The sequence below is a fragment of the Streptomyces sp. NP-1717 genome, assembly GCF_022695985.1.
Classification (GTDB): Bacteria; Actinomycetota; Actinomycetes; order Streptomycetales; family Streptomycetaceae; genus Streptomyces.
In genome coordinates this window covers 1-55,483 of record NZ_JAAPBF010000028.1, presented here as the reverse complement: position 1 = coordinate 55,483, position 55,483 = coordinate 1, and the positions used below count along the sequence as shown (strand labels likewise).

General features: G+C 72.1%; 50 protein-coding genes and 2 pseudogenes. 34 read left to right on the top strand and 18 right to left on the bottom strand.

Features of this window, described 5'->3' with window-relative positions; translation table 11 throughout:
- The 4 genes from GXP76_RS09200 to GXP76_RS09185 form a co-directional block, all read right to left on the bottom strand.
- Nucleotides 1-822, bottom strand: an 822-nt coding sequence (locus GXP76_RS09200; RefSeq protein ID WP_242570944.1) for a serine/threonine-protein kinase, incomplete at its 3' end; no start/stop codon positions are given.
- Between the two features lie 77 nt (nt 823-899).
- Nucleotides 900-1,715 carry a DsbA family protein gene (locus GXP76_RS09195; RefSeq protein ID WP_242570943.1) on the bottom strand — a complete coding sequence of 272 codons (816 nt, stop codon included), beginning with the start codon at nt 1,713-1,715 and terminating at the stop codon, nt 900-902.
- A gap of 105 nt (nt 1,716-1,820) precedes the next feature.
- On the bottom strand, nt 1,821-2,513 hold the full coding sequence (locus tag GXP76_RS09190; protein WP_242570942.1) for a hypothetical protein: 693 nt from the start codon (nt 2,511-2,513) through the stop codon (nt 1,821-1,823).
- A gap of 99 nt (nt 2,514-2,612) precedes the next feature.
- Nucleotides 2,613-3,947 (bottom strand): DUF2252 domain-containing protein, encoded by a 1,335-nt coding sequence (locus GXP76_RS09185; protein WP_242570941.1) that lies wholly within the window; start codon nt 3,945-3,947, stop codon nt 2,613-2,615.
- A 272-nt stretch (nt 3,948-4,219) separates the two neighbouring features.
- On the opposite strand from GXP76_RS09185, the gene dnaE reads away from it, so the two are divergent.
- A complete protein-coding gene (dnaE, locus tag GXP76_RS09180; protein WP_242570940.1) occupies nt 4,220-7,765 on the top strand; it encodes a DNA polymerase III subunit alpha in 3,546 nt (1,181 codons plus the stop codon).
- A 97-nt stretch (nt 7,766-7,862) separates the two neighbouring features.
- On the opposite strand, the gene GXP76_RS09175 is transcribed toward dnaE, so the two are convergent.
- Nucleotides 7,863-8,039 carry a hypothetical protein gene (locus GXP76_RS09175; RefSeq protein WP_242570939.1) on the bottom strand — a complete coding sequence of 59 codons (177 nt, stop codon included), beginning with the start codon at nt 8,037-8,039 and terminating at the stop codon, nt 7,863-7,865.
- 236 nt (nt 8,040-8,275) lie between these two features.
- On the opposite strand from GXP76_RS09175, the gene GXP76_RS09170 reads away from it, so the two are divergent.
- Both GXP76_RS09170 and GXP76_RS09165 read left to right on the top strand, forming a co-directional pair.
- Complete coding sequence (locus GXP76_RS09170; RefSeq protein WP_242570938.1) at nt 8,276-9,556, top strand: NYN domain-containing protein; 1,281 nt, start codon at nt 8,276-8,278, stop codon at nt 9,554-9,556.
- A gap of 150 nt (nt 9,557-9,706) precedes the next feature.
- On the top strand, nt 9,707-10,678 hold the full coding sequence (locus GXP76_RS09165; protein ID WP_242570947.1) for an ABC transporter ATP-binding protein: 972 nt from the start codon (nt 9,707-9,709) through the stop codon (nt 10,676-10,678).
- Here the strand turns inward: GXP76_RS09165 and GXP76_RS09160 are convergent.
- Nucleotides 10,633-11,178: a hypothetical protein gene (locus tag GXP76_RS09160; RefSeq protein WP_242570937.1), complete on the bottom strand. Its 546-nt coding sequence runs from the start codon at nt 11,176-11,178 to the stop codon at nt 10,633-10,635. The genes GXP76_RS09165 and GXP76_RS09160 overlap by 46 nt on opposite strands.
- A gap of 236 nt (nt 11,179-11,414) precedes the next feature.
- Between GXP76_RS09160 and GXP76_RS09155 the strand changes: the two genes are divergently transcribed.
- The gene (locus tag GXP76_RS09155) at nt 11,415-12,257 is read left to right on the top strand and encodes an ABC transporter permease (RefSeq protein WP_242570936.1); all 843 of its coding nucleotides are present in this window, start codon (nt 11,415-11,417) and stop codon (nt 12,255-12,257) included.
- Nucleotides 12,258-12,291: 34 nt separating this feature from the next.
- Nucleotides 12,292-12,960 (top strand): DUF2567 domain-containing protein, encoded by a 669-nt coding sequence (locus tag GXP76_RS09150; RefSeq protein ID WP_242570935.1) that lies wholly within the window; start codon nt 12,292-12,294, stop codon nt 12,958-12,960.
- A gap of 34 nt (nt 12,961-12,994) precedes the next feature.
- Here GXP76_RS09150 and ybaK read toward each other — a convergent pair whose 3' ends face one another.
- From ybaK to GXP76_RS09130, 4 genes are all read right to left on the bottom strand, one after another.
- A complete protein-coding gene (gene ybaK, locus GXP76_RS09145; protein WP_242570934.1) occupies nt 12,995-13,495 on the bottom strand; it encodes a Cys-tRNA(Pro) deacylase in 501 nt (166 codons plus the stop codon).
- A 54-nt stretch (nt 13,496-13,549) separates the two neighbouring features.
- The gene (locus tag GXP76_RS09140) at nt 13,550-14,290 is read right to left on the bottom strand and encodes an LON peptidase substrate-binding domain-containing protein (RefSeq protein WP_242570933.1); all 741 of its coding nucleotides are present in this window, start codon (nt 14,288-14,290) and stop codon (nt 13,550-13,552) included.
- Nucleotides 14,291-14,295: 5 nt separating this feature from the next.
- Nucleotides 14,296-15,312, bottom strand: a complete 1,017-nt coding sequence (locus GXP76_RS09135) for a hypothetical protein (protein WP_374360310.1) — start codon at nt 15,310-15,312, stop codon at nt 14,296-14,298.
- Between the two features lie 126 nt (nt 15,313-15,438).
- The gene (locus GXP76_RS09130) at nt 15,439-17,049 is read right to left on the bottom strand and encodes an oxidoreductase (RefSeq protein WP_242570931.1); all 1,611 of its coding nucleotides are present in this window, start codon (nt 17,047-17,049) and stop codon (nt 15,439-15,441) included.
- A gap of 278 nt (nt 17,050-17,327) precedes the next feature.
- Between GXP76_RS09130 and hisD the strand changes: the two genes are divergently transcribed.
- The 14 genes from hisD (at nt 17,328) to GXP76_RS09060 (ending at nt 31,085) form a co-directional block, all read left to right on the top strand.
- On the top strand, nt 17,328-18,689 hold the full coding sequence (gene hisD / locus GXP76_RS09125) for a histidinol dehydrogenase (RefSeq protein ID WP_242570930.1): 1,362 nt from the start codon (nt 17,328-17,330) through the stop codon (nt 18,687-18,689).
- Nucleotides 18,686-19,795: a histidinol-phosphate transaminase gene (locus GXP76_RS09120; protein WP_242570929.1), complete on the top strand. Its 1,110-nt coding sequence runs from the start codon at nt 18,686-18,688 to the stop codon at nt 19,793-19,795. The genes hisD and GXP76_RS09120 overlap by 4 nt, the downstream gene beginning before the upstream one ends.
- Entirely contained in the window at nt 19,792-20,385 is a 594-nt protein-coding gene (gene hisB / locus GXP76_RS09115; protein ID WP_078077820.1) for an imidazoleglycerol-phosphate dehydratase HisB, read from the top strand. The genes GXP76_RS09120 and hisB overlap by 4 nt, the downstream gene beginning before the upstream one ends.
- A 4-nt stretch (nt 20,386-20,389) precedes the next feature.
- Entirely contained in the window at nt 20,390-20,557 is a 168-nt protein-coding gene (locus tag GXP76_RS09110; protein ID WP_187279964.1) for a hypothetical protein, read from the top strand.
- Nucleotides 20,554-21,189 (top strand): imidazole glycerol phosphate synthase subunit HisH, encoded by a 636-nt coding sequence (gene hisH / locus GXP76_RS09105; RefSeq protein ID WP_242570928.1) that lies wholly within the window; start codon nt 20,554-20,556, stop codon nt 21,187-21,189. Before GXP76_RS09110 ends, hisH begins: the two co-directional genes overlap by 4 nt.
- Entirely contained in the window at nt 21,189-21,941 is a 753-nt protein-coding gene (gene priA, locus GXP76_RS09100; RefSeq protein ID WP_242570927.1) for a bifunctional 1-(5-phosphoribosyl)-5-((5-phosphoribosylamino)methylideneamino)imidazole-4-carboxamide isomerase/phosphoribosylanthranilate isomerase PriA, read from the top strand. The genes hisH and priA overlap by 1 nt, the downstream gene beginning before the upstream one ends.
- Nucleotides 21,938-22,372, top strand: coding sequence for a RidA family protein (locus GXP76_RS09095; RefSeq protein WP_242570926.1), 435 nt, complete (start codon nt 21,938-21,940; stop codon nt 22,370-22,372). Before priA ends, GXP76_RS09095 begins: the two co-directional genes overlap by 4 nt.
- Nucleotides 22,369-23,124, top strand: coding sequence for an imidazole glycerol phosphate synthase subunit HisF (gene hisF, locus GXP76_RS09090; protein ID WP_242570925.1), 756 nt, complete (start codon nt 22,369-22,371; stop codon nt 23,122-23,124). Before GXP76_RS09095 ends, hisF begins: the two co-directional genes overlap by 4 nt.
- A 342-nt stretch (nt 23,125-23,466) precedes the next feature.
- Nucleotides 23,467-24,336 (top strand): alpha/beta hydrolase, encoded by an 870-nt coding sequence (locus GXP76_RS09085; protein ID WP_242570946.1) that lies wholly within the window; start codon nt 23,467-23,469, stop codon nt 24,334-24,336.
- A 160-nt stretch (nt 24,337-24,496) separates the two neighbouring features.
- Nucleotides 24,497-27,361, top strand: coding sequence for a LuxR family transcriptional regulator (locus tag GXP76_RS09080; RefSeq protein ID WP_242570924.1), 2,865 nt, complete (start codon nt 24,497-24,499; stop codon nt 27,359-27,361).
- Between the two features lie 106 nt (nt 27,362-27,467).
- Nucleotides 27,468-28,808, top strand: a complete 1,341-nt coding sequence (locus GXP76_RS09075) for a CdaR family transcriptional regulator (RefSeq protein ID WP_242570923.1) — start codon at nt 27,468-27,470, stop codon at nt 28,806-28,808.
- 128 nt (nt 28,809-28,936) lie between these two features.
- Entirely contained in the window at nt 28,937-29,527 is a 591-nt protein-coding gene (locus GXP76_RS09070) for a transcriptional regulator (RefSeq protein WP_242570922.1), read from the top strand.
- A 48-nt stretch (nt 29,528-29,575) separates the two neighbouring features.
- A complete protein-coding gene (locus tag GXP76_RS09065; protein ID WP_242570921.1) occupies nt 29,576-29,770 on the top strand; it encodes a hypothetical protein in 195 nt (64 codons plus the stop codon).
- Nucleotides 29,771-29,789: 19 nt separating this feature from the next.
- The gene (locus GXP76_RS09060; protein ID WP_242570920.1) at nt 29,790-31,085 is read left to right on the top strand and encodes an MFS transporter; all 1,296 of its coding nucleotides are present in this window, start codon (nt 29,790-29,792) and stop codon (nt 31,083-31,085) included.
- Nucleotides 31,086-31,102: 17 nt separating this feature from the next.
- Here the strand turns inward: GXP76_RS09060 and GXP76_RS09055 are convergent, their stop codons facing one another.
- Nucleotides 31,103-31,735 carry a TIGR03085 family metal-binding protein gene (locus GXP76_RS09055; RefSeq protein ID WP_242570919.1) on the bottom strand — a complete coding sequence of 211 codons (633 nt, stop codon included), beginning with the start codon at nt 31,733-31,735 and terminating at the stop codon, nt 31,103-31,105.
- An 83-nt stretch (nt 31,736-31,818) separates the two neighbouring features.
- Here GXP76_RS09055 and hisI point away from each other — a divergent pair, with 83 nt between their 5' ends.
- The 11 genes and pseudogenes from hisI (at nt 31,819) to lgt (ending at nt 40,957) form a co-directional block, all read left to right on the top strand.
- Complete coding sequence (hisI, locus tag GXP76_RS09050; RefSeq protein ID WP_242570918.1) at nt 31,819-32,220, top strand: phosphoribosyl-AMP cyclohydrolase; 402 nt, start codon at nt 31,819-31,821, stop codon at nt 32,218-32,220.
- 11 nt (nt 32,221-32,231) lie between these two features.
- Nucleotides 32,232-33,758 (top strand): anthranilate synthase component I, encoded by a 1,527-nt coding sequence (locus GXP76_RS09045; RefSeq protein ID WP_242570917.1) that lies wholly within the window; start codon nt 32,232-32,234, stop codon nt 33,756-33,758.
- Entirely contained in the window at nt 33,758-34,441 is a 684-nt protein-coding gene (locus tag GXP76_RS09040) for a TIGR02234 family membrane protein (RefSeq protein WP_242570916.1), read from the top strand. Before GXP76_RS09045 ends, GXP76_RS09040 begins: the two co-directional genes overlap by 1 nt.
- A gap of 124 nt (nt 34,442-34,565) precedes the next feature.
- A pseudogene (locus GXP76_RS09035) lies at nt 34,566-34,805 on the top strand (HGxxPAAW family protein); the annotation flags it as partial.
- A gap of 290 nt (nt 34,806-35,095) precedes the next feature.
- Entirely contained in the window at nt 35,096-35,533 is a 438-nt protein-coding gene (locus GXP76_RS09030) for a DUF2752 domain-containing protein (protein WP_242570945.1), read from the top strand.
- 125 nt (nt 35,534-35,658) lie between these two features.
- Complete coding sequence (gene trpC, locus GXP76_RS09025) at nt 35,659-36,468, top strand: indole-3-glycerol phosphate synthase TrpC (RefSeq protein WP_242570915.1); 810 nt, start codon at nt 35,659-35,661, stop codon at nt 36,466-36,468.
- Between the two features lie 6 nt (nt 36,469-36,474).
- On the top strand, nt 36,475-36,699 hold the full coding sequence (trpM, locus tag GXP76_RS09020) for a tryptophan biosynthesis modulator TrpM (protein ID WP_242570914.1): 225 nt from the start codon (nt 36,475-36,477) through the stop codon (nt 36,697-36,699).
- Between the two features lie 185 nt (nt 36,700-36,884).
- On the top strand, nt 36,885-38,123 hold the full coding sequence (gene trpB, locus GXP76_RS09015; protein ID WP_242570913.1) for a tryptophan synthase subunit beta: 1,239 nt from the start codon (nt 36,885-36,887) through the stop codon (nt 38,121-38,123).
- Entirely contained in the window at nt 38,120-38,932 is an 813-nt protein-coding gene (trpA, locus tag GXP76_RS09010) for a tryptophan synthase subunit alpha (RefSeq protein WP_242570912.1), read from the top strand. Before trpB ends, trpA begins: the two co-directional genes overlap by 4 nt.
- Before the next feature lie 103 nt (nt 38,933-39,035).
- Nucleotides 39,036-39,881, top strand: coding sequence for a thioredoxin domain-containing protein (locus GXP76_RS09005; protein ID WP_242570911.1), 846 nt, complete (start codon nt 39,036-39,038; stop codon nt 39,879-39,881).
- Nucleotides 39,882-39,982: 101 nt separating this feature from the next.
- Nucleotides 39,983-40,957 (top strand): prolipoprotein diacylglyceryl transferase, encoded by a 975-nt coding sequence (gene lgt / locus GXP76_RS09000; protein WP_242570910.1) that lies wholly within the window; start codon nt 39,983-39,985, stop codon nt 40,955-40,957.
- A 79-nt stretch (nt 40,958-41,036) separates the two neighbouring features.
- On the opposite strand, the gene GXP76_RS08995 is transcribed toward lgt, so the two are convergent.
- The 6 genes and pseudogenes from GXP76_RS08995 to GXP76_RS08970 all read right to left on the bottom strand — a co-directional run bounded on the left by GXP76_RS08995 (nt 41,037) and on the right by GXP76_RS08970 (nt 47,768).
- Nucleotides 41,037-41,855: a CoA ester lyase gene (locus GXP76_RS08995; RefSeq protein WP_242570909.1), complete on the bottom strand. Its 819-nt coding sequence runs from the start codon at nt 41,853-41,855 to the stop codon at nt 41,037-41,039.
- Complete coding sequence (locus tag GXP76_RS08990) at nt 41,852-43,078, bottom strand: CaiB/BaiF CoA-transferase family protein (RefSeq protein ID WP_242570908.1); 1,227 nt, start codon at nt 43,076-43,078, stop codon at nt 41,852-41,854. Before GXP76_RS08990 ends, GXP76_RS08995 begins: the two co-directional genes overlap by 4 nt.
- Entirely contained in the window at nt 43,075-43,965 is an 891-nt protein-coding gene (gene rbsK, locus GXP76_RS08985) for a ribokinase (RefSeq protein WP_242570907.1), read from the bottom strand. The genes GXP76_RS08990 and rbsK overlap by 4 nt, the downstream gene beginning before the upstream one ends.
- Nucleotides 43,962-45,017, bottom strand: a pseudogene (locus GXP76_RS08980) (ADP-ribosylglycohydrolase family protein); the annotation flags it as partial. The pseudogene GXP76_RS08980 and the gene rbsK, both read right to left, overlap by 4 nt.
- Nucleotides 45,018-45,266: 249 nt before the next feature.
- The gene (locus GXP76_RS08975; protein ID WP_242570906.1) at nt 45,267-46,349 is read right to left on the bottom strand and encodes an NDP-sugar synthase; all 1,083 of its coding nucleotides are present in this window, start codon (nt 46,347-46,349) and stop codon (nt 45,267-45,269) included.
- A gap of 63 nt (nt 46,350-46,412) precedes the next feature.
- Complete coding sequence (locus tag GXP76_RS08970; protein WP_242570905.1) at nt 46,413-47,768, bottom strand: peptidoglycan recognition protein; 1,356 nt, start codon at nt 47,766-47,768, stop codon at nt 46,413-46,415.
- Between the two features lie 137 nt (nt 47,769-47,905).
- On the opposite strand from GXP76_RS08970, the gene GXP76_RS08965 reads away from it, so the two are divergent.
- The 4 genes from GXP76_RS08965 (at nt 47,906) to GXP76_RS08950 (ending at nt 54,233) form a co-directional block, all read left to right on the top strand.
- Complete coding sequence (locus GXP76_RS08965) at nt 47,906-48,682, top strand: TIGR03089 family protein (RefSeq protein WP_242570904.1); 777 nt, start codon at nt 47,906-47,908, stop codon at nt 48,680-48,682.
- A 151-nt stretch (nt 48,683-48,833) separates the two neighbouring features.
- Nucleotides 48,834-50,318 (top strand): LCP family protein, encoded by a 1,485-nt coding sequence (locus tag GXP76_RS08960; protein WP_374360291.1) that lies wholly within the window; start codon nt 48,834-48,836, stop codon nt 50,316-50,318.
- A 227-nt stretch (nt 50,319-50,545) separates the two neighbouring features.
- Nucleotides 50,546-52,417, top strand: coding sequence for an LCP family protein (locus GXP76_RS08955; protein ID WP_242570902.1), 1,872 nt, complete (start codon nt 50,546-50,548; stop codon nt 52,415-52,417).
- Nucleotides 52,418-52,487: 70 nt separating this feature from the next.
- Complete coding sequence (locus GXP76_RS08950) at nt 52,488-54,233, top strand: LCP family protein (RefSeq protein WP_242570901.1); 1,746 nt, start codon at nt 52,488-52,490, stop codon at nt 54,231-54,233.
- A gap of 92 nt (nt 54,234-54,325) precedes the next feature.
- Here GXP76_RS08950 and GXP76_RS08945 read toward each other — a convergent pair whose 3' ends face one another.
- A complete protein-coding gene (locus GXP76_RS08945; RefSeq protein WP_242570900.1) occupies nt 54,326-55,357 on the bottom strand; it encodes a glycosyltransferase family 2 protein in 1,032 nt (343 codons plus the stop codon).
- Nucleotides 55,358-55,483: the final 126 nt, after the last annotated feature.

Sequence of the window (55,483 nt, the reverse complement as noted above, 5' to 3'; positions counted from 1 at the left end):
CACCTGGGCCAGCATCCGGTCCAGGTCGGCGGCGTCGGGCCGCGCCGCCGGCTCGCGTACCAGCAGCGCGTTCAGTACGGAGGTGAGCGGCCCGGACCGTACGGGCGGCGGGAGGGGTTCGTCCAGTACGGCGGCGAGCGTCGCCAGTGTCGTGGCGCGGCGCAGCGGGCTGACGCCCTCCACACAGATGTACAGCATCACGCCCAGCGACCACAGGTCGGACGCCGGGTCGTCGTCGTGGCCCCGGATGCGCTCCGGGGCGAAGTACTCGGGCGAGCCGACCAGTTCGCCGGTCGCCGTGAGCGAGGTCGAGCCCTGCAGGGCGGCGATCCCGAAGTCCGTGAGGACCGCGCCGCCGTCGGCGCGCAGCATGACGTTGGACGGTTTCACGTCGCGGTGCTGGATGCCGACGGCGTGGGCGGCCCGCAGCGCGGACAGCACCTGGCGGCCGATCCCGGCCGCCTCCACGGGGGTCAGGGCGCCCCGCGCGAGCCTGTCCTGGAGCGTGTCGCCGGGCAGCAGTTCCATGACGATCCACGGATGCGGCCCCACGTCGACGATGTGATGGATCGTCACCACATGCGGATGGCTGATCCTCGCCAGCGCCCGTGCCTCGCGCAGGACCCGCTCGCGCAGCACATGTCCGGTGCGGGGTGTGGCGGCGGCCGTCGCGGCGTCCGGGGACCTGACTTCCTTCAGCGCCACCTCGCGGTGGAGCACGGCGTCGCGTGCCCGCCACACCGTGCCCATACCGCCGCTGCCGAGCCGCTCCAGCAGCTCGAAACGCCCGTCGATGATCCTGTTCTCCGTGCCCCCGGTCATATGGATCAGCGTACGGGCCGACACGGGCCGGCCCGTACGCTGTTACCTCCCGGTTGCCCCGCGGTGACCCCGTGGCGTCACCCCGCGAGCGCCTTGGCGATCGCCGCCTCGAACTCCGGCACCGTCTGCGGGGCGTTGTCGCTGCCCTCCGCCGTGACCGTCTTCCCGTCCATCCGGAGCGTCGGGGTGCCCTGCACACTGCTGTTGTCGAACGTGGCGGACATCTTCATCGCCCAGGCGTCGAACGTGCCGTTCTCGACGTTCTTCTTGAACTCGGCGTTCCCCTTGAGTGCGTCCACCGAGTCGGCGATCTTGAGCAGGGCGCCGTCGTCGGCGAACTTGTCGTCGCTCTCGCTCGGGTGGTGCTGCGCCGAGTAGAGCGCGGTCTTGTACTCCGTGAACGCCTCGGGGCTCACGTCGAGCGCGGCGCCCAGCGCGGACAGCGCGTTCTTCGAGCCCTCGCCGTTGTCCGAGTTGTCGATGAACGTGGCGCCGATGTACTTGATCTTGTACTTGCCCGCGTCGACGTCCTGCTGGATCGTGGCGCCGACCTTCTGCTCGAAGGTCGCGCAGATCGGGCAGCGGGAGTCCTCGTACAGCTCCAGGGTCTTCTTCGCCTCGGGCTTGCCGATCACGACGGTCGTGCCGTTCGCGCCCGAGGTGTTCTTCGGGGCGGTGACGGACTTCACGTCCTTGGCCGCCTCCCAGTGCGAGGGCTTGTTCGCCTGGACGACGGCGAAGCCGACACCGCCGGCGATCGCGAGGATCGCGACGGTGGATCCGGCGACGACGACCTGGCGGCGGGCCCGGTCCTTCTTCGCCTGCCGCTCGCGCTCCTCGCGCAGCCGCTCGCGGGCGGCGGCCTTGTTGGCGTTGCTGTTGCGTGCGCTCATGGTGGGTCACTCCGTGTGGGGTCGAACGGGACGCGCGGGCGCGGATGCGAGCGCGCCGCCGCGCGGGGGACCGAAGGCGGCCGGAAGCGGCCGCCGACGTCGTACTCAGGCCGGGAGAAGGGCCGAGCGCGGTGGTCCCCGTCGTCCGACGGAGTGTGTGAACAGGCGTGTACGGGAGGCGCGCGGGAGGCCGGTGGGGCGCGGGAGGCGCCGTACGGTACGGCGGACCGTGCCGGCCACGGCGACCGCGACGAGCAACCGCCGGAAGGCGAATCCGGCGACCGCGCCCACCACGCGCGCCAGCGCGGCCTCGCCCCGGCGCAGCCAGAGCGCGGCGAGCAGACCGATCGCGACATGCGTGGCGAGAAGCAGCCACGGGAGCGCCGGGTCGGGGGAGCCGAGCAGGGTGGCCGCCGCGCTCTCGGGCGGGGCGACCGAGGAGACACCGGGCAGCGGGGAGCCGAAGCTGCCGCCGCACAGGACGTCGAAGCCGACGGAGCGCAGCGAGCCCGCGACGGGCCCGCCCGCGGGGCCGTAACACACGGTCTGGCCGGTGGTGAAGATCGTGTCCGCGGCCAGTTCGAGCGGGACGAGCAGGGCCGCTATGCGCCAGAAGCCCCGCTCGCGGCCCGCGAGGGCGTAGGAGACGGGGAACACGACGGCGCACAGGACGGCGACGACGGACAGCGGCAGCGGGGCCTGCGACAGGAGCACATGGGAACCGGCGGACAGCGTCACGGCCAGTGCCGTGAACAATGCCGCCCGCAGCGCCCTGAGCCGTGCCGCTGATATGTCCATCGTCGCCGAGTGTGCCACGGGAGCCTGTAAGGGGTCCTTAAGGTCCCCGTGGCCGGGGGTCGGATCAAGCCGGTCCGGCGGGGGCCGGATCGGGCGAGGTCAGTTGCCGCCGAGCCGGCCGTTGCGGAAGAGGTCCACGAAGATCTGGTGGTCCGCGCGGGCCCGCGCCCCGTAGCTGTGGGCGAACTCCACCAGCAGCTCGGGGAAGCCCTCCTCGTCGGTGGCGATCGCCGCGTCGATGGCCCGCTCCGTGGAGAAGGGCACCAGCGAGTGCCCGCTCTCGTCGTCCGCCGCGCCGTGCATCGTGGCCGTCGCCCGGCCGAGGTCGGCGACGACCGCGGCGATCTCGGCCGGGTCGTCGAGGTCCGACCAGTCGAGGTCCACCGCGTACGGGGAGACCTCGGCGACCAGCTGGCCCGCGCCGTCCAGCTCGGTCCAGCCGAGCCACGGGTCGGCGTGCGCCTGGAGCGCGCGCTGCGAGATGACCGTGCGGTGGCCCTCGTGCTGGAAGTAGCCGCGCACCCGCTCGTCTGTGATGTGCCGGGAGACGGCGGGGGTCTGCGCCTGCTTGAGATAGATCACGACGTCGTTCTCCAGGGCGTCGCTGTTGCCCTCCAGCAGGATGTTGTACGAGGGCAGGCCGGCCGAACCGATGCCGATGCCGCGCCGCCCCACCACGTCCTTCACCCGGTAGGAGTCGGGCCGGGTCAGGCTGGACTCCGGCAGGGTCTCCAGATAGCCGTCGAAGGCCGCGAGGACCTTGTAGCGGGTCGCCGCGTCCAGCTCGATCGAACCGCCGCCGGGCGCGAAGCGGCGCTCGAACTCACGGATCTCGGTCATCGAGTCGAGCAGCGCGAAGCGGGTCAGCGAGCGGGCGTCGCGCAGCGCGTCCAGGAGCGGGCCGTCGGCCGTGTCCAGCGTGAACGGCGGCACCTCGTCGTTCTTGGCGCCCGTGGCCAGCGCGTGGATCCGCTCACGGTAGGCGGCGGCGTAGATCCGGACCAGCTCGCTGATCTGCTCGTCGCTGAGGGCCTTCGTGTAGCCGATCAGCGCCAGCGAGGCGGCGAGGCGCTTGAGGTCCCAGGTGAAGGGTCCTACATAGGCCTCGTCGAAGTCGTTGACGTTGAAGATCAGCCGGCCGTTCGCGTCCATGTACGTGCCGAAGTTCTCGGCGTGGAGATCACCGTGGATCCAGACCCGGCCGGTGCGCTCGTCCAGATACGGCCCGCCGTGCTGCTCCCGCTCCAGGTCGCTGTAGAACAGGCAGGCGGTGCCTCGGTAGAAGGCGAAGGCGGAGGCGGCCATCTTGCGGAATTTGACCTGGAAGGCCGCCGGGTCGGCGGCGAGCAACTCGCCGAAGGCGGTGCCGAACACGGCGAGGATCTCCTCCCCTCGCTGCTGGTCAGCGGCTTCGACCGGGCGCGGGACCGACATGGGTGGTGCCTCCTGGGGCATGACGGAAAGGGCGGACGGACTGACACGCCACCCACCGGGGGCCGACGGCGCCGTCAGTACTCGCAACGCACGAACGTACCGGTGCGTGCCCGTCCCGCGCTCGTCGACCGGCAGGTTCGTACACCCCGGACCGGGGTGGCCGGGACACCTCCGGACCTCGCTCCGATTGTCGGTGGGCGGTCGTAGACTTCGACGCTGTCCCCCCCAGGGCACCCCTCGCTCGTCCGCTCGTTTCGCTGGAGGCCTCAGCCGTGACCAAGCCGCCGTTCACGCACCTGCATGTCCACACCCAGTACTCGCTGCTGGACGGTGCGGCGCGGTTGGGGGACATGTTCAAGGCGTGCAATGAGATGGGGATGTCCCATATCGCGATGACGGACCATGGGAATCTGCATGGTGCGTACGACTTCTTCCACCAGGCGAAGAAGGCGGACGTGACGCCGATCATCGGTATCGAGGCGTACGTGGCGCCGGAGTCGCGGCGCAACAAGCGGAAGGTCCAGTGGGGGCAGCCGCACCAGAAGCGTGACGACGTCTCGGGTTCGGGCGGTTACACGCACAAGACGATCTGGGCGGCGAACAAGACGGGGCTGCACAACCTGTTCCGGCTGTCGTCGGACGCGTACGCGGAGGGGTGGCTCACGAAGTGGCCGCGGATGGACCGGGAGACGATCGCGAAGTGGTCGGAGGGTCTGATCGCGTCGACGGGGTGCCCGTCGGGTGAGCTGCAGACGCGGCTGCGGCTGGGCCAGTTCGACGAGGCGATGCAGGCGGCCTCTGACTACCAGGACATCTTCGGCAAGGACCGTTATTTCCTGGAGCTGATGGACCACGGGATCGAGATCGAGCGCCGGGTGCGGGACGGTCTGCTGGAGGTGGGGAAGAAGCTGGGCATCCCGCCGCTGGTGACGAACGACTCGCACTACACGTACGCGAACGAGGCGACGGCGCACGACGCGCTGCTCTGTATCCAGACGGGCAAGAATCTTTCCGATCCCGACCGGTTCCGGTTCGACGGCACGGGTTATTACCTGAAGTCGACGGACGAGATGTACGCGGTCGATTCGTCGGACGCGTGGCAGGAGGGGTGCGCGAACACCCTTCTGGTCGCCCAGCAGATCGATACGGAGGGCTGGTTCCAGGAGCGGAACCTGATGCCGAAGTTCGACATCCCCGACGGCTTCACCGAGGTCACCTGGTTCCGCGAGGAGACCATGCGGGGAATGGCCAGGCGTTTCCCGAACGGCATCCCGGAAGACCGTCTCAAGCAGGTCGAGTACGAGATGGGCATCATCATCGACATGGGGTTCCCGGGATACTTCCTGGTCGTCGCGGACTTCATCATGTGGGCCAAGAACAACGGCATCGCAGTCGGCCCCGGCCGGGGGTCCGCGGCCGGCTCGATCGTCTCGTACGCGATGGGCATCACCGACCTCGACCCCATCGAACACGGCCTGATCTTCGAGCGGTTCCTCAACCCCGAGCGCATCTCCATGCCGGACGTCGACATCGACTTCGACGAGCGCCGGCGCGGTGAGGTCATCCGGTACGTGACCGAGAAGTACGGCGCCGACAAGGTCGCCATGATCGGCACCTACGGAAAGATCAAGGCGAAGAACGCCATCAAGGACTCGGCGCGGGTGCTCGGTTACCCGTACGCGATGGGTGACCGGCTCACCAAGGCGATGCCGGCCGACGTCCTCGGCAAGGGCATCGACCTCAACGGCATCACCGACCCCAAGCACCCGCGCTACAGCGAGGCGGGCGAGATCCGGGGGATGTACGAGAACGAAGCGGACGTGAAGAAGGTCATCGACACCGCGAAGGGTGTCGAGGGCCTGGTGCGGCAGATGGGTGTGCACGCGGCCGGCGTGATCATGTCCAGCGAGACGATCACCGACCATGTGCCGGTCTGGGTCAGGCACACCGACGGCGTCACCATCACGCAGTGGGACTATCCGCAGTGCGAGTCGCTCGGCCTGCTGAAGATGGACTTCCTGGGTCTGCGGAATCTCACCATCATGGACGACGCCGTCAAGATGGTGAAGGCCAACAAGGGCATCGACCTGGAGATGCTGTCCCTGCCGCTGGACGACCCGAAGACGTACGAACTGCTCTGCCGGGGTGACACGCTCGGCGTCTTCCAGTTCGACGGCGGCCCGATGCGTTCGCTGCTGCGCCTGATGAAGCCCGACAACTTCGAGGACATCTCCGCCGTGTCGGCCCTGTACCGGCCGGGCCCGATGGGCATGAACTCGCACACGAACTACGCGCTGCGCAAGAACGGGCAGCAGGAGATCACGCCGATCCACCCGGAGCTGGAGGAGCCTCTCAAGGAGGTCCTCGGTCTCACCCACGGCCTGATCGTGTACCAGGAGCAGGTGCAGAAGGCCGCGCAGATCATCGCCGGTTACTCACTCGGCGAGGCGGACATCCTCCGCCGCGTGATGGGCAAGAAGAAGGCCGACGAACTGGCGAAGAACTTCGTCCTGTTCCAGGCCGGTGCCAAGAAGAACAACTACTCGGACGAGGCCATCAAGGCGCTGTGGGACGTGCTGGTCCCGTTCGCCGGATACGCGTTCAACAAGGCGCACTCCTCCGCGTACGGTCTCGTCACCTACTGGACCGCCTACCTCAAGGCGAACTACCCCGCCGAGTACATGGCGGCGCTGCTGACCTCGGTGAAGGACGACAAGGACAAGTCGGCGGTCTACCTCAACGAGTGCCGTCGTATGGGCATCAAGGTGCTGCCGCCGAACGTGAACGAGTCGGTGGCGAATTTCGCGGCGCAGGGCGACGACGTGATCCTGTTCGGGCTGACGGCGGTGCGCAACGTCGGTACGAACGTGGTGGATTCGATCATCCGGTCGCGCAAGGCGAAGGGGAAGTACGCCACGTTCCCCGACTTCCTCGACAAGGTCGAGGCGGTCGTCTGCAACAAGCGCACCGTCGAATCGCTCATCAAGGCGGGCGCGTTCGACGAGATGGGCCACACGCGCAAGGGGCTGGTCGCCCACCACGAGCCGATGATCGACAACGTGGTGCAGGTCAAGCGCAAGGAGGCGGAGGGGCAGTTCGACCTCTTCGGCGGCATGGGCGACGGTGACGACGCCTCCTCCGAGCCGGGCTTCGGGCTCGACGTGGAATTCTCCGACATCGAGTGGGACAAGTCGTATCTGCTCGCGCAGGAGCGGGAGATGCTCGGTCTCTACGTCTCCGACCACCCTCTCTTCGGTATCGAGCACGTGCTCTCCGACAAGTCGGACGCGGCGATCTCCCAGCTCACCGGCGGTGAGCACGCGGACGGCGCGGTGGTGACGATCGGCGGCATCATCTCCGGGCTCCAGAGGAAGATGACCAAGCAGGGCAACGCGTGGGCGATCGCCACCGTGGAGGACCTGGCGGGCTCGATCGAGTGCATGTTCTTCCCCGCGACGTACCAGCTGGTCTCCACCCAACTGGTCGAGGACACCGTCGTCTTCGTCAAGGGCCGTCTCGACAAGCGCGAGGACATCCCGCGCCTCGTCGCGATGGAACTCCAGGTCCCCGACCTGTCGTCCGCCGGGACCAACGCGCCGGTCACCATCACCATCCCGACCGTGAAGCTCACCCCGCCCATGGTCAGCAGGCTCGGTGAGATCCTCAGCCACCACCGGGGCAACTCCGAGGTACGGATCAAACTCCAGGGCGCGCGCAAGACCACGGTCCTGCGGCTCGACCGGCACCGGGTCCAGCCCGACCCGGCGCTCTTCGGCGACTTGAAGGTGCTGCTCGGGCCGTCCTGCCTGGCCGGATAGCCGGCGGGCACCGGCACGGACCAACGGATCGGCACAGACCAGAGGGGCACACCCGGGAGACCGGGCGTGCCCCTCTCGTCATGTGCGGCCGGCCGCGTCAGTTGTGGCCGAAACGCTTCTCACGCCCCTTGTGAGGGACGTCCGACGGCGTGACCCGCTCCTGTATCTGCTCGGCCTTGGCGTCCGTGGAGGAGGACGAGGAGTGCTCCGGGCGGTGCTCGGCGCCCGAACGGTCCTGCTGCTTGCCGCGGTCACGGTTCTTGTTCTTGGCCATGGTGCTGCCTCCTGAAGGATGTTGGGGCCAGGGCCGCGACCAGATTCACATATGCCGTGACTCACCGCATTTTGGATCATCGCTGTGTGTAACGGACCATAGTTACGCCCTTCCTGGGGGTAGCCCTGAGGGGTACGCCACGCCGATGATCCAGTTCCGGCCGTTAAGCCTGTTGCGGTCGGGCAGACTCGAAGGAAACCCGTCATGACTTCCGATCCCGACGTTCCCGAAAGAGGGTGGAACACGTGGACCGCTGCGTCGTCCTGGTGGACGCCGGTTATCTGCTGGGCGCCGCCGCGAGCCTCCTCGCCGGAGAACCGGCCCGCTCACGCATCACCGTCGACCACGCCGCCCTCATCCAGGGTCTCCGGGAACGCGCCGAGGCCGACACGGAGCAGCCGCTGCTCCGTATCTACTGGTTCGACGGTGCCCCCGACCGGGTGCCGCAGCCCGAACACCGGCGGCTGCGCGTCATGTCACGTGTCACCGTCCGGCTCGGCGCCCTGACCCGGAGCGACGGGCGCTGGGCGCAGAAGGGCGTCGACGCGGCGATGCACGCCGAACTCACGGAGCTGGCCAGGAACCGCGCCTGCTCGGACGTGGTCCTGGTGACCGGTGACGGCGATCTGCTGCCCGGCCTGATGTCCGCCAAGGAACACGGCGTCGCCGTGCATCTGTGGGCGGTGCAGGCGGCGGACGGCGACTACAACCAGTCCGAGGACCTGGTGGCCGAGGCCGACGAACGCCGGGTGCTCGACCGGGCCTGGATCACCAAGGCCGTACGCGCCAAGGACTTCGGCGGAGTCTGCGCGCCGCCGCCGGTGCCCCGGCCCGAGATCGCGGCCATCCTCTCCGCGCCGCTGCCCGAGTCGGCGCTCGCCGCGTCCGCCGAGCGGGCGGCCGAGGCACAGGCCACGTCCGCGCGCAACGGGACGGCGCCGCCCGCCCCCGAGCACGCGCCGGGGCACGAGCACGGTCCCGAGGTGGCGCATCCCGCGCCGCCCGGCGGCAAGGGTGTCCCCACCCCCAAGGATCTGGCCGCCCTGCGCGCGCCCGGACCGCAAGCGGCGCCCTCGTCCCCGCCGGCGAACGCGACGCTGCGCTGGTCCTCCGACCGGGGCTGGGTCGAGCGTACGGGCGGCGGCCAGCTCGGGGAGTCGCCGGAGACGGCGTCACTGCCCACGCTCGCGCAGCTCACCAGCGCCGAGCAGCGCTGGGCGGACCGTGAGGAGGACATCACGACGGTCGGCGGCGACCCCTTCGAGGTCGGCCAGGTCTTCGCCCGGCGGTGGATGGAGCGGCTGCCCGAGGCGAGCTATGTGCAGAAGCTGTCGACGATGTATCCGCGGATCCCGCACCGGATCGACGGCGAGGTGCTGAGGTACGCGGCCCGCTTCGGACTGCTGGCGCACAAGGACGACCAGATCGACGAGCACGACCGGTACGCGATCAGGGCGGGCTTCTGGCGCGAGATCGACGTGCGGGCGGCGGCGGACCGCCCGTCCACGACGGATTAGGTCCTGCGGGCCGGACCAGGCTGGGCCGGTCCTGGCCGGCCCTGGCGGAGCCGTGCCGCGACCGGTGACGGTCGTGGCCCCTGGGGCTGTCCTGGGCCCCCGGAGGGTTCCGGGCGGGCCGACCCCGTAGGCTCGTCGCTTGTGAGTACGGTGTGCGCGGTGCGGGAACTGGTCAAGACGTACCCCGCCGCGCGCGGCAGGCGTGGAGCCCCGGCCACACCCGAGGTGCGTGCCACCGACGGCATCTCCCTGGACGTCCGGCGCGGTGAGATCTTCGGCCTGCTCGGGCCCAACGGTGCGGGCAAGTCCACTCTCGTACGCCAGCTCACCGGACTGATGCGGCCCGACTCCGGCAGCGTCGACGTCCTCGGACACGATCTGGTCCGGCACCCCGAGCGCGCCTCCCGGCTCATCGGCTATCTGGGCCAGGAGTCCACCGCGCTCGACGAGTTGACGGTCGGCCTCGCCGCCGAGACCACGGGCCGGCTGCGCGGGCTCGGCCTGCGCGAGGCGCGCGCGGAGCGCGACGCCGTCCTCGACGAACTCGGTCTCGCGGAGCTCGCCGGCCGTCCTCTGAAGAAGCTCTCCGGCGGCCAGCGGCGGATGGCCTGCTTCGCGGCCACGCTGGTGGGGGAGCGGCCCGTACTCGTCCTGGACGAGCCCACCACCGGCATGGACCCGGTCGCCAGGCGCGCCGTCTGGGCGGCGGTGGACCGGCGCCGGGCCGACCGCGGGACGACGGTGCTGCTCGTCACCCACAACGTCATCGAGGCTGAGACGGTCCTCGACCGGGTCGCCGTGCTGGACCGGGGCAAGGTCATCGCCTGCGACACCCCGTCCGGCCTGAAGGAGCAGGTCGCCGGCGAAGTCCGGCTGGAACTCGTCTGGCGCGAACGCGCCCCGCTCGACGTCCCGGAGGTCGCCGCGCTGCGCGGATCCGCGCAGGAGTCGGGCCGCCGGTGGGTACTGCGGCTGGCCCCCGACGAGGCGCGCGCGGCCGTCGCGGCGGTGACGGGCGGAGCGGCCTTCGCCGCACTGGACGACTTCACGCTGGCCACGCCGAGCCTGGAGGACGTCTACCTGGCGCTCGGCGGGCAGGTGCCGGGGCTGGTGAAGGCGTGACCGCCGCCGTGGCCGCGTGCGGGCCCGTGGCGGCCCACTTCGGCTTTACGGCTCCGAGGCCCGGCCCGCTCGCCCCCGGGGCCCGCGCCGCCGCCCCGGCGCGGGCAGTGGGGCCGTCTCCCGGGGGATGCACGGCTGCCGGGTGCCGCGCGGTTGCCCCCGCCGATGCCGGTTTTCGCGCTCGCGCCGGTGTCGTCGGGGCTGCCGTCGTAGCTGCGTCCGGCGGCGATGGCGCTCGCGTCGGCGTTGTGGTGTCTGTCGTCGTTGCCGTGCCGGCTCGTGCCGGGGTCGTTGAGCCGTGTCGCGCGGTTGCGCCTGTCGGTTCCGGTCCTGCGGCTCACGCCGCCGTCCCGGCGCCCGTCGTGGCTGCGCGGGCTTGTACGGGTGTCGTTGAGCCGCGTCGCGTTGCCGCGTCCGTCGGCGACGGTGTCCGCGCTCGTGCCGGGGTCGTTGAGCCGTGTCGCGCGGTTGCGGCCGTCGGTTCCGGTCTTGCGGCTCACGCCGCCGTCCCGGCGCCCGTCGTGGCCCTGTGGGCGCGCGCCGGTGTCGTTGAACCGCGTCGCGTTGCCGCGCCCCTCCGGGGTGGTCTTCCCGCTGGCGTCGGTGCCGGTGAGAGTCCTGTGCCCAGGGGGAGTTCGGCGCGTTCGGGGTGTATGACACGCTGGTCCCGGTTGGCGTCGTACCCGATGGGCCGCGCCCGCATCCGTCCGTACGCACCGAACAGGAGCAGCGCCAGGTGAGCATCGTGCCCGCGGAGGCCGTCTCCGGGAAGAGCCGGACGGTCCCGGACACCCGTGCCGTGACGGACCGAGCCGACGGGGTGCCGGCGCCGCTGGCCACCCGTGCGCGGCTGCTGCCGTCGCTCGCCGCCGTGTACCGCGCGCAGTTGTCGCGGGCCAGGGTCGCCCGGATCCCGCTGCTGTTCGTCGCGACCTTCCAGTCCGTCGGGATCATGATCCTGATGCGCGGTGTCGTGGACGGCGGCGCCGAGGCGCGGGCCGTGGTGGCCGGGTCCAGTGTGCTCGTCGTGGCCTTCGTCGCGCTCAATCTGCTCGCGCAGTACTTCGGCCAGCTCCGGGCGACCGGCGGCCTCGACCACTACGCGACGCTGCCCGTGCCGCCCGCCGCCGTGGTGCTGGGCGCGGCGGGCGCGTACGCCTCGTTCACCGTGCCGGGCACGGCCGTGACCGCCGTGACCGGCAGTCTGCTCTTCGATCTGCCGCTCACCCACCTCTGGGTGCTGGTCGCCGTGATCCCGCTCTCCGGCGCCGCGCTCGCCGGTCTCGGCGCGGCGCTGGGGCTGCTCGCCCCGCGCCAGGAGCTGGCCACGCTGCTCGGCCAGCTCGGCATGTCCGCCGCGCTGCTGCTGGGCGTCCTGCCGGCCGACCGGCTTCCGGGACCGATCACGTACGCCCGGGACCTGCTGCCGTCCACCTACGGCGTGGAGGCCCTGGCCCGCAGCTTCGACAGGCACCCCGACTGGCCGACCGTCGCCCTCGACCTCGCGGTCTGCGCGGCCGTCGGTGTCGTCTCGCTGGCCGTGGCGACGTGGGCGTACCGGCGTGCGGCGGTCCGATGAGGCACGGCCGTTCCCGGCCTGGCACGATGGCGGGGTGACAGCACCTCTGACGCCGCCCCACCAGCCGCCGAACGAAGACCCCTGGCAGACACCGCAGGGCGCGGGATCGACCGCGGCCCACGCCGCCGAGGCGGCGGACGGTACCGACACCAGGACCGAGGTGAGGCAGGCGGCCGTCGTGACGGTCGCCGTGGCCCTCTCCGGTGTCCTGCTCGGACTGCTCTGGCTCTGGCTGTCGCCCCGGGTGCCGCTCGTCGCCGGTGACTCGGCCGTCTTCCTGAAGGACACGGAGGGCGAGGAGGCGATCGGCGCCGACGGCACGTTCGTTCTGCTGGCCCTGGGATTCGGCGCCGTCAGCGCCCTCCTGGTCTTCCTGTTCCGCCGGCGCGGCGGCGTCCCGCTCGTCGTCGGGCTGGCGCTGGGCGGACTGCTCGCGTCGGGGCTGGCCTGGCTGGTCGGCTGGGGGCTGGGCCCGGACGACGTGGTGACGCAGGCGCGCGCGGTGGGGCAGGGCGCGACGTTCGACGCCCCGCTGGAGCTGAACGCGCGCGGCGCGCTGCTGGCGTGGCCGGTGGCGGCGATGCTCGTGCACCTGGCCCTGACGGCGCTGTTCGCGCCCCGCGATCCGGAGCCGGAATGGGTGCCGTTCGGGGCGCCCTACCTGCCCGCCGACCGTCAGGACGGGCCTGAAGAGAGGCGCTGACGGCAGCGGGGCGTCCCTCGGGCGCGGCCCGGTATCAGGCCCGTGCGATCGGGGCCAGCGTCGCCGACGTCAGCGCGGCCAGGTCCGACGGGGACAGCTCGACCTCCAGGCCGCGGCGGCCCGCCGAGACGCAGACCGTCGGGTGGGCCGCCGCCGAGGAGTCGAGCACCGTACGGAGCCGCTTGCGCTGGCCCAGCGGCGAGATGCCGCCCCGTACGTAGCCGGTGGTGCGCTCCGCCGCCGCCGGGTCCGCCATCGTCGCCCGCTTGCCGCCCACGGCGGCGGCCAGCGCCTTCAGATCCAGCGAGCCGGAGACCGGGACGACCGCCACGGTCAGTTCGCCGTCGACGTCGGCGACCAGCGTCTTGAACACCCGGTCCGCCGACACCCCCAGCGCCCGCGCCGCCTCCTCGCCGTACGAGGGCGCCGCCGGGTCGTGCTCGTACGCGTGCACCGTGAACTCGGCCTTCGCCGCCGTCAGCGCGACCGTCGCCGGTGTGCCGCCCGCGGCCTTCTTCGCCTGCTTCTTCGCCAAGGGACGTGTTCCTCGTGTCGGTCGAGTGGCCGGGCGGGACTTCCCGGACACGCCCTAGTTGGGGCTCGTGGGCTTCAGCGTGAGGTCCACCGCCGGCAGCGACGGCAGATGCCGGATCACCGCCGTCTCGGCCCGCAGGAGCTTCAGCTCCTCCCGCAGGCGCGTCACGGTGTCCGGTGCCTCCAGCAGCCGCTGTTTCGCCGAGATGTCCAGGACGGCCGCCGCCGCCACCAGGTACGAGACCACGGACGGTTCGTCGGGCAGGTTGTCGCTGGTCGACAGCGACCGCTCACGCGCGCCCGCCAGCCGTTTCTGGTAGCCGCGGAAGGCCCGCAGGACGACCTCGGCGAGTGATCCCGCGCCCTCGCCCGAGTCCTCCGCCAGGTCCTCGACCTCGGCGGTCAGATAGGGCCCGCCGGTGTCGACGGAGAGCAGCCGGACCCGGCTGGTGCCGGTGACCAGTACCTCGAAGCTGCCGTCCGTGCGTTCGCGGACGGTGGTCGCGTCGGCCACGCAGCCCACCTCGTGGAAGGACTTGAGCGGCTCGGGACCGAAGCCCGCCGAAGGCCCGCGTTCCCGCAGGGCCGTGGGGTCGGGCATGCCGGAGGCGGTCGGCGCGACCTCGTGTCCGTCGCGGATGGCGACCACGACGAAGCGTCGCGGTTCGGACTCGTCGGTCTTGAGCAGCTCGCGCATCATGGCGCGATACCGCTCCTCGAAGATGTTCAGGGGCATCACGAGGCCCGGGAACAGCACCGCGTTCAGCGGGAACAGAGGGAGATGTGCGGTGGTCACAACGCTCAAGCGTAATGGCCGCGCGGACGCCCTCCGTCTGTCCGGTTCCACAAGGGCATCCCGGAGGCCACCTGGAGGCGTACGCCGTCGCGTGTCTCCAGGAACTGGCCCAGCGGATCGTCGGTCAGCGACGTCCACGGGAAGGACGTCGCGTACGGGCCGATGAGCCGGAACTGCTCCAGCGCCTCGTCCCACCGATGCCGTCCCACCAGCACGTACGCCAGCAGGTTCCGTACCTCCGCCGGCCACGGGTCGCCCACCCCGTACACGGAGGAGAGCCGGATCGCCTCGTCGCACGCGGCGTCGACGCGCTCCGCCGTCACGGAGGTGACATCGCCGCCCAGCATCCGGCTGAAGGCCGCCCGCATCGGAAGTGCCTTCACGAGCGAGCCCGGCAGCGCGTCCTCGGCGGCCCGTTCGGCGAAGTCGAAGCACTCCTGGTGCGAGCCGTGCCACTGGGCCGACAGGTACTGCAGGGCCGCGACATGGCAGCCGTAGTGGTGCGAGGAGCGGCGCACCGCCTCGCCCCACAGCGTCTCGAACGCCTGATGGCCCGCGTGCGTGCCGCGCGCGTGGTCCAGGGCTATCCGCCACGGCACCGGGTCGCGCGGGTCCGTCTCGGCCGCCGCTCCGATCAACGGGCCCATCTCACGGAGCAGTTCGGTACGGGCGGGGGACTCCCAGGCCCTGCGTACCCCCAGCTCGGCCTTGACGACCAGCGCGTCCGGGTCGTGCGGGGACGCGGCGAGCCAGCGGCCGAGCCAGGCGTCGCGGTTGTGGGCGAAGGCGGCGAGCCGCATCACGTAGCGGTCGCGGTTCTCCCACTCGGCTGATTCGCGTGTGGTCGCCAGCAGCTTCGCCGCGTGCTCGTACTCGCCGAGCGCGGCGGTGACGAGCGCGGGGGCGAGCCGGTCGTCGGGGGCGTCGAGCAGTACCGCGTCGTCCGGCGGGAGCCCGTCGGCGAGCCGCGGAGTGTGCCGGAGCATGCGCGCGGTGCTGATCAGGGCGCGAATCAATGACATGGTGCGGCCCATTGAAAACCGCAGGTCGCAGGGGCGCCAGAGGGCATATGTGAAGCTTTTGTGGTGGGTGAAAGGTTGTCTCGGGGTGGGTCAAGGGAGGGCAAAGAAAGCGGGTCGGAGGTGGTGTCAGCCGCGACGCAGGAGGCGTGAGGCACCTGCTGCGACGGTTGTGGCGAGAATCCAGCCGAGCAGCACCATCGCCGCCGCCAGCCACTGCCAGCCGCCCTCCGTCCGCCAGTGCCCGTCCTGGCCGAGATTGATCACCGGGATCAGCAGATCCAGCACGTACAGCGCCGGATTCCACACCGGGTGCTCCTCGCCCTTGAGCGGTTCCGGCGCGTGCCGGGCGAAGGCGAACGTGCCCCCCGCCCACAGCATGGCCATCCACAGCGCGGCCCGGCCCGGCCGGTAGCCGTACGCCACCGTCCAGTCCTGGATGTAGCCCCATGTCTTCGCCGCCAGCGGCAGCGTCTCGCGCCGCCTGCGCTGCTTGGCCAGCAGCACCTCGCGGGCGTCCGCGTCCTCGCCGCTGTTGCGCATCACCTGCGCCAGGCGCTCGTACGGCTCCGGTGAGTACTCCGGCGTCGCCGAGTCCAGCCACTCCAGCCGCCGGGTCAGCGGGAAATGCCCGGACGGCACCACGTTCTCGTAGGAGAAGCCGCCCATGGCCAGACCGCCGGGGCCCGGCCAGCTCGTGGACAGGTCCATCAGCGTCGTGATCTTCGCGCCGTTCAGCACGACCCGGCCCTCCAGGGGCTTCTCGCACTGGAACCGCAGCTCCGTCGCGGTGATCCGGCGCAGCGACACTTCCTCGCCCGCCGCCATCAGGAAGCGGGCCTGATGGAAGTCGATCGTGTCGCCGAACCGCCCGTCGTCCAGCCGGACCCCGCCGTAGCACTCGAAGCGCCGGATCTCGGTGCCCGCCGGCAGCCGCGCGGTGTTGCCCGTGTAGACCGTGCCGTACGGGGGCGTGGAGTTGGAGTGGCCCGTCGCGATGCTCACGACCGCGCCCGTCATGTACAGCGAGCGCTCCACCGTGAGCTGCGGCGCGTTGAGCGCGCGGCGCTCGCCCGCCGCGCGCAGCCGGCTCCCGCGCAGCATCAGCGAGCCGCCCACCTTCGAGCCGCGCAGGCTGAACTCCCCGTGCGTCTCAATCTGTTCGGCCTGGAGATCCTGCCCCACCGACATCCCGTCCGCGGCGATCGACCGGCTGTTGCTGTCGGGCCGCACGGATATCTGGCTGATCAGCAGGTCCGTGCCGATCTGCGCGTCGGTCAGCCGGATACCGCGGGCCACCTGGCAGCGCGGCAGATGCAGATCACCCTCGGTGCGCAGCCGGGCGGCCTCCATGCGCGGGATCACACAGCCCACCAGCCGCAGCGTCGTGAAGTGGCACTCCGGCAGCACCAGCTCGCGCTCGAAGCGGCAGTACGTCAGCTCCACGTACGGTTCGACGTTGCCACCCGCGAGATCCAGCGACCCGCTGATGTACGCCCCGCGCAGCTTCAGGGCGGCGACCCGCCCCGGCCGCGCGGAGGGCCCGCTGAGCAGCAGCAGCGCGATCACGCGGGCGCGCACGCTCCGGTGCTCGCCCCAAGGACCGGCCGCCGCCGGATCGTTGAGCAGCGGACTCGGCACGCTCAGGTCGTAGGTGCTGCCGTTCCGGAAGGCCTGCCACATGCCGAGTTCTGTGGCCGAGAGCCAGTCCGGGGCTTCGTCGTCGTGCGGCTCGGACACTGCCGCGCCTCGCTTCCCCGTTTGCCGTGCCGTGCTGCGCGCCGCACCTCTGACGGGTGCCGTGTCGCGTGCCTGTCGCCGTCCGCGTCCCCGTGTGACTCCCGAGCAGCCGTCGCCGGGCGGGACTGCTGGTGTGGGGCCGTACGAATGTTCTTCCCTCTGAGTGACCAAATGAACGCCAATCGTCAACATTAGTAGCCGTGAGTGACATTCACGGCTCATATCAGCCAGTGATACGGGCGACCGGCGGTCTGATGAGGTCTGCGAGAATTGACCGCGTGATCTCACGAATCGATCTGCGCGGCGACGCCCTCCCCGAGGGCGGCGCACTGCGCGGCCTGCTGCCCCGTGCCGAGTTCGACGTGGAAGCCGCCCTGGCGAAGGTGCGGCCCATCTGCGAGGACGTACGCCATCGCGGCACGGCGGCGCTGATCGAGTACGCGTCGAGGTTCGACGGCGTGAAGCAGGAGCGCGTACGGGTCCCCGCCGAAGCCCTCGCGCGCGCCCTGGCGGAACTGGACCCGGCCCTGCGGGCGGGGCTGGAGGAGTCCGTCAGGCGGGCCCGTATCGTGCACCGCGCCCAGCGCCGGACCGAGCACACCACGCAGGTCGTGCCCGGTGGCACAGTCACCGAGAAGTGGGTGCCGGTCGGCCGCGTGGGGCTGTACGCGCCCGGCGGACGCGCCGTCTACCCCTCGTCCGTGATCATGAACGTGGTCCCCGCGCAGGAAGCGGGCGTCGGCTCGATCGCGCTCGCGTCACCTCCCCAGAAGGAGTTCGACGGCCTGCCGCACCCGACGATCCTCGCCGCCTGCGCGCTGCTGGGCGTCGACGAGGTGTACGCGGTCGGCGGCGCCCAGGCCGTCGCGATGTTCGCGTACGGCACGACCGGGCCCGACGGCTGCCTGCCCGCCGACATGGTCACCGGCCCCGGCAACATCTGGGTCACCGCCGCCAAGCGCTACTTCGCGGGCCGTATCGGCATTGACACCGAGGCCGGACCCACCGAGATCGCGGTCCTCGCCGACGCGACCGCCGCCCCGGTGCACGTCGCCGCCGACCTGATCAGCCAGGCCGAGCACGACCCGCTCGCCGCCGCCGTCCTGGTCACCGACTCCGTGGAACTGGCCGACGCCGTCGAGAAGGAACTGGCGCCGCAGACCGCCGCCACCAAACACGTCGAGGAGCGCATCGCGCCCGCCCTGGCGGGCAAGCAGTCCGCGATCGTGCTGGTCGACGGCATCGAGGAGGGCCTGCGGGTCGTCGACGCGTACGGCGCCGAGCACCTGGAGATCCAGACCGCCGACGCCGCGGCCGTCGCCGCCCGGGTCCGCAACGCGGGCGCGATCTTCGTGGGCCCGTACGCGCCCGTCTCGCTCGGCGACTACTGCGCCGGCTCCAACCACGTCCTGCCGACCGGCGGTTGCGCCTGCCACTCCTCGGGACTGTCCGTCCAGTCCTTCCTGCGCGGCATCCACATCGTCGACTACACGCGCGACGCGCTCGCCGACGTCGCCCACCACGTCGTCACGCTCGCCGAGGCCGAGGACCTGCCCGCGCACGGCGCGGCCGTCAAGGCGCGTTTCGGCTGGAAACTGCCGTCCGCGGGGGAGCCCTCGGGGGAGGTGTCCGGCGAATGACGCACATCGACGACCTGCCCGTACGTGACGAACTGCGCGGAAAATCCCCCTACGGGGCGCCCCAGGTGGACGTCCCCGTCCACCTCAACACCAACGAGAACCCGTACCCGCTGCCCGAACCGCTCGTCGAGCGGATCACCGAACGGGTCCGGGAGGCCGCGCGCGGGCTCAACCGCTACCCCGACCGGGACGCGGTGGAGCTGCGCACCGAACTGGCCGCCTATCTGCGCCGCACCGCCAAAGACCTCCCGCTGACCGCCGCCAACGTGTGGGCGGCCAACGGCTCCAACGAGGTCATCCAGCAACTGCTCCAGACCTTCGGCGGCCCCGGCCGCACCGCGATCGGCTTCGAGCCCTCGTACTCCATGCACCACCTCATCGCGCGCGGCACCAGCACCGGCTGGGTCTCCGGCCCCCGCAACGAGGACTTCACCATCGACGTCGCCGCCGCCGAGCGCGCCGTCGCCGAGCACCGCCCCGACGTCGTCTTCGTCACCACCCCCAACAACCCCACCGGCAGCGCGGTCGACGCCGCGACCGTCCTGCGGCTGTACGACGCGGCGCAGGCCGCCCGTCCCTCGCTGGTCGTCGTGGACGAGGCGTACGTCGAGTTCAGCCACCACCCCTCGCTGCTGCCGCTGCTCGCGGGCCGGCCGAACCTCGTCGTGTCCCGCACGATGTCCAAGGCGTTCGGCGCAGCCGGACTGCGGCTCGGCTATCTCGCTGCCGACCCCGCCGTCGTCGACGCCGTCCAGCTGGTGCGCCTGCCGTACCACCTCTCCGCCGTCACCCAGGCCACCGCGCTCGCCGCGCTGGAGCACACCGATACGCTGCTCGGATACGTCGAACAGCTCAAGACCGAGCGGGACCGGCTGGTCACCGAACTGCGGGCGATGGGCTTCGACGTCACCGACTCGGACGCCAACTTCGTCCAGTTCGGCCACTTCGAGGACGCGCACCGGGCCTGGCGGACCATCCTCGACCAGGGCGTGCTGGTACGCGACAACGGCGTCCCGGGACGGCTGCGGGTCACGGCGGGCACCCCGTCCGAGAACGACGCGTTCCTCGACGCGGTACGTAAATTGACGAAGGAGCAGAGCGCATGAGCCGTATCGGCCGCGTGGAACGAACGACCAAGGAGACCTCGGTCGTTGTCGAGCTCGACCTCGACGGCACGGGCAAGGTGGAGGTGTCGACGGGCGTCGGCTTCTACGACCACATGCTCGACCAGCTCGGCAGGCACGGACTCTTCGACCTCACGGTCAAGACCGAGGGCGATCTGCACATCGACTCGCACCACACCATCGAGGACACCGCCCTCGCCCTCGGCGCCGCCTTCAAGCAGGCGCTCGGCGACAAGGTCGGCATCTACCGCTTCGGCAACTGCACCGTCCCGCTGGACGAGTCGCTCGCCCAGGTCACCGTCGACCTCTCCGGCCGCCCCTACCTGGTGCACACCGAGCCGGAGTCCATGGCGCCGATGATCGGCAGCTACGACACGACGATGACCCGGCACATCCTGGAGTCGTTCGTCGCCCAGGCACAGATCGCGCTGCACGTGCACGTCCCGTACGGACGCAACGCGCACCACATCGTGGAGTGCCAGTTCAAGGCCCTCGCCCGCGCCCTGCGGTACGCCAGCGAGCGCGACCCGCGCGCCGTCGGCATCCTCCCGTCCACGAAGGGCGCCCTGTAAGCCCATGACCGGCCTCAACACCATCCTCATCGTCCTCGGCCTGTTCCTCGCCGGCGGCGTCTACTCCTTCGCCAAGCAGAAACAGCCCACGGGCGTCATCGTCCTGCTCGCCATCTGCTCCGCGCTCTGCCTGCTCGCCGGCATCCTCCGCATCCAGGGACTCTGGGAATGACCAAGAACGTAGTCGTCCTCGACTACGGCTTCGGCAACGTCCGCTCGGCCGAGCGCGCCGTCGCCCGCGCCGGGGCCGAGGTCGAGATCACCCGTGACTTCGACAAGGCCATGAACGCCGACGGGCTCGTCGTGCCCGGCGTCGGCGCCTTCTCCGCCTGTATGGAAGGGCTCCGCTCGGCACGCGGCGACTGGATCGTCGGCCGCCGGCTGGCGGGCGGACGACCCGTACTCGGCATCTGCGTCGGCATGCAGATCCTCTTCGAGCGCGGCATCGAGCACGGCGTGGAGACCGAAGGGCTCGACGAGTGGCCGGGCACCGTCGGCCCCCTCACCGCGCCCACCGTCCCCCACATGGGGTGGAACACCGTCGAGGCGCCCGCGGACAGCCTGCTCTTCGCCGGACTCGACCCTGCCGAGCGCTACTACTTCGTGCACTCCTACGCCGTCCACGACTGGAGTCTCGAAGTCACCAACCCCAAGATCCGCGCCCCGAAGGTCACCTGGTCCCGGCACGGCGAGCCGTTCGTGGCCGCCGTGGAGAACGGTGCACTGTGGGCCACGCAGTTCCACCCCGAGAAGTCCGGCGACGCCGGAGCCCAGCTGCTGTCCAACTGGATCGGAACCTTCTGATGTCCCCCGCACCCACCCCGTCCTCCGTACGGAGGCTCGAACTCCTCCCCGCCGTCGACGTGCGCGACGGCCAGGCCGTACGGCTCGTCCACGGCGAATCGGGCTCCGAGACCCGCTACGGCTCACCGCTGGAGGCCGCGCTCGCCTGGCAGCGCGCGGGCGCCGAGTGGCTGCATCTCGTGGACCTCGACGCGGCGTTCGGCACCGGTGACAACAGGGACCTCGTCGCCGGGATCACCGAGGCCATGGACCTCCGGGTCGAACTGTCCGGCGGTATCCGCGACGACGCCTCGCTCACCGCGGCCCTCGCCACCGGCTGCACCCGGGTCAACCTCGGTACGGCGGCGCTGGAGACCCCCGAGTGGGCGGCCGAGGCCATCGCCGAGTACGGCGACAGGATCGCGATCGGCCTCGACGTACGCGGCACGACGCTGCGCGGACGCGGCTGGACCAGCGAGGGCGGCGACCTCTACAAGACGCTGGAGCGCTTCGACGCGGCCGGCTGCGCCCGGTACGTCGTCACCGACATCGCCAAGGACGGCACCCTCCAGGGGCCCAACCTCGACCTCCTGAAGAGCGTGTGCGCGGCCACCGACCGGCCGGTCGTCGCCTCCGGCGGTGTCTCCTCGCTCGCCGACCTGCGCGCGATCGCCTCGCTGGTGCCCGACGGCGTCGAGGGCGCGATCATCGGCAAGGCCCTGTACGCGAAGGCGTTCACCCTGGAAGAGGCCCTCACGGAGGTGTCCCGATGAGCGAGAGCCCGCCCGGCACGAACACGGCGGACGGGGTACGGCGGGTCTCCTCGGACGGTCCCTGGGAGGACGCCTTCGGCTACTCCCGGGCGGTCCAGCTGCCCGGCGGCCTCGTCCTCGTCTCCGGCTGCACCTCGGTGGTCGACGGGCGGATCGCGGAGGGCGGCCCGTACGAGCAGGCCGTCACCGCCTTCGGCGTCGGCATCAAGGCGCTCGGTGAACTCGGCCTCGGCGCGGAGCACGTGGTGCGCACCCGGATGTATCTCACGCACGCCGGGGACTCGGACGACGTCGGGCGCGCCCACAAGGAGCTGTTCGGGGCCGTACGGCCGGCCGCTTCGATGATCGTCGTCGCCGGTTTCATCGACCCGAGCCTGGTGGTCGAGGTCGAACTGGAAGCCTTCCGCGCACCCTCCGGAGGCCCGGCATGAGCCTCGCCGTCCGAGTCATCCCCTGCCTCGACGTGGACAACGGCAGGGTCGTCAAAGGCGTCAACTTCCAGAACCTGCGCGACGCCGGTGACCCCGTCGAGATGGCCAGGCTGTACGACGCCGAGGGCGCCGACGAGCTGACCTTCCTCGACATCACCGCCTCCTCCGGTGATCGCGAGACGACCTACGACGTGGTGCGCCGCACCGCCGAGCAGGTCTTCATCCCGCTCACGGTCGGCGGCGGGGTCCGCACCCCCGAGGACGTCGACAAGCTGCTGCGGGCGGGCGCCGACAAGGTCGGCGTCAACACGGCCGCCATCGAACGCCCTGATCTCATCCGGGAGATCGCCGAACGCTTCGGGCGCCAGGTGCTCGTCCTGTCGGTCGACGCGCGGCGCACCCCGGAGGGCACCTTCGAGGTCACGACGCACGGCGGGCGCCGGGGCACGGGCATCGACGCCGTCGAGTGGGCGCACCGCGCGGCCGAACTCGGCGCCGGTGAGATCCTGCTCAACTCGATGGACGCCGACGGCACGAAGGACGGCTACGACACGGAGATGATCGCGGCCGTACGCGCGCACGTCACGGTCCCCGTCATCGCCTCCGGTGGCGCGGGCGGCCTCGCCCACTTCCCGCCGGCCGTCGACGCGGGCGCGGACGCCGTGCTCGCCGCCTCCGTCTTCCACTTCGGCGACCTTCGGATCTCCGAGGTCAAGAAGGCGCTGCGGGACGCGGGACACGCGGTGCGCTGACGCCGGCCGCCCTCAGGGCGTACGCACGGCCGCTGCCCCGGAACGATCCGTTCCGGGGCATTTCGCGGTCAACACCGGCGAACTCGCCGATGCGTGAAGGGGGTTGGCGGCGGGAGGGTGGTTCCCGTCAGCCAGTACGGCGGCCGCCATCCGGCGGGGCCCGTGGCCCAGGACGACGGGCCCGGTCTTCGTACGAGGGCGCCCGCCCCCACCGAGAGGACCCCCCTCGTGCAGCAACTCTCCACCGGCGACAGCCCGGCGGGCCGCGGCCGCGATCGTCTCTCGTTCCGTACCCCCTCCGTTTCCCTCACTCGTTCCCGCTCCCGCGCCTGGAGCGTCGCGCTGACCGCCGGCGCCGCGACCGCGGCCCTGTTCGGCGGGCTCGTACCCGGCGCCCAGGCGGCCGGCACCGCCGCCGGGGCGGCCGCCGCCAACCCCTACGAGCGCGGCCCCGACCCGACCGTGTCCAGCATCGAGGCGTCACGCGGCTCGTACGCCGTCTCGCAGACCAGCGTCTCCTCGCTCGGCGTCAGCGGCTTCGGCGGCGGCACCATCTACTACCCGACGTCCACGGCCGACGGCACCTTCGGCGCGGTGGCCATCGCCCCCGGCTTCACCGCCACCCAGTCCAGCATGGCGTGGCTCGGCCCCAGACTCGCCTCACAGGGATTCGTCGTCTTCACCATCGACACGAACTCCACCCTCGACCAGCCGGACAGCCGGGGCCGCCAACTGCTCGCCGCGCTCGACTACCTGACCCAGCGCAGTACGGTCCGCGGCCGGATCGACGCCGCCCGGCTCGGCGTCATGGGTCACTCGATGGGCGGCGGCGGGACGCTGGAGGCAGCCAAGAGCCGCACCTCGCTGAAGGCGGCGATACCGCTGACCGGCTGGAACACCGACAAGACCTGGCCCGAGCTGCGGACGCCGACCCTGGTCGTCGGGGCCGACGGCGACACGGTCGCCCCCGTCTCCACGCACTCGGAACCGTTCTACGAGTCGCTGCCCGGCTCGCTCGACAAGGCGTATCTGGAGCTCAACGGCGCCACCCACTTCACGCCCAACTCGTCCAACACGACGATCGCGAAGTACAGCATCTCGTGGCTGAAGCGGTTCATCGACGACGACACCCGCTTCGAGCAGTTCCTGTGCCCGCTGCCCCGGCCGAGCCTCACCATCGAGGAGTACCGGGGGAGTTGCCCGCTCGGCTGACCCCGCCGCCCGGTCCGTCACGTGACACCGGCCCCCGTACTGTGCCCGTGCACAGTACGGGGGCCCGGCCGCTGGGTCGGCGCCCAGCCCCGGCCGTCCCTGGCAAGGCCCCTGGACGCGAGCCTTCCGGGCTTGTTTACGCGGCAGTAACGTGCCGGACGTGACCCCATCGACGACCGTTCGCAGTCCGCTCCGGCTGTACGGCCGCAGCGGTGAACTCGCCATCCTGGAAACGCTGCTGACCCGGCTGAGGGCGGGCCGGGGCGGCACCCTCGTCCTGACCGGGGCGCCGGGTCTCGGCCGCACCGCGCTCCTGCGCCACGCGCTGGACACGTACGGCCCCGACACGCACGCCACCGACACGCACGCTCCCGGAACCCGCGCGGGAGGCGGCACCCGCACCGGCCCCGGCGCCCCGGTCCTGCTGCACGCGACCGCCGCCCCCGCCGAACGGCTGCTGCCCTACAGCGGGTTGCACACCCTCCTCTGCTCGGCGCCCGGACCGCTGCCCCGGCCAGTCGCCGGCGTCCCGCGCCCCGACACCGCCCCCACCGCGCTGCTCGACCTCCTGACGACGCTCGGCGCGCTCCGCCCCCTGCTGGTCTGTGTGGACGACGCGCACGCCTGGGACGCCGGGTCCAGAGCCGCGCTCGTCTTCGCGATCCGCCGCCTGACCCCCGCCCGCGGGGTCGCCGTACTGCTCACCGCCGCCGAACAGCACGCCGGGGAACGGGACTTCGCCGCGCTGCCCGAGCTGCGCCTCGGCCCCCTCGACCGGTCCGCGTCCCGCGCGCTGCTCGACCGGCTGACCGGAGGCCGGGCCGATCCCGGCGTACGGGAGGAGTTGCTGCGCGAGGCCGCGGGCAACCCCCGGCTGCTCACCGCGCTCGCCGCCCGCCTCACCGAGGACCAACTGGCGGGCCGGGGCGGGCTTCCGCAGCCTCTGAGCGGCGGCGAGAGCCTGCTCGACGCCTACGCCGCGCACGTCGACGGGCTGCCCGACGGAACCCTCCTCCTCCTGCTGTTCGCGGCGGCGGCCGAGGAGCACGAGCCCGAGGGAGCCGGCGCGGACGCCGCCGTCCTGCTGCGCGCCGGCCAACTCGCCGGGGTCGACCCCGGACTGCTCGGCCCGGCCGAGACGCTGGGCGCGGTACGGATCGACGGCGGGCGCGTCCACTTCACCCAGCCGCTGCTCCGCCGGGCCCTGCTGCGCCGCGCCCCGCTCGCCCGCCGCCGCGCCGTGCACCGCATCCTGGCCACGGTCCTCGACGGACCGCACCGGACACTGCCGAGACTTCTCCAGAGCGCCTGCGCCGCCGCCGGACACGATCCGGCGCTCGCCGAGGCCCTGGCACGCGCGGCCGGACCGCCCCGCCCGCACGCCGACCGGGCGGCGGCCCTCACCCGGGCCGCCGCGCTCTCCACCGACGAGGCCCTGCGCGGCGAGCGGTTCGCCGCCGCCGCCGAGCACGCCTGGCTGGCCGGTGACCCGGGGCACGCCCGCGCGCTGCTGGCCCGTGTCCGCTCCGTCCCCGCGCCCGGCCGCGCCCACTACGTACGCGGGCTGATCGCCCTGCGCGACGGACCGGCCGCCGACGCGGGGGAGGCCCTGCTCACCGCCGCCGAACTGCTCGCGCCGCACGACGAGGGGCGGGCCGTCGGCGCCCTGCTCGGCGCGGCGGAGGCCGCCTGGCTCACCGGCGACGTGCCCGGCTATCTGCACGCCATGGGCCGGATCGGGGGCCGTGACCGGACACCGGGCCGCATGAAAGACCCCACGCACGATCCCGCGTTCGATCCGGCGCTCGACCACTTCCGCGCGGGCATGTGCGCCGTACTCGAAGGCCGTCCGGACGACGGCCGCGCCCTGCTGCGCGGCTGCCTCGACGCCGGTGACCGCTCCGCTGCCGGCGCCCTCGACCGCACCGGTGATCCCGCCGCTCTGCTGCGCTCCGGCATCGCGGCCCTCGTCCTCGGCGAGGTCGACGCCGCCTGCCGGGCCGGCGCGCGGGCGCTGGCCGCCGTACGCGCCCACGGCCCCGAGGCGCTGCTGCCGCAGGCCCTGGAGCACCTCGCGTACGGCGAACTGCGGGCGGGCCGCCACGCGCGCGCCCGCGTCCACGCGTACGAGGGGCTGCGCGCCGCCGACCGGCTGGGGCAGCGCAACGCCGCCGCCGCGCTGCACGCCGTACTCGCCATGGCGGCCTCCGTGGAAGGGGACGGCGCCGCCTGCACGGAGCACGCCGCGTCGGCGGCGGCCGACGCCGGGCCGCACGGTCTCGGGCAGGCCGCCACCCTCGCCACCTGGGCGGTGGCCCGCGCGGACCTGGCCGCCGGCCGGCACACACGCGCGGCCGCGCGGCTCGCCCCCTTGGTGCTCACCGGCCCCCGGCGCGGCCACTTCGCGGCGCTGATGCTGGCCGTGCCGTGCTTCGTGGAGGCGGCGGTCCTGGCGGGCCGGGGCGAGGAGGCGCGTGCCGTGGTCGGCGAGTTCACGGCGTGGACGGCGTGGACGGCCGACCCGCAGGCACCGGCGCAACTGGCCCGCTGTCACGCGCTGCTGGCCCCGGCGGCGGAGGCCGCCGCCCGGTACGAGGAGGCGCTCGCCCACCACGCCCGGTCGAGCGGCGATTTCGAACGCGCCCGCACCGAGCTGCTGTACGGCCAGTGGCTGCGGCGGCGCCGCCGCACCCGCGAGGCGCGTGACCCGCTGCGGGACGCGCTCGTCGCCTTCGAGCGGTGCGGCGCGCGGGTCTGGGCCGAACGCGCCGCCGGTGAACTCAGGGCCGCGGGGGAGTCGGTGGCCGGTTCGGGCCCGGTGGACCTGCTGACGGCCCAACAGCGGCGCGTGGCCCGGTGCGTGGCCGAGGGCGCGACCAACCGGGAGGTGGCCGTACGGCTCTCGGTGAGCCCGCGGACGGTCGACCACCATCTGCGCAACGTCTTCGCCGTGCTGGGGGTGCGTTCACGGACGGAGTTGGCGCGATTGCTGGACCGTGACGAGGAGAATGCGGCAAACCCCTAGGTACCGACCGGGCGGTATGTCATTCTGCGGGCGTCAGGAAGATCCGGCGCGGGGTCGGGGCCGCACCCGCCGCGCCGGAGCGAGCCGACTCCCGGTGGAGGCCGCCATGCCGCATGTCATCCGCTCGCGGGTCAGGGCCCCGCACGCCTCACCCGTCACGTCCCCGGTCACCTCGCCCGTCATGTCCTCCGCCGCGCCCCGTCCCGCCCGCTCCCCGGCGGACGCCGAGGCCGTCGCCGTACTGCACCGGGCCGCGCAGGCGCTGATGGACGACCTCGCCGGACTCACGCACCGCCTGGTCGCGGCGCTGCGCGAGAAGGAGCCGGCCTACCGCGCGGCGATCGAGGCCGACCCCGCCGGGATCTGGCAGGAGGCGAACCGCTCGCTGCGCCTGAGCGTCGGCTCCCTGATCCGGCCCCGGGAATCGCGCGAGGCCGCCTGCCGCATGTCGTGGCGGATCGGCGAGCACCGGGCCGAACAGGGCCTGCCGCTCGACGCGTTGCTGCACGCGTTCCGGCTCGGCGGGGCGATGGTGTGGCAGGGCCTCGTGGACGAGACCACCCGCCGCCGCCCCGAGGACATCCGGCTGCTCGTCCATGTCGCCGCCGACGTCTGGAGTTTCGTGGACGAACACTGCGGTCTCGTCGCCGACGCCTACCGGGCCACCGAGCGCCGGCTCGCCTGGCGCCGCGAGAACCAGCAGCGGCTGACGGTCGCGGCGCTCCTCGACGGCACCGCGCGCATCGCCGACATCCCCGGCGCCGCGACGATGCTGGAACTGCCCGAGGAGGGGCGTTACGTCGTGGTGGCCGCCTCCGGCGCCTCCGGCGCCGCCACCGGCCCCGTGGTGGGTCTGCCACCGGGGACGCGCGCGCTGCGGCACCGAACGCCCGACGCCGAACACGTCGTCGTCCTGCTGGCCGGCGGCGCCCCGGAGAGGGCCGACGAGCCGCCGTACGAGGGGACTTGCCGCGCCGACGGGGAACTCGCCGCGCTCGCGGCCGGGTTGACCGTACCTCCGGGCGTGCGCGTCGGCATCGGCTCCGCCGTCACGGGCCTCGCCGCCCTCGGCGAGGCGCGCGGGCTCGCCGCGACCGCGCTGCGCGCCTGTCCGCGTGACGGCGGCGTCGTCCTGCTGGACGAACACCTGCCGGCCGCGCTGGTCGTCTCCTCGTCCCGGCTGGGCGCGGCCCTCGCCGGGCGGGTGCTCGGTCCGCTGGACCGGCTCGACCCGGCCGACCGCGATCTCCTGGTCGACACGCTGAGGACCTGGCTGGAGGCGGACGGTTCGGCGCAGCGCGCCGGCACCCGGCTCTACTGCCACCGCAACACCGTCCTCAACCGGCTGCGCCGTTTCGAGCAGTTGACCGGCCGTTCGCTGGCGCGGCCCTCCGACGTGGTCGAGATCTCCCTCGCGCTCGCGGCCAGGCGACTGCTCGACAGCTGACGGCGGCCGGACCGCACCCGCCGCCCCGTCCGCCGCCCGTCGCGTCGGAATCGTCCGTCCCGAAAATCCGCAGGATTTATTGCGCAACTAATATTGCGCAACTTTTCTTTTCTATCTACGGTGACGGTATGGCCACCAAGGAACCCCGCAGAGTCGACGACCTGGACACCCTCAAGGCGTTCGGTCACCCCTTGCGGATGAAGCTCTACCGCGCGCTCCACATCTCCCGCACGGCCACCGCCTCGCAGCTCGCGGAGCAGGTCGACGAGGCCGTCTCCCTCGTCAGCTACCACCTGCGCAAGCTCGCCGACCACGGGCTGATCGAGGAGGCGCCGACGCAGGGCAGGGACGGGCGCGAACGCTGGTGGCAGCCGGCGTCCGAAGGGCTGACCTTCCGGGACGAGGACTTCCGCGACGCGCCCGAGAAGGCCGCCACGCACGCCGCGATCGGCCGGATGTCGTTCGAGCAGCGCGGAGAGCTGTACCGCGCCTATCTGGACAGCCAGTCCGCCTGGGCGCCCACGTGGCGCAGCGCCGCCTTCAGCAGCGAGTTCCTCGGTCCGTTCACCCCCGCCGAACTGGCGCGGCTGAGCGAGGAGATGCACGAGCTGATCAAGCGCCACACGGACGCGGCGCGGGCCGAACAGGACGCCGGAGACACCGAGGGGCGCGAGAACGTCGCGCTGCACGTCTACGGATTCCCGTTCCGGCAGCACTGAGCCCGTACGTCCCCGTCCCGAACCCGCCCGCCGCAAGGAGCCACCCTCATGCACACCGACATACATCTGCGGCTGCACGCCCTGCGCGCGGCCGACCTCCGTACGGAGGCCGCCCGCTTCCGCCTGTCCCGCGCGGCGGTCCGGCCCTCCGGCGGCCTGCGCGGCCGGCTGGGCTGGTTCCTGGTCGGCCTGGGCCTGCGCCTCGTGCACCGCCCGCCCGTACGCGTAGCCCGTATCGCCTGACGGAAGGCCCGACGCCCCCATGAGCGAGACGGTCGTACCCCGGACCACCGAATCCGCGCCCGCGCCTTCGGCCGAGCCCGAGCGGCCCGCCCACCGTGACGCGAACGTCCTGCGCTGGCTCGCGGCCTACACCATGTCGATGGTCGGCGACAGCGTGTACTACATGGCGCTGGCGTGGGCCGCCACCCGCTCCGGCAGCCCCACCCAGGCCGGCCTCGTCCTGGCCGTGGGAGCCGTGCCGCGCGCCGTCCTGATGCTCGGCGGGGGAGTCCTCGCCGACCGGTGGGGCCCGCGCCGTGTCGTCATCGGCAGCGACGCCGCCCGCTGCGTGGTGATCCTGGCCATCGCCGTGGTCCTGTTCTTCACCGCCCCCGGCCCCTGGCTGCTGATCGCCGTCGCTCTGGTCTTCGGCGTCGTGGACGCCCTCTTCCTGCCCGCCGTCGGCGCTCTGCCGCCCCGGATCACCACGCCCCGACAGCTCGCCAGGGTGCAGGGGCTGCGCGGCCTGGGGGCGCGCGTGGCCAATGCGACCGGGGGACCGCTCGGCGGGCTCCTCGTCGCGTTCGGCGGGCCCGCGGCGGCCTTCGCCGTGGCGGGCGGGCTCTTCGCCGTATCGCTGGTCCTGCTCGTCTCCGTACGGATGACGCCCCTGCCCGCTCGTGACATCACCCCGGCCCGCAGCGAACCGGCCCCCTCACCGGCGAGTGCCTGGCGCGAACTCACCGACGGTCTGCGCCACATCCGCCGCCACCGCGTCCTCGGCCCGCTGGTGCTCGTCATCGCGCTCAGTGAGCTGGGCTTCGTCGGCCCGCTCAACCTCGGCCTCGTCCTGCTCGCACAGGAACGGGGCTGGGGCGCCGGCGGCATGGGCTGGATCGTCGCCGCCTTCGGCATCGGCGCCGGCGCCGCCTCGCTGCTGCTGGCGGTCCGCGGACGCATCCCCCGCGCGGGCCTGGTCCTGTGCCTCTCCGTCGTCGCCGGCTCCCTCGCCGTCGGCGCCGTCGCCTTCGTACCCACCGTCGCCCTCGCCGCCGCGGCGGGCCTCCTCGTCGGCCTGTCGGCCGGCCTCGGCGGCGGGCTCTGCGGGGCGCTGACCCAGACGGTCACCGAACCCGGGTACCTCGGTCGGGTGACATCGGTGACCACCCTCTTCACCCTCGGCATCGCACCCCTCAGCTACCCGGTGACCGGCGCCGCCGTCGGCCTCTGGGGCACCGGCCCCGTCTTCGCCGTCAGCGCCGCCGTCTGCGCGGCGGGCGGCGCGCTGGGCCTGGCGTTCACCACCCTGCGCCGCGCCGAACTGCCCGGCGCCTGAGCCGGACCGGGCAGGCGCTACATCCCGAGCTGTGCCCGCCGCACCTGGTCGACCGCTTCCTTGTCGCCCTCCACCTCCACGCGGGCCGCCTCCTGCCGGCCGAAGACGAACAGCAGCAGCTCACTCGGCTCCCCGGTGACCGTCACCACCGGCGAGCCCCGGTGCGCCACCGCCGTCTGCCCGTCCGGACGGCGCAGCACCAGACCGACCGGCGACCTGCGGCCCATCATCCGGGCGCCCTTCTCCAGCCTCGCCCACAGGGCGTTGGAGAAGACCTTGTCCAGCTCACGGGGCGTCCAGTCGGGCTGCGCCCGCCGTACGTCCTCGGCGTGGACGTAGAACTCGACGGTGTTCGCCGCCTCGTCGAGCTGCTTGATCCCGAAGGGCGACATCCTGGGCGGTCCCGTACGGATGAGCTGGATCAGCTCCTCGTACGGCTTCGCCACGTACTCGCCCCGCACCCGCTCCAGCCGGCTCCTGAGCGGGCCGATGACCTGGCCCCCCGCCGCGTCGGGGCGCCGCTCGCGCACCACCACGTGAGCCGCGAGATCACGGGCGTTCCAGCCTTCGCACAGAGTCGGGGCGTCGGGTCCCGCCGCCTCCAACAGATCGGCGAGCAGAAGTCGTTCACGCTTTGCATGGGTCGACATGCTCGCAAGCGTACGACCGACCCGCACGGTCCGCCCAGTGGACGTCCCGCCGGTGAACGGCCCGCGCGCGGCACAATGGCCCCATGACCAGCGCGACCGGGGGCCCAGGCCCCACCAGTGGCCTCGACCCCGCCATCGCCGCCCGGCTCAAGCGCGGCGCCGACGGGCTGATCCCGGCCGTCGCCCAGCAGTACGACACCGGCGAGGTGCTGATGCTGGGCTGGATGGACGACGAGGCCCTGCACCGCACCCTCACCACCGGACGCGGCACCTACTGGTCCCGCAGCCGCCGCGAGTACTGGGTCAAGGGCGACACCTCCGGCCATGTCCAGCACGTGAAGTCCGTCGCGCTCGACTGCGACGCCGACACCGTCCTCCTCAAGGTCGACCAGGTGGGCGCCGCCTGTCACACCGGCGACCGGACCTGCTTCGACGCGGACGTCCTCCTGCCGACGACGACGGCCACCGGCCCCGCCGACCACTAAGCTCACCGGCCATGGATCTCGACACCTTCCGCAAGCTGGCGGTCGACCGCCGTGTCATCCCGGTCGGCCGCAGGCTCCTCGCGGACGGCGACACCCCGGTCGGTCTCTACCGCAAGCTCGCCGCCGAACGCCCGGGGACCTTCCTCCTCGAATCCGCCGAGAACGGCCGCTCCTGGTCGCGCTACTCCTTCATCGGCGTACGGTCCGCCGCCACCCTCACCGAGCGCGACGGGCACACCCACTGGCTCGGCACCCCGCCCGTCGGCGTCCCCCTCGACGGCGACCCGCTGGCCGCCCTGCGCGCCACCGTGGAGACCCTCCACACACCGCGCACCCTCCACGACCACGAGAACGACATGCCGCCCTTCACCGGCGGCATGGTCGGCTACCTCGGCTTCGACGTCGTCCGCCGGCTGGAGAAGAAGATCGGCGACCACGCGCGCGACGACCTCCACCTGCCCGAGCTGACGATGCTTCTCACCTCCGACCTCGCCGTCCTCGACCATCGCTCCGGCACCGTCCTGCTCATCGCCAACGCGATCAACCACAACGACCTCGACACGGGCGTCGACGAGGCCTACGCGGACGCCGTCGGCAGGCTCGACGCCATGGAGCGTGACCTGACACGCCCCGTCGACAGCGCCCCCACCGCACTGCCGCCGTCCGCACTGCCGCCGTACACCGCGCTCTGGGGCGGCGCCGCCTACCAGGAGGCCGTCGAGGACATCAAGGAGCGCATCAGGGCGGGCGAAGCCTTCCAGGTCGTGCCCTCGCAGCGGTTCGAGACCCCCTGCGGGGCGAGCGCGCTGGACGTCTACCGGGTGCTGCGTGCCACTAACCCGAGCCCGTACATGTACCTCTTCCGCTTCGACGGCTTCGACGTCGTCGGCTCCAGTCCCGAGGCGCTGGTCAAGGTCGAGGACGGGCACGCGATGGTCCACCCCATCGCCGGCACCCGCCCGCGCGGCGAGACGCCGCAGCACGACCAGGCCCTCGCCGACGAACTGCTCGCCGACCCCAAGGAGCGCGCCGAGCACCTGATGCTGGTCGACCTGGGCCGCAACGACCTCGGGCGGGTCTGCGAGCCCGGCAGCGTCGAGGTCGTCGACTTCATGTCGGTCGAGCGCTACTCGCACGTCATGCACATCGTCTCGACCGTCACCGGCCGGGTCGCCGAAGGCCGCAGCGCCTTCGACGTCCTGACCGCCTGCTTCCCCGCCGGCACGCTCTCCGGCGCCCCCAAGCCCCGCGCCCTGCAGATCATCGACGAACTGGAACCCTCACGGCGCGGTCTGTACGGAGGCTGCGTCGGCTATCTCGACTTCGCCGGTGACTCCGACACCGCCATCGCCATCCGTACGGCCCTGCTCCGGGACGGCACCGCCTACGTCCAGGCGGGCGCCGGTGTCGTCGCCGACTCCGACCCCGTCGCCGAGGACACGGAGTGCCGCAACAAGGCCGCCGCCGTCCTGCGCGCCGTGCACACCGCGAACCGGCTGGGAGGCCCGTCCGAGACGGCCGGCACCGGTAGGGGATAGTGGGTCGGGTGACTGCCGTACCCATTCCCCAGCCCCGTGCCGCGACCCCGGCCGACGCCACGAGAAGGCGCGCCGGCCGGAGTCTCGGCATCGCCCTCCTCCTCGGCGCCGCGGGCGCCGCCGTGGTGCTGATCGCCTCGGGCCAGACCTGGGCCGAGGGCAGCGCCACCGTGGCGGGTGGCACCGTGTCGCTCGACGCCGGAGGCCGTGACGTCACCGGCGTCCCGGCCGCGCTCGCCGTCGTCGGCCTGGCCGCCCTCGTCGCCGTCTTCGCCGTCCGCGCCGCCGGCCGGCTGCTGGTCTCCGCGCTGCTCACCCTCAGCGGCGCGGGCGCCACCGTGGCCGCGCTCATCGGCGCGAGCGACAGCGCCGCGCTCGACGACGAGGCCGCGCGCACGACCGGTGACACCGCCGCGACCGTCGCCGCCCTCACCCACACCGCGTGGCCGTACGTGACGGCGGCCGGCGGCGTACTGATCCTGCTCGCCGGGCTCCTGGCCCTGAGGTACGGATCACACTGGCCCACCATGTCGGGCCGTTACGAACGCGACGGCACCCCGCGCGCCGCCCGCGTCCGCGGACCCGCCGCCAGTGGTACCAAGGCCACCGGGCCCGCCGCGGACCCCGAGCGGCCCGAGGACATCTGGAAGGCACTGGACCGGGGCGAGGACCCGACCGGCTAGCAGGGGTCCGCGCATCGCGACCCCCTCGACGGGGAACGCCGACGGTGCGGGACAATGAACCGTGAGCGTTCGGCTCACCCAGCGCGCGACCACCGCGGCACATCACCAACGAGGAGCGAATTCAATGGCGGGCAGCAGCCACGGACACACCCCGGCCGCCTGGACCGGTGTCACCATCTCTGTCATCGGCTTCTGCATCGCAGGCGTCTTCATGGTGGCGGCCGATCCCATCGGGTTCGTCGGCGGCCTCGCGGTCGTCCTCCTCGGCGGCATCGTCGGCCTCGCCATGAGGGCCGCGGGCCTCGGCGCGGCCAAGGAGTCCGAAGCCGCCAAGCAGGCCCGGGTGGAGGCCGCACGGGCGTCCCTGGACCGCGCGGAGCGCGAGGCCGTCGAGCGTGGCGAGGGCCACCCGACCGGTCAGCCGCACGCCGCGCAGGCCGAGCCGGCTCAGCAGACCGCGTAACGCGTCCTCGCGTACGTACCCGCGCACTCGCGACAGGAAGGCGCGGCCCGGCAACCCCGGGCCGCGCCTTCCCGCGTCCCGCGCGGCACGCGGGCGCGCCGGGGCGGCGCGAGCGACGCACGGGCGACGCGCGAGCCCGGGGGCGGCTGCGCTTTCGCGCCCCCACGGGGGACAATCACCGGGTGGACGCCATGCCTGCACCCGCCGCGCCGCCCCCGGCCCCCGCTCCGGCGACCCGCGCCCGGCGGCTTCTCGCCCCCCTGGGCACGCTCACCGGCGTCGTCGCCGCCTTCACCTACGTCGGCCTGGTCGACCCCAACGAGAGCGGCCACTACCCCGTCTGCCCGCTGCTCAGCATGACCGGCCTGTACTGCCCCGGCTGCGGCGGACTGCGCAGCGCCCACGCCGTCGCGCACGGTGACCTCGCCGCCGCCCTCGGCGCCAACGCGCTCGCGGTCGCCGGCTACGCGATCTTCGCCGTGGTGTGGCTGATGTGGCTGATTCACGTCCTTCGGGGAACGCGGACCCGTGTCGCGGTGCCATCCTTCGCGGGATGGGCCGCCGGAGCGGTGATCCTGGTTTTCACCGTGGTACGGAACATGCCTTTCGGCTCGTCGTTCGCGCCCTGAAGTCCCAGGTGATGGGATGCTCGACCAGCGGATGCGGGCCCCCGGCCCTCCTCCGGATACCATCGGCATGGCTGATCCTCATCCATGGCTCAATCCGACATCGTTCCCGGAAGGGGGCCGCTCGCGTGAGTGTGCTCGACGAGATCATCGAAGGCGTACGCGCCGACCTCGCGGAGCGGCAGGCGCGTGTCGGCCTCGACGAGCTCAAGGAGCGCGCGGCCAAGGCGCGGCCGGCCAAGGACGGCGTCGCCGCACTGCGCGGCGAGGGCGTCACGGTGATCTGCGAGGTCAAGCGCTCCAGCCCCTCCAAGGGCGCGCTGGCCGCGATCGCCGACCCCGCGGGACTGGCCGCCGACTACGAGTCGGGCGGCGCGTCCGTCATCTCCGTACTGACCGAGCAGCGCCGCTTCGGCGGCTCGCTGGCCGACCTCGAAGCCGTCCGCGCCAAGGTCGACATCCCCGTCCTGCGCAAGGACTTCATCGTCACGGCGTACCAGCTGTGGGAGGCCCGCGCGTACGGCGCCGACCTCGTCCTGCTGATCGTCGCCGCCCTGGAACAGCCCGCGCTCGTCTCGCTCATCGAGCGCGCCGAGTCCATCGGACTCACCCCGATCGTCGAGGTGCACGACGAGGACGAGGTGGAGCGCGCGGTCGAGGCCGGAGCGAAGATCATCGGGGTCAACGCGCGCGACCTGAAGACCCTGAAGGTCGACCGGGGCACGTTCGAGCGGCTCGCCCCCGAGATCCCGGACGGCATCGTCAAGATCGCCGAATCCGGTGTGCGCGGACCGCACGATCTCATCGCGTACGCCAACGCGGGCGCCGACTCGGTCCTCGTCGGCGAATCCCTCGTCACCGGGCGCGACCCGAAGGTGGCAGTGGCCGACCTCGTCGCCGCCGGTGCCCACCCCGCGCTGCGGCACGGACGGGGCTGACCCCCGATGCCCGTGCCCGCCTCCGGAAGGCCCGCCGCCGTGCGCGCGCCCCACGCGCCGCTGGCGCGCGGGTGCCGTCCGCGCGGCTGCCGGGCCCCCGCGCGGCGCGTGCACGGACGGCGGGTGCGGTACGTGATCGGTGACGAACCCGGTCAGGTCAACGGCATGCGATGGCGCCGGGCCGCGCCCCGGCGAGGCCCTTCCGACCGCGACCACCGCGCGACCCCGTAGCCGCACGACCGCCCGCCCACGCGGGCGGCCCGTGGCCCACGCCGTCGCGCCCGGCCCGCGCACGTCCGCAGGGCCGGTCCTCGGAGACCACCGCCCCCTCCCGGCTCCACGCCGCGTGCGGGGCCGACTCGCCGTTGGCGCACCCGGTGTCACCCACACCCGTCGCCTCACGAGGAGATCCATCCGTGACCACCGAGTTCTTCATCCCCGACCCCACGGGCCTGAGCCCGAACGCCGAGGGTTACTTCGGCGCCTTCGGCGGCAAGTTCATCCCCGAGGCGCTCGTCGCCGCCGTCGACGAAGTCGCCGTCGAGTACGAGAAGGCCAAGGGCGACCCCGTCTTCGCGGCGGAGCTGAACGACCTGCTGGTCAACTACACCGGCCGCCCCAGCGCGCTCACCGAGGTCCCGCGGTTCGCCGAGGAGGCCGGCGGCGCCACGGTGTACCTCAAGCGGGAGGACCTGAACCACACCGGGTCCCACAAGATCAACAACGTGCTCGGCCAGGCGCTGCTCACCAGGCGCATGGGCAAGACCCGCGTCATCGCCGAGACCGGCGCCGGACAGCACGGCGTCGCCACCGCGACCGCCTGCGCGCTGTTCGGACTCGAATGCACCATCTACATGGGCGAGATCGACACCGAGCGCCAGGCGCTCAACGTCGCCCGGATGCGGATGCTCGGCGCCGAGGTCGTACCGGTCACGTCCGGCAGCCGCACTCTGAAGGACGCCATCAACGAGGCGTTCCGCGACTGGGTCGCCAACGTGGACCGTACGCACTACCTGTTCGGCACCGTCGCCGGACCGCACCCCTTCCCCGCGATGGTGCGCGACTTCCACCGCGTCATCGGTGTCGAGGCGCGGCGCCAGCTCCTGGAGAGGGCGGGCCGGCTGCCCGACGCGGCCGTCGCCTGTGTAGGAGGCGGGTCCAACGCGATCGGCCTCTTCCACGCGTTCCTCGCCGACGAGGCCGTACGGCTGGTGGGCTGCGAGCCCGCGGGCCACGGCATCGAGACCGGCGAGCACGCGGCGACCCTCAGCGCCGGCGAGCCGGGCATCCTGCACGGTTCACGGTCCTACGTCCTCCAGGACGACGAGGGCCAGATCACCGAGCCGTACTCGATCTCCGCCGGGCTCGACTACCCGGGCATCGGCCCCGAGCACGCGTACCTCAAGGACAGCGGACGCGGTGAGTACCGGGCCGTGACGGACGACGACGCCATGAAGGCGCTGCTGCTGCTGTCGCGGACCGAGGGCATCATTCCGGCCATCGAGAGCGCGCACGCGCTCGCCGGGGCGCTGGAGGTCGGCCGTGAGCTGGGGAAGGACGGTCTGATCGTCGTCAACCTCTCCGGGCGCGGCGACAAGGACATGGACACCGCTGCCCGCTACTTCGGGCTGTACGACGGGGAGAGCGCCAAGTGAGCGGCAACATCCAGCTGTTGAGTGACACCCTCGCCGGTGCGAGGAGCGAGGGGCGCGCCGCGCTCATCGCCTATCTGCCGGCCGGATTCCCCACGGTGGACGGCGGCATCGACGCCGTGAAGGCCGTCTTCGACGGTGGCGCCGACGTCGTCGAGGTCGGGCTCCCGCACAGCGACCCGGTGCTCGACGGCCCCGTCATCCAGACCGCCGACGACATCGCCCTCAAGGCAGGCGTGCGGATCGCGGACGTGATGCGCACGGTCCGCGAGGCGTACGAGGCCACCGGAAAGCCGGTGCTGGTCATGACGTACTGGAACCCGATCGACCGGTACGGCATCGAGCGGTTCACCGCTGAGCTGGCCGAGGCGGGCGGCGCCGGGTGCATCCTGCCCGACCTGCCCGTCCAGGAGTCCGACGTGTGGCGGCAGCACGCCGACAAGCACGGGCTCGCCACCGTCTTCGTCGTCGCGCCGAGCAGCCGGGACGACCGCCTCGCGAAGATCACGGCCGTGGGCTCCGGATTCGTCTACGCCGCCTCCCTCATGGGAGTCACCGGCACCCGGCAGTCGGTCGGCGCGCAGGCCCAGGAGCTGGTGCGGCGGACCCGCGCCACCACGGATCTGCCGGTGTGCGTCGGGCTCGGGGTGTCCGACGCGGCGCAGGCCGCCGAGGTCGCCGCCTTCGCCGACGGGGTCATCGTCGGCTCGGCCTTCGTCAAACTGATGCTGGACGCGCCCGACCGCGAGACCGGAGTGGCGGCGGTCCGGGGGCTGGCCGCCGAGCTGGCCGAGGGCGTTCGCAAGCGCTGACGTTCGCAAGCGCTGACGGACGTGGGACCCCCGGGGGTCCCTCGTACGGGTGGACATGGGACCGGGGAGGTGCGTACGCGCCTCCCCGGTTCGTTGCCCAGGCGTGAGCGAGAAGAACCGTGAGGCAAAGAGGAGCGCCCGAGAGCGGCTCCAGGTGCAGCGTGAGCAGGAGAAGAGGCGGGAGCGCCGCAAGCGCACCCTGGTCGTCTCGGCGGCGGTGGTGGGCGTGCTGGGCGCGGCGGCGGCGATCGGACTCGTCGCGAGCAACGCGAACAAGGACAAGGGCGGCAGCGGCGCCGCGGGCCCCGTGCTCGCCCCGTCGGGCGCGCAGGGCAAGGACGAGCTGTCGATCCCCGTGGGCAGGAGCGACGCGCCGTCCACCCTCACGGTGTGGGAGGACTTCCGCTGCCCGGCCTGCGGTCAGTTCGAGAACGCGTTCAGGGACACGATCAAGGAGCTGGAGACCGCCGGGCAGCTCAAGGTCGACTACCACCTCGCCACGATCATCGACGGCAACATGGGCGGCAGCGGCTCGCTGCGCGCGGCCAACGCGGCGGCATGTGCCCAGGACGTCGGCAAGTTCGCGCCGTACCACGACACCCTGTTCCGCGAGCAGCCGCCGGAGCCGGACGACGCCTTCGCCGACAACGCGCGGCTGCTGGAGCTGGCGGGCAAGGTCGACGGCCTGGAGTCGGCCCCCGGCTTCCGCCAGTGCGTGGAGGACGGCAAGCACGACAAATGGGTGATGAACTCGAACAGCGCATTCCAGAACGGCGGCTTCAGCGGCACGCCGACCGTCCTGCTCAACGGTGAATCCGTCTTCCCCAAGAAGGGCGCCGAGAACATCACCCCGGCCAACTTCAAAAGGTGGGTCACGGAGGCCAACAAGGGCAAGCAGCCGGGCACCGCACCGGCGACACCGCCCGCCACGGGCGCCTCGCCCTCCTGACCCAGGGGCCGCGCGGCGCCGTTTTCGCGCGGGCTCGTTACCCAGACGTTGCCGGGCGGGTTGCCGCAGGCCCCGCCCGGCACGGTAGCGTCGGAACCGCCATGGACATTGCCTACATCCCCAGTCCGTCGAGCGGCGTGATCCATCTCGGACCACTCCCGCTGCGCGGCTATGCGTTCTGCATCATTCTCGGTGTCTTCGTCGCCGTCTGGTACGGCAACAGGCGCTGGATCGCCCGCGGCGGCAAGGCCGGCACCGTGGCCGACATCTCCGTCTGGGCCGTGCCCTTCGGACTCGTCGGCGGCCGGCTCTACCACGTGATCACCGATTACCAGCTGTACTTCAGCGACGGTAAGAACTGGGTCGACGCCTTCAAGATCTGGGAGGGCGGCCTCGGGATCTGGGGCGCGATCGCCTTCGGCGCCGTCGGCGCGTGGATCGGCTGCCGCCGCCGGGGGATCCCGCTGCCGGCGTACGCGGACGCCATCGCACCCGCCATCGTGCTCGCCCAGGCCATCGGCCGCTGGGGCAACTGGTTCAACCAGGAGCTGTACGGCAAGGCCACCGACGTGCCGTGGGCGCTGGAGATCAGCGACGGCGCCAACCGGGACAGCGGCCTCTACCACCCGACGTTCCTCTACGAGTCGCTGTGGTGCGTCGGCGTCGCGCTGCTCGTCGTCTGGGCCGACCGCCGCTTCAAGCTCGGCCACGGACGCGCGTTCGCGCTCTACGTCGCCGCCTACTGTGTAGGCCGCGCCTGGATCGAGTACATGCGCGTCGACGAGGCGCACCACGTGCTGGGCCTGCGCCTCAACGTGTGGACCGCGATCATCGTCTTCGTGCTGGCCGTGGCCTACATCGTCGTCTCGGCGCGGATCAGGCCGGGTCGCGAGGAGATCGTCGAGCCGGACCGCGAGCTGCTCGGCAAGGACGCCAAGGACACGAAGGCCGAGGACGGCGACGTCACGACCGCCGGGGCCAAGGACGACGCTCCCGGCGCGGACGCGGACGCGGACGCCGAGGACGCGACGGACGCCACGGACGCCACGGACGCCGCGGCGGCCAAGAAGGTCTGACGGGCGCGCCGCCCCAGCAGCACCGCGAAGGGCCGCCGGACCTCTGAACGAGGCCCGGCGGCCCTTTCCGCTGCCGTCCCTACCCCCGAGCCGCCAGGAACAGCGTGCGGTGGGCCGCCGCCACGATCGCCGCGTCCACGAAACGCCCGTCCGGCAGCGCCTGCGCCCCCGCGTTCCCCGCCGCCGCCTCGACGATCTCCGCCGCCGACTCGACCTCCCGCGCCGTCGGGAGATACGCGCGCTCGATCACCGGCAGCTGGCGCGGATGGATCGCGGAGCGACCGAGGAAGCCGAGCGAGCGGCCGTGCGCGCAGGAGGCCGCAAGCCCCTCCAGGTCCCGTACGTCGGGATGGACGGACTGCACGGGGGCCGGCAGGCCGGCGGCCCGCGCCGCCACCACGACACGGCCGCGCGGCCAGTCCAGCCCGGCGTCGTCCCCCACGCCCAGCTCGGCGCGGAGGTCGGCCTCGCCGAGCGCGACACCGCGCACCAAGGGGTGGGCCGTGGCGACGGCGTGGGCGTTCTCGATGCCGAGGGCGGATTCGAGCAGCGCGTACAGGGGTGTGTCCGGGGCGACGGCGGCGACCCGGTGGATGTCGGAGGCGTGCGTCACCTTCGGCAGCCGCAGCCCGGCCAGGCCGGGGAGGCCGACCAGCGACGCGATGTCGCCCTCGCCGGAGATCCGCACATGGACCGGCGTGGGCAGCGGCGAGGCCAGCAGCTCGGCCGTCGCGGAGCGCGCGTACTCCCTGCGGTCGGCGGCCACCGCGTCCTCCAGATCGACGATCACCGCGTCGGCACCGGACGCGAGCGCCTTCTGTACGACGTCGGGCCGGTCCCCGGGCGCGTACAGCCAGGTGAGCGGGGGATGCGGGGTGAACCCCGGACGGCCGGTCACAGCGCGCCCTCTTCACGGAGGCCCGCGATCTCCGGCGCCGACAGACCCAGCTCGGTGAGGACCGCGTCCGTGTCGGCGCCATGGGGGCGGCCCGCCCAGCGGATGGAGCCGGGGGTCTCGGAGAGCCTGAAGAGGACGTTCTGCATACGGATGGGGCCCAGCTCGGGATCCTGGACCTCGGTGACGGTGCCCAGCGCCCGGTACTGCGGATCGCTCATGACGTCGCCGATGTCATGGACGGGCGCGATCGCCGCCTCCGCCTTCTCGAACGCGGCGATCGCGTCGTCGCGCGAATGCCGGGCGATCCAGCCGCCGACCGCCCCGTCCAGCTCGTCGGCGTGGTCCGCCCGGCCGCCGCCCGTGCCGAACCACGGCTCGTCGATCAACTCCTCCCTGCCCACCAGCCGCATCACACGCTCCGCGACCGACTGGGCCGAGGTGGACACCGCGAGCCAGGAGCCGTCGGCGGTGCGGTAGGTGTTGCGGGGCGCGTTGTTGCGGGAGCGGTTGCCGGTACGGGGCTGTACGTAGCCGAGCTGGTCGTACCAGAGGGGCTGCGGCCCCAGCACCGTCAGGATCGGCTCGATGATCGCCAGGTCGACCACCTGGCCCCGGCCCGACGAGGCCCGGCCGTTGAGGGCGGTCATCACGGCGTACGCGGTGGCCAGCGCGGCGATCGAGTCGGCCAGACCGAACGGGGGCAGCGTCGGCGGCCCGTCGGGCTCGCCGGTCATGGCGGCGAACCCGCTCATCGCCTCGGCGAGCGTGCCGAACCCGGGCCGGTGCGAGTACGGGCCGAACTGACCGAAGCCGGTGACGCGGGCCAGCACCAGCCGGGGGTTGACGGCGGAGAGTTCGGCCCAGCCGAGGCCCCATCTCTCCAGCGTGCCGGGGCGGAAGTTCTCCACGATCACGTCAGCGTCGGCGGCGAGCCGCAGCAGGACGTCCCGGCCCGCCGGGCTGCCGAGGTCGAGCGTGATGGTGCGCTTGTTGCGGCCGAGGATCTTCCACCAGAGGCCGACACCGTCCTTCGCGGGGCCGTGGCCGCGCGACGGGTCGGGTCGCGTGGGGTGCTCGACCTTGATCACCTCGGCGCCGAAGTCGCCGAGCATCGTCGCGGCGAGGGGCCCGGCGAAGAGCGTGGCGAGGTCGAGGACGCGCAGGCCGTCCAGCGGGGGAGCGGCGGGGGCCGTCGGGTCGTCCGACCGGGTGCCGGTGGTCACGAGGCGGCCTCGTCGATCTCGGAGCGGTACGGCATGGACGTGGAGGCCCCGTGCCGCTGGACGCACAGCGCGGCGGCGGCCGACGCCCACCGTGTCGCTTCGGTCATCGGGCGGCCCTCACCGATCGCCACGGCGAGCGCGCCGACGAACGTGTCCCCGGCGGCCGTCGTGTCCACGGCGGTGACCTTCGGCGCTGGGACGGTGACGGGCACGGCGCCGCGCTCCGCGTACAGACACCCCGCGGCGCCCAGGGTGATCACGACCTCGGGGACCTGACGGAGCAGCACCTCGGCCGCGCCGTACGGATCGGCGACGCCCGCGAGCGCGGCGGCCTCGTGCTCGTTGGGGACCAACAGGTCGGTGGCGGCGAGGAGTTCGGGCGGCAGGGGCTGGACGGGGGCGGGCGTGAGGATCGTCCGCACCCTGTGCCGGCGCGCCGCCCGCGCGCCGTCGAGCACGGCGCTCAGCGGGAGTTCGAGCTGGAGGAGCAGGGAATCGGCGGCGGTGATGACGGTCTCCTCGCCGGGGCCGAGCGCGGTGACGGTGCCGTTCGCGCCGGGGATGACGACGATCGCGTTGCCGCCCTCGTCGTCCACGACGATGTGCGCGATGCCGGAGGGGCCTTCGGCGGTGTGCAGGAGGTCGGTGTCCACGCCGGACGAGGTGAGCGTGTGCCGGAGCAGTGCGCCGAACTCGTCGGTGCCCACCGGGCCGATCATCGCCACGTCGCCGCTGGCGCGGGCGGCGGCGACGGCCTGGTTGGCGCCCTTGCCGCCGGGGACCGTACGGAATTCACGGCCCGTGACGGTCTCCCCGTGCTTCGGGGCCCGTGCGACGTACGCGACGAGATCCATGTTGGTGCTGCCGAGCACCACGATGCCGGTCATGGGCGGAGTGCCTCCTGGGTGAGTCGGGCGAGTTCGTCGAAACCGATGCCGTCGAATCCGGCGACGGAGGTGGCGAGACGGTTCTTGAGCGGCGCCGTCCACCGCTCGGGCAGCCGGTCCGGGTGACCGGCGAGCAGACCGGCGACGGAGCCGGCCGTCGCGCCGTTGGAATCGGTGTCCCAACCGCCGGACACGGCGCGGCAGATGGAGCCGGTGAAGTCCCCGTCGGCGTGGGTGAGGGCGGCGGCGAGGAGGGCGGCGTTGGGGACGGCGTGGACCCAGTGGTAGTGGCCGTGGGCGGCGTGCAGGTGGTCCACGACGGTGTCGAAATCGGGGTGGGAGCGGGCGAGCCGGATCGCCTGGCGGACGGCCCCGGCGAGGCGCGAGCGCGGGGGGACGACGGAGAGTCCGGCGCGCAGGCAGGCGTGTACGTCGGCGGCGCCGAGGGGGCCGCGGCCCGCGGCGGCGATCGTGGCCGCGACGAACATCGCGCCGTACACGCCGTTGGCGGTGTGCGTCAGCGTCGCGTCCCGGTACGCCTGGGCGGCGGCCGACGCGGGGTCGCCGGGGTGCGCCCACCCGTGCACGTCCGCGCGGATAGCCGCGCCGATCCACTCCCGGAACGGGTTGTGGTGCCGGGCGGTGCCGGGCGGCTCGATCCCGGAGAGCAGATTGCGGTACGCGACGCGCTCGGCGGTGAACGTACGCCCGGCGGGCAACTGGTCGAGCCACAGGAGCGCGACGTCGCAGGTGCGGAAGTCACGGCCGTACCGCTGGAGCAACAGCACGTTGAGGAGGGGGTAGTTGAGATCGTCGTCCTCGGGCATGCCGTCGATGTTCTCGGCGAGGGAGTTGTCGGCGGAGCGCCGGTTCCAGGGGTGCGCGGCAAGGAGGTCCGCCGGGACGTTCCTGGCGGTGAACCAGGTGGTGAGGGGCCAGTTGCCGGCGGCGCGGGCGAGTGCGCGGATGGCGGGGAGCGGGAGTTTCTCGACGGGCTTCCCGAGGAGACAGCCGGCGGCGCGGCCGAGCCAGGCGGCGTGCGCCTGGTGTCTGCCGAGGGGTGTTCCTTCCCCAGCCCCGCCCCTTCCCGAAACCGGGGGCGGGCCCCGGGCCCCGTGCCTCCGGACCAGCCGGGCCCCTGGTGAGCGGCGGGCCCGACGGGCCGGGGTTCTTTGTCCTCAATCGCCGGACGGGCTTGACATGCCCGTCCGGCGGGACGAGCCCGGGACGATAAGGCGGGCTGCTCTCCTCGCCCGATGCCGGACGGGCTTGACATGCCCGTCCGGCGAGGCCGGGGCCGGTTACTCGTCCGACGAGAAGCGGATCGAGCGAGGGGGCAGCGTCGTGTCGCACCAGACGCGGGCTCCCGCGTGGAGTTCGTTGTCCGGGCCCACCGTCGCGCCGTCGCCGATCACCGTGCCCGACAGCGTCGTGCGCGCGCCCACCCGCGCTCCCGCGCCCACCAGGGAGTCCGTGATGACCGCGCCGGGGCCGATCACCGCGTTGTCCAGGATCGCGCTGCCCGAGATGCGGGCGCCCTCCGCGACCACCGCGCCCGCGCCGATCACCGTGCCCGCCGTGAGCTTCGCGTCCGGGGCCACCGTGGCCGACCGGAGGACGAGGCGGTCGCCGCAGCGGCCCGGGACCGCCGGGGACGGGGCCACGCCCAGGACAAGGTCCGCCGAGCCGCGGATGAACGCCTGTGGCGTGCCCAGGTCCAGCCAGTACGTGGAGTCGACCATGCCGTGCAGATGCGCGCCCGCCTCCAGCAGGCCAGGGAACGTCTCACGTTCGACCGACACCGGGCGCCCGGCCGGGATGGAGTCGATCACCGAGCGGCGGAAGACGTACGCCCCCGCGTTGATCTGGTCGGTGACGATCTCCTCCGGGGTCTGCGGCTTCTCCAGGAACGCCGTGACCCGGCCGCTGTCGTCGGTCGGCACCAGCCCGAACGCCCTCGGGTCGTCGACCCGTGTCAGATGCAGCGAGACGTCCGCCCCGGCCGACGCGTGGGTGTCGACCAGCGCACCGATGTCCAGGCCCGTCAGGATGTCGCCGTTGAAGATGAGCACCGGGTCGTCGGGCCCGGAGTCCAGCCGGGAGGCGACGTTGCGGATGGCACCGCCGGTGCCGAGCGGCTCGTGTTCGGTGACGTACTCCAGCCGCAGGCCGAGGGACGAGCCGTCCCCGAAGTACGGCTCGAAGACCTCGGCCAGATAGGACGTCGCGAGGACGATGTGCTCGACACCGGCGGCCCGCGCCCGTCCCAACTGGTGTGCGAGGAACGGGACACCGGCCGCCGGAACCATCGGCTTGGGCGTGTGCACCGTGAGCGGCCGGAGCCGGGTGCCCTTGCCACCGACCAGGAGGATCGCTTCAGTCACCTTGTTCGTCTCTGCTTCCTGCTGGGGCCGGTGGTCCCCCCGTCCGGGGGGTGACCGGCCAGTCTAGGAGCGTCCCTGGTACTTCGCGGCGGACACACGGACCGAGCCGAGTTTGCTGTACAGCTTGTTGCCCGGACAGTCCGTCACGAACCCGTCCCGGTGGCCGGACACCGCGTTCATGCTGACCTTCCGGCCCTTCTGGTACTTGTTGCTTCCGCCCGACGTCAGTGTCACCTTGCCCCGCGGGTTGATCCCGTGCAGGCCGAGCTTCCAGGCGCTGAGCCTGGCCACAGCGGTCGTGACCGCGGCGGGCGGGTTGGTGGTCGAGTACGAGCCGAGGACGGCGATGCCTGTGGTGTTCGTGTTGAAACCGAGGGTGTGAGCACCCATGACCGCCTTCGTCACGCCCCCGGCGCGCCCCTCGTAGATGTTTCCGCACTTGTCGATGGCGAAGTTGTAGCCGATGTCCCGCCAGCCGCTGCTCGTCACGTGGTAGCGGTAGATACCGCGAATGACTGAGGGCGCCTGCTTGCAGGTGTAGTTGTTGCCGGTCGCGCTGTGGTGGACGAAGGCTGCCTTCACCGTCTTCGTGTAGCCGAACTGCTTCTCGCGCAGCTTCTCGTCGGCGCCCCACCCCTTGCGCGAGATGATCTTCGGGCGCGGTGCGGTGTGCGGCCCGGCGGCTACGCCGGTGTCCGTGACGGTGCCGTCGTCGCCGATGTCCAGGCCCGTGCCGTCGTCCAAGTCCGTGGCGGCGTCCTCGTCGGTGCCGTCCGTCTCGGTCCCGCTCTCGGTGTCGGTGTCGGTGTCCGTGGCGTCCGGGTCCGTGACGTCCGCGGCCGTCTGGTCTCGCGAGGCGTCGGTCCGCGCCACCGGCAGTTGTTCCGGTGCCTCCCCCGGGTCGACGAGTTCCAGGCTCAGCCCGCGGGGCAGCGGCGCGTGGCCCGCGTCCGCGTCGTCGTCCGCCCGGACCCGTACCTGGACACCGTCCGACGCACCGACCCACAGAGGAGCCGTCGAGCCCCGTACGGTGCCGGAGTCGCGTTCCGGCGTACCGGGGTCGGCGCCGTGCTCGGCGTTGTGCGTCTCCAGGTTCTGCCAGCCGGACCAGCTGCCCGTTTCGGCGGACCGGTTCCTGACCTGGACCGAGCCGTGCAGTTCGGCGTCGGCGTCGTCCCAGACGACACCGACGAGCGAGAAGGGTTGGACGTCCCGCTGGGGCAGCCCCTGCTCGGTGGCGACACCGGAGGAGCGTTCCGACCCGAGCGGAAGGAGTGGCAGCGACTCGGTGAAGCCCGGAACGGATGAGCCCGCCCGGGCGTCGTGCGGAGCCGCCACAGCCCCGGAGGGCAGAGAGAGCGGGAGTACGAGAGCCGCGGCACACGCGACGCCGATCGAGGATGACAGGAATGCACGCATGTTCCGATCGTGCGGCCGGCCGGCCGCGCCCGCCTTCCGGGAGCACCCGCGGAAACTGACGGGCCATCGGACCAACCGGTGGACGGTGTCACCGGTACGGCGGTGCGCCCCCGATGCCCCGGCGTACGCTTGCCCGCGTGAACGCCAGCGACCGCACCCCCGCCGACCTGCTGCGATCCGCTCTCGCCACGGATCCGGCCCGCCCCTTGGTCACCTTCTACGACGATGCCACCGGTGAACGCGTGGAATTGTCCGTGGCCACCTTCGCCAATTGGGTGTCCAAGACCGCCAATCTCCTCCAGGGCGACCTCGCCGCCGCGCCCGGCGACCGGCTCGCGCTGCTGCTGCCCGCGCACTGGCAGACGGCCGTCTGGCTGCTCGCCTGTTCCTCGGTGGGGGTGTGCGTCGAGATCGGCGGCGACCCGGCCGGCGCGGATGTCGTCGTCAGCGGTCCGGCCCCGGACGACCTCGCCGCCGCCCGCGCCTGCCGGGGCGAGCGGCTGGCGCTCGCGCTCCGTCCGCTCGGGGGCCGCTTCCCCCAGGCGCCCGACGGGTTCGCGGACTACGCGGTCGAGGTGCCCGGCCAGGGCGACCGCTTCGCCCCGTTCGCCCCGGTGGACCCCGACGCGCCCGCGCTCGTCGTCGCCGGTACGGCGCTGACGGCGGCCCAGGTCGTCGAGCGGGCCCGCGCCGACGCCAAGGCCCTCGGTCTGACGGCGCCCGGCGCCCGGCTCCTGTCCGACAGGCCGTACGACTCCTGGGAGGGGCTCTCGGCCGGGCTGTACGCGCCGCTCGCCGCGGGCTCCTCGGTGGTGCTGTGCCGCAACATGGACCGGTTGCCGGCGGAGGGGCTGGCCAAGCGGATCGAGAGCGAGCGCGTCACCGGCACGGCGGACGGCGACACGGTGAGCTGATGGCCCGACCGGTTCCGGCGCGGAACGCGGCCTCCGGTAGATGATCGTCGGTAGATCCCGTTCAGTGCACAACCAAGCGTGCGGTTCGACCGTCTACCCCTGAAACCGGCGGAGCCGTACGCCGCCGACGCCATGAAGGATGGACTCGCCCGTGACCGACAGTGCTGGCACGCCGCCCGAACCGGACCCCCGGGCCGACGACGAGCCGCCGACCGCGTCGCCCGGGTCCGACGGCGACGACACCTCGGCGGACACGGCCGGTGCGGACGGTGCCGGAGCGGAGAAGGCCGGGGCGCGGGAGCCCGAAGCGGAGAAGACCGCCGAGCCCACCGAGACCGCCGAAGCCGCAGGGGCCAAAGACGGAGCGACGGCCGGAACGGAGCCCGGAACGGAGGCCGACGGGAAGGCCGAGGCGTCCGATGAACCCGACGCCCCCGCCGCTCCTCCCGCCACCGAGACCGACGACGCCGACGCCCCGCGCAGACGCCACTGGCTGCGCTGGACCGCCCTCGGCACCTCCGTCGTCGTCCTCGCCGCCTCCGGCGTCGGCTGGTGGTTCTACCAGAAGCTCGACAGCAACATCACCACCGACACCACCGCCGAGGCCGAGCTGCGGACGTACGAGAAGGAACGCCCCAAGCCCATCGCCGTCGACGCGAAGAACATCCTGCTGATCGGCTCCGACACCCGCTCCGGTGAGGGCAACGGCAAGTACGGGCGCGACGACGGCGGTTCGCAGCGCTCCGACACCACGATCCTGCTGCACCTCGCCGCCGACCGGCAGAGCGCGACCGCCGTCTCCATCCCGCGCGATCTGATGGTCGAGATCCCGAGCTGCCAGACCTCGGACGGCAAGCGCTCACGCAAGCAGTCCGCGCAGTTCAACTGGGCCTTCCAGTTCGGCGGTACGGCGTGCGCGGTCCGCACGGTGGAGAAGCTCACCGGTATCCGCGTCGACCATCACATGGTGGTCGACTTCAGCGGGTTCAAGGACATGGTGGACGCCGTCGACGGCGTCGACGTCTGTCTCAAGAAGCCGGTGGACGACAGCGACGCGCATTTGAAGCTTCCGGCGGGCAAGCAGACCCTCACCGGCGAGGAAGCGCTCGGATTCGTACGGGCCCGCAAGACGATCGGCGACGGCAGCGACACCGAACGGATGGAGCGCCAGCAGCAGTTCCTCGGCTCGCTGGTCAAGAAGGTGCAGAGCAACGGTGTTCTGCTCAATCCGACCCGGCTGTATCCGGTGCTGGACGCGGCGACCAAGTCGCTGACGACCGATCCCGGACTGAACACGCTCAGGGATCTGTACGACCTGGCACGCGGCCTGCGGAACGTACCGACGGAAAAGGTGCAATTCCTGACCGTACCGCGACAGCCTTATGTGAATGACCCGAACCGTGACGAGCTGGTGCAGCCCGACGCGGGGGAGCTGTTCACGCAACTGCGCGAGGACGAGCCCGTCTCGGTCGTCCCCGCGGGCCAGGAGCGGAACGGCGGAAACAACGGAGGGGACACCCAACGTGACGAAGAAAGTGCGAAGACGGACGGAAAGCCGGACGACATGGGATCGTCGAGCGCCACTCCGACTCCGTCTTTCCCGGGCACAAATGCCGCCGCCGGCCTGTGTGAGTAAAAGCAATACCAAGTAGGGGTCGGCAGTCTATGACGATTGGGCAGATTGCCCCCTTGTAAGAGGAGTCGAATTTGTCACCAACGTCGCTGGACGCTGAACAGGGCGGATAGTGTGACGCGATCCGGTACAGCGGACCGTGGAGGTCGCGCGCACCGCCGGATCGAAAGACCGAGCGCTTTTGGGGGATGAAGCGCTTCGCGTGGCACCGACGGAGGACTCAAGCAACCGTGGATGCGCAAGGCCGTGGACAAGGCGACGGGATCGATCCCGCCGACCAGTGGGTACTCAACCCGCAGACCGGCAATTACGAATTGCGACTGAACCACTCCGAAGGGCAGTCGTCCGGCCCTTCCCGTGACACGGGAAACGGGCACGACGCTCCTCGCCGGTCGAGAAACGCGCCGACCACGGACGGTTCGCAGCAGGGACGCTCCGCCAGAGACCGCAGAGCGCCCGGCGCCGCGGGAGCGGGCGCCGGTGCGGCCGGTGCCACCGACGACGCGGCCGCGAGCATCCCGCGCGCCCGTAACTCCTCGGGCTCCACCGGCACTTCGGGCACCTCCCGCCGGGACGTGCCCGCCCAGCGCGGACGCCGCGCCGCGAACAACGCCGACGCGGCGGGCGCCGCGGGCGCGGGCCGCCGCAAGCGCAAGGCGCCGCCCAAGTCCCGCAAGAAGAAGATCCTCGGCTGGACGGGCGGCATCACGGCGTTCATCCTCGTCGGCGGCGCGGGCGCCGCCTACTACGCGTACCAGGAGCTCAACGGCAACATCAGCACGATCGACGTCGAGGGCGCGGGCACCGGAGGGTTCAAGAAGGACCAGGCCGTCAACATCCTGGTGATCGGCACCGACAAGCGCACCGGGTCCGGCAACGAGGGGTACGGCGACAAGGACAGCGTCGGTCACGCCGACACCACGATCCTCTTCCATGTCTCCAAGGACCGGACGAACGCGACCGCGCTCTCCATCCCCCGCGACCTGATCACCGACATCCCGGACTGCGAGACGAACACCGAGTCCGGCAAGAAGATCGTCCCGGGCGAGCAGGGCGTCCGCTTCAACACCAGCCTCGGCCAGTCCGAGCGGGACCCGGGCTGCACGATGCGTACGGTCAAGGAGCTGACCGGGCTGACGGTCGACCACTTCATGATGGCCGACTTCAACGCGGTGAAGACACTGACGACCGCGGTCGGCGGTGTCGAGGTGTGCGTCGCCAAGGACGTCGACGACCCCGATTCCCATCTGAAGCTGAGCAAGGGCAAGCACGTCATCAAGGGCGAGCAGGCTCTGGCCTTCGTACGTACGCGCCACAGCTTCGGCAACGAGAGCGACCTGGACCGGATCCAGACCCAGCAGCAGTTCCTGAGCGCCATGATCCGCAAGATGAAGTCCAGCGAGACCCTGACCAGCCCCTCGAAGCTGTGGGACCTGGCGTCGGCGGCGACGGACGCGCTCACGGTGGACACGGGGATCGGCAGCATCGAGAAGCTGCGCGACCTCGGTACGGAGCTGGCCAAGGTCAATCCCAAGAACATCAGCTTCACCACGCTCCCCGTGATAGACAACCCCGCGGAGGTCGTCAAGGCGACCGTCGTGGTGAACGAGGCGAAGGCGAAGCCGCTGTTCGCGATGATGCAGAACGACACCTCCCTCACCGCCGTGAAGGAGCAGGAGAAGGCCGCCAAGAGCAAGCAGGCGGCGCTCCTCAAGGGAACCAAGGCGGCTCCCGCCGATGTCAGGGTCGATGTGTTCAACGGCGGCGGGCCGCAGGGTTCCGCCCAGGAGACGCTCGCCTGGCTCCAGAACGAGGAAGGCGTACCGAAGTCCACCAACAAGGGCAACGCGCCCGAGGAGTTGGACAAGACGTCGCTGGAGTACGCACCGAACCAGGCGGACCAGGCCCGCCGTCTCGCGGACATGATGGGCCTGCCCGCCGCGGCGATGAAGCCGGGCAAGGAGGACGCCGAGGGCCTTCAGGCGATGACCCTGACGCTCGGTGCGGACTTCAAGGGTGCGGGCGTGCCCATCGTCGGACCGGCGAAGGCGCCGGACGGCGTGCAGAAGGTGGAAGCCGACAAGCAAGTGTGCGCCAAGTGAGCCGGGCCCCGGTGCGTCCGGAGCCCCTGCTCGCACGGAGCGCTTGAGCGACAGGGGTAGGGGGCACGGGGTGGAACAGAGCACGCGCAGACAGCGAACACGGCAACGCGTCTCGCACGCCGGTGAGTTGGGCTGGGACGACAGTCTGTACGAGGACGGTCCTGGCGCGCCCGCGAGCGGGCCCGATGCGACGTCGGGCGCCGGCGGCGGTGCGAACGGCGACTCGGGGTCCGGCTCCGGCGACGCCGCGTCCGGCGGCGGTGACGGCTCGGGCCGGGCCAGAAGGGGCGGCCCCCGCCGCGACGGCGCGCGTCCGCGCGACCGGCGTGGCAAACGCCGGATACTGCGCTGGGCCTCCGCCGTCCTGGCCGTGCTGATACTCGGCACGGCCGGCGCCGGATACCTCTACTACCGCCATCTCGACGGCAAGCTCAAGAAGGAAGACCTGACGCTCGGCGACAAGCCGATGGCCGACCACAAGGCCAACTCCGCGGGCCAGACGCCGCTCAACATCCTGCTCATCGGCTCCGACGCCCGTGACTCCAAGGCGAATCAGAAACTCGGCGGCGCCAAGGAGACCTTCGGCGGCCCGCCCCTGGCCGACGTGCAGATGCTGCTCCATGTGTCGGCCGACCGCAGCAACATGTCGGTGGTCAGCATGCCGCGCGACACCATGCTGAAGATGCCCAAGTGCACCGACCCGGAAACCGGCAAGGTCTACCCGGCGAGCACGGGCAACGTACAGACCAACGAGAGCCTGGGACGCGGGGGTCCGGGCTGCACGGTGGCCACCTGGTACGAGCTCACCGGCATCACGATCGACCACTTCATGATGATCGACTTCGCGGGTGTGGTGTCGATGGCGGACGCCATCGGCGGCGTACCGGTCTGCGTCCAGGAGAACGTCCACTCGCGCAACGCCGAGGGCAAGGGCTCGGGGCTGAAGCTGGAGAAGGGCGAGAACGTCATCCAGGGCGAGCAGGCGCTCCAGTGGCTGCGTACGCGTTACGGCTTCGAGGACGGCAGCGACCTCGCCCGCACCCACGCCCAGCACATGTACATGAACTCCATGGTCCGGGAGCTGCGCAAGGGCGCCAAGCTGACCGACCCGGGAAAGCTGATGAGCCTCGCCGAGGCGGCCACCGACGCGCTGACCGTCGACAAGGGCCTGGGCGGCGTGAAGAAGCTCTACGACCTGGCGGAAGAGCTGAAGCAGGTACCCACGAACCGCATCACGATGGCGACGATGCCGAATGTGTACGGCGAGGGGAGCGAGTCCGGGCGGGTGTTCCCGAAGCCGGGCGACGCCGAGCAGTTGTTCGACATGGTCCGCGACGACGTGCCGCTGGACGGCAAGGCGTCCAAGCGCAAGCCCCCGGCCGAGTCCAAGGACCCGGCGGCGGCTCCGGCGGAGACCGGGGTGCTCGTCCGCAACGGCACGGGCAGCGACACACAGGCGCCGACGCCGCAGCGGGCCACGGCGGTCGCGGGGCTTCTGGCCGCCGAGGGTTACACGAAGGCCGTGGCGGACGTGACGCCCGACGCGACCGCGCGTACCGAGGTCCTGTTCCCCAGCGCGGACCTGGAGGGCGACGCGCAGGCGGTCGCCAAGTCCCTCGGCATTCCGGTGAGTTCGGCGAAGAAGTCGACCGAGGTGTCGGGTGTGACGCTGGTCGTGGGCGCCGACTGGCGTACGGGTGACACGTACCCGAAGTCGGCCGCGAAGGACGAGGACAAAACGCCGGACACGGCGCGGGCGCTCAACGGCGCGGACGACACCGAGTGCATGGAGATCCAGCCGGGCTTCACCTTCTAGAGCGGGCCGTACCGTCCGTATGGGACTTCGGACGGAAACAAGGAGCCCCGGGGCGATGCGCCCCGGGGCTCCTTCGTATGTATCGGACCTGCTCAGACGGTCTGCTGGACCGCCGGGCGGCGGCTCGCGATGACCTTCCTGGCGAGCGAGCGCGGGCTGGTCAGGAAGCCGACCCCCCACGACATGTGCATCGTGGCGAGTGCGAGCGGGATCTGGAGCCGCGCCTTGAGGGGCAGGCCCCTGCCCGCCGGTACGGAGCCCGCGACGATCGCCGCGAGGTAGCCGCCGGGGACGACGAGCGCCCAGGGTGTGAAGGCCAGGCCGACGACGACGCCCAGGACGTTGGCGCAGACCGCGACCGGCGGGGCGAGGTAGCGCAGATTGATCGAGCCCGAGTGGAAGCGGGCGACGACGTGGCGCCAACGGCCGTAGTTCCTGTACTGCTTGGCGAGCTCCCGGACGGACGGCCGCGGCCGGTACTGGACGCGCAGTTCGGGCGAGAACCAGATCTGACCGCCGGCCTCACGGATGCGGAAGTTCAGCTCCCAGTCCTGGGCCCGGATGAACTCCTCGTTGTAGCCGCCCTGTTGCTCCAGCGCGGCCCGCCGGAAGACCCCCAGGTAGACGGTCTCGGCGGGGCCCGCCGAGCCGCCCGTGTGGAAGGCCGCGTTGCCGACCCCTATCTTGGAGGTCATCGCCGCGGCGACGGCGTGCTCCCAGTCGTTCTCGCCCTCGGCGTTCATGATGCCGCCGACGTTCTGCGCGCCCGTCTCCTCCAGGAGCCGTACGGCCGTGGAGATGTAGTTCGGCGAGAGCATGCCGTGGCCGTCGACGCGCACGACGACGGGGTGCTTGGACGCCTTGATGGCCGCGTTGAGCGCCGCCGGCGTGCGGCCGGTCGGATTGGGCACGGTCTGCACGCGGGCGCGGTCGCTGTCCGCCGTCTCGCGCACGAGTTCGGCCGCGATCTCGTCGGTGCGGTCCGTGGACGGACCGAGCGCGATGACCACTTCCATCTCGCCGTCGTACTCCTGCTCCAGGATGTGCTGGACGGAGTTCCTCAGATGCCGTTCCTCGTTGAGCACCGGCATGATCACGGAGACGGCGGGGGGCTGGGCAGGCATGTGATCCTTCGGGCGTCAGGGAGAGGGGTTCACCGACCGCCACGTTACCGCGAATGGGGGACTGCGACGCGCGTCGGGCGGGCTCAGCGCAAGGCTGCTGATCGTATGGGCCTACGTTGCGTCCCC

Excerpts from the sequence above, each read along its gene's own strand:
- GXP76_RS08970 (WP_242570905.1), bottom strand. The coding sequence starts at position 47,768 with ATGCGTGCATTCCTGTCATCCTCGATCGGCGTCGCGTGTGCCGCGGCT.
- GXP76_RS09070 (WP_242570922.1), top strand. The coding sequence starts at position 28,937 with ATGGCCACCAAGGAACCCCGCAGAGTCGACGACCTGGACACCCTCAAG.
- hisH (WP_242570928.1), top strand. The coding sequence starts at position 20,554 with ATGACCAAGAACGTAGTCGTCCTCGACTACGGCTTCGGCAACGTCCGC.
- GXP76_RS09110 (WP_187279964.1), top strand. The coding sequence starts at position 20,390 with ATGACCGGCCTCAACACCATCCTCATCGTCCTCGGCCTGTTCCTCGCC.
- GXP76_RS09135 (WP_374360310.1), bottom strand. The coding sequence starts at position 15,312 with ATGTCATTGATTCGCGCCCTGATCAGCACCGCGCGCATGCTCCGGCAC.
- hisF (WP_242570925.1), top strand. The coding sequence starts at position 22,369 with ATGAGCCTCGCCGTCCGAGTCATCCCCTGCCTCGACGTGGACAACGGC.
- GXP76_RS09190 (WP_242570942.1), bottom strand. The coding sequence starts at position 2,513 with ATGGACATATCAGCGGCACGGCTCAGGGCGCTGCGGGCGGCATTGTTC.
- GXP76_RS09060 (WP_242570920.1), top strand. The coding sequence starts at position 29,790 with ATGAGCGAGACGGTCGTACCCCGGACCACCGAATCCGCGCCCGCGCCT.
- GXP76_RS08945 (WP_242570900.1), bottom strand. The coding sequence starts at position 55,357 with ATGCCTGCCCAGCCCCCCGCCGTCTCCGTGATCATGCCGGTGCTCAAC.
- GXP76_RS09075 (WP_242570923.1), top strand. The coding sequence starts at position 27,468 with ATGCCGCATGTCATCCGCTCGCGGGTCAGGGCCCCGCACGCCTCACCC.
- GXP76_RS09045 (WP_242570917.1), top strand. The coding sequence starts at position 32,232 with ATGGATCTCGACACCTTCCGCAAGCTGGCGGTCGACCGCCGTGTCATC.
- hisI (WP_242570918.1), top strand. The coding sequence starts at position 31,819 with ATGACCAGCGCGACCGGGGGCCCAGGCCCCACCAGTGGCCTCGACCCC.
- GXP76_RS09055 (WP_242570919.1), bottom strand. The coding sequence starts at position 31,735 with ATGTCGACCCATGCAAAGCGTGAACGACTTCTGCTCGCCGATCTGTTG.
- rbsK (WP_242570907.1), bottom strand. The coding sequence starts at position 43,965 with ATGACCGGCATCGTGGTGCTCGGCAGCACCAACATGGATCTCGTCGCG.
- lgt (WP_242570910.1), top strand. The coding sequence starts at position 39,983 with ATGGACATTGCCTACATCCCCAGTCCGTCGAGCGGCGTGATCCATCTC.
- GXP76_RS09120 (WP_242570929.1), top strand. The coding sequence starts at position 18,686 with ATGACGCACATCGACGACCTGCCCGTACGTGACGAACTGCGCGGAAAA.
- GXP76_RS09175 (WP_242570939.1), bottom strand. The coding sequence starts at position 8,039 with ATGGCCAAGAACAAGAACCGTGACCGCGGCAAGCAGCAGGACCGTTCG.
- GXP76_RS09185 (WP_242570941.1), bottom strand. The coding sequence starts at position 3,947 with ATGTCGGTCCCGCGCCCGGTCGAAGCCGCTGACCAGCAGCGAGGGGAG.
- GXP76_RS09030 (WP_242570945.1), top strand. The coding sequence starts at position 35,096 with ATGCCTGCACCCGCCGCGCCGCCCCCGGCCCCCGCTCCGGCGACCCGC.
- trpM (WP_242570914.1), top strand. The coding sequence starts at position 36,475 with ATGCCCGTGCCCGCCTCCGGAAGGCCCGCCGCCGTGCGCGCGCCCCAC.
- GXP76_RS09195 (WP_242570943.1), bottom strand. The coding sequence starts at position 1,715 with ATGAGCGCACGCAACAGCAACGCCAACAAGGCCGCCGCCCGCGAGCGG.
- hisB (WP_078077820.1), top strand. The coding sequence starts at position 19,792 with ATGAGCCGTATCGGCCGCGTGGAACGAACGACCAAGGAGACCTCGGTC.
- GXP76_RS09065 (WP_242570921.1), top strand. The coding sequence starts at position 29,576 with ATGCACACCGACATACATCTGCGGCTGCACGCCCTGCGCGCGGCCGAC.
- priA (WP_242570927.1), top strand. The coding sequence starts at position 21,189 with ATGTCCCCCGCACCCACCCCGTCCTCCGTACGGAGGCTCGAACTCCTC.
- GXP76_RS09095 (WP_242570926.1), top strand. The coding sequence starts at position 21,938 with ATGAGCGAGAGCCCGCCCGGCACGAACACGGCGGACGGGGTACGGCGG.